A 57,671-nucleotide genomic window follows, 5' to 3' on the forward strand; every position below is an offset into this window, starting at 1 on the left:
GACTCACATTTTGGAAGGGAAATAAAAATGTGTCCTCAAAGTGAACTTTTAGCTAAAGAATATGCTGGAAATACGCTGCCAGTTTCAATATCACTAGATAAGGATTTAATAAAAATAAAGGAATGTCAGAAAAAAACGAAATTTGTGGAACTAGAAAGGGAGTTAGGCGATTTAGTGCATGATAAGCAAAAGCATGTAAAGTGTTACACAACAAAGCTATCATATGATGATGTGCATATTTACAATAACGATAAAGTTTCAACATTTAGCATAAAATACGACGTGCCAAATGATCCGAAATACAGTTTAAATATAACATTTACAAAGGTTAATGATAATAAACCAGGATTTTGGCAGAAATTTAAAAACATGTTTTAACGTGACCATTCACTGGTTTTTACTCAATCAACCAACTACATTCTGTAATATTTTGGACGTCAAAAATTGACTTTATTTTTCTTGAGCTTTTTTTAATTTAAAATAAATACAGAAGCTTGTATCTTGAAATTTGCTGCAAGTGCAATTGCTTTCCAGCTATCTTTTATGGTATCTGTTCAGCTAAGCAGTGTGAGAGACAATATAGCTAAACCATACGCGTCAAGTTAAGAAGCAAGGGTAAGAAAATTCAATGAACTTAAGGTGGATACTCTAGTTTTTCTATATCTATCTTTCACAGAAAATTGTGACCAGTCTGTGGTAAGTTTTTTCAGGAAAATTCTCAAATTATTAATTTTACTGCTTAACGCTAAAAACAACTCCCTAATCCTTCTTTTTAATTCAATGAATGCCTTTGTTAAACTCAGCTCTGTATTCTCTTTCAGTTTTATACAACCAACTATTCCATGAAATATAAGAATTGCGCACAATTTAGCGTATAGTTCACATAATACTCTGTATGGTTTTCCTTTAAGTTCGTCAAGCCTGATGTGACTCTTATACAATTTAAATAATAATTCAATCTGCCATCTTACCCTGTAAACTGTTAATACTTGTTCAGCGCTGATTTTACTCTCTGGAACGTTAGTTATGAATATCGACCAATCCAGCAATTTTTGATTCTTTTGAGAAGATGTATATCCATGTGATTTTGCTAACTTATTAGCCCTTCTTCTTCTAATTATAGACTGTTCTTCAGTTAATTTTTGACATATAATTCTCACTTTAATTTTTACTTCTTTTCCTAATAGCACTTCCATCTCTAGAAGGGATTGACCTTCTAAACATTCCAACAACTCTATTTTTTGATTTGTTTCTATATCATATATATTGGTATCAGACTTATAACGACTAACAAAATATGCACCTGCTTCATCAATCTGTTTAAAAGAACTAGGCACAAAGTAGCACAAATCAAATATTAGCAAATCATTGGCTGATAAACCGTTCAGATAATCCCTATAACCTTGATCCGACCTTATTCCTTCTATTAAATTTAACTTATCTAGCGCTTGGTTCAGGTAATCAAAGACTAACTGCAGCTTTATTCCTGATTTGGTATTACTCTCACAATCTCTATAGCTACTCCCATATCCTTTGTACATATCTTCCATGCTACTAGGCAGGCTAATATAGCTACTATCCAATAGCTTAATGCTTCTAAATTGCTTCAAAATTCTGCAATCAACCTGTAAGCTGTTTTTAAATAAAACTAAAGATTCATTATACATTCTTTTCATAAATTCCACTGCTTCTTCAGTAAATCTAAAATCCAAACCCTGTTTTGTAATTTCTATCGAGTCTTCATTTAGCAATTGGCACATTGTTTCTATGCTGCAATCACCAACTCCTATGTTACCAAAAACCATAGCTTTTATGAATGATGAGCCATTAAGTTTTCTCTTTCTTTTTATAAAACCTACTGCAATTGATATTTCGTCTGCTTTTTCATTAAAGAATTCATTGAGGTCTTTTGATAAGCAAGCTATTCTGTCCATTGTAAGTTCTCTCATTCACATATCCAAGAGAACTTATACCTTATTCTTTTCCTTCACTCTATCAATTTTACTTACACTTTTCCTTAACTTGACGCGTATGCTTATATGGCCTCTCTAAATTTTGCCCACAAAAACCTAGTACGAAAACTTCTGTTGTGATTAAAAATACACTAAATCTTGGTTTGCGCATGTTTCATTTTCTGCCATAAGAGACAATAATTTTGCGCTCTCGAGGAGACTATTTGCACCAACTGCTAAGATATGAGATTTTGCTTCTGTAAGTTCGCATTCAATCTTATCTATTTTCCCATCCAAATTTTTATGTGCATCTCTGATTAACTTATTCATTTCATTTTCTAAAAGTTTTCTTGCTTCTTTACTCTGTTCAGTAAGAAGATCATCTATTTTGCTTGTAATTTCAGGCTTTATAAGACTTTCAATTTTTTCTTCACTGTATTTTTTGATTGCTTCTTCTATCTGAGTCTTTATTTCTGGCTTCAGCAGATCTGCAACTTCTGGTCCTACATTTTTTACTGCTTTTTCAGCTGCATCTTTAGCTGCTTTTGTAGCATTTTCATTAACAGACTTCAATATATTTTTTTCTATTTCCTGAGCTTTTTCGTTTACTTCAGCTTTAGCTGCTTTTCTAGCTTCTGCTTTTAAGTCGTCACCCATTTCAGATATTACTTGATTCGCAGCTTCTTTTGCTGTTTTGCTTATACCCAGAATTTTATCGAATAGTCCTGCACGATGCACTTGAGAGCTGAAGTTTGATTCGTTAACCGAATTTTTGTAATTGTATTTTGCCATAATATACTCCTTAATTTAAAAATTATACCAATATTATCATATAAATGTAAATGTTATATTAATATTAGTATAGTTACTTTTATGGTACCTTTGAAAAAATTCATGGCTTGACGACAAAGGCTAATGTAGCATTATATTGGTATCATGACTAACTTAGAAAAGATGAGAGAAAAACTACAAGATCAAATAAATTATCATAATGTTTTGTATCACCAAAAAAATAAGCCAGAAATAAGTGATGCTGAATATGATGAACTGAAGAAAAAGTTAGCTGAAATAGAGCCAGAAATTTATGCAACACAAGATAGTGTTGGTGCTCCACCTGATGAGAGGTTTTCTAAGGTGGAACATCAAGAACCTATGCTTTCCCTTGAGAATGCTTATGATGAACAAGGTGTAGAGAAATTTTTGTCTAAAATAAAGAGGTTTTTAATTGAGGACAAAATAGAGATATTATGTGAACCAAAAATTGATGGGTTGTCCTTTTCTGCAATTTATGAGGATGGAAGATTTATTAAAGCTGCAACTCGAGGTGACGGGTTTTTAGGGGAAGATGTCACTCACAATGTTGCAACAATAAAAGGCTTTCCTAAGTTTTTGCAAGGTGTGCAAGGAAGACTAGAAGTAAGAGGTGAGATATACATCGGTAACAGCGACTTTTTAAAGTTAAATGAAAACGATGAATTTGCCAATCCTCGAAATGCAGCTGCTGGTTCTTTAAAGCAATTGGATGCAAACATTACAGCAAGCAGACCTCTTAGATATTTTGCTTATTCTTTAATTGGTGGAGCAGAGAAAAGTCAAAGTGAAATACTAAATAAGCTTGAGGCACTTGGTTTTTGCGTAAATGAGCATCAGTCCTTAACGAGTAGTTTGGATGGAATGCTGAAGTTCTATAACGAAGTCTATAACTGTCGCTATAACTTGGATTATGATATTGATGGAATAGTCTATAAAGTAAATGATTTGGTACTACAAAATCGTCTAGGGAATACTCACAAAGCACCGCGCTCAGCACTTGCATACAAGTTTTCTGCGGTTTATGCAAAAACAAAGTTAAATAAAATATTTATACAGGTGGGCAGAACAGGGGTTTTAACTCCAGTTGCAGATTTAGTGCCAGTCAATGTTGGTGGGGTGCTAGTTAGTAGAGCAAGTCTGCATAACCAAGATGAGATAAAACGTAAAGATATAAGAGAGGGAGATATTGTAACAATCAAAAGGGCAGGGGATGTAATTCCCCAGATCGTTGAAGTAAGCAGAGATTCTCGTCTTCCAAATACACCTGAATTTGTGTTTCCTGAAGTATGCCCTGAATGTGGTAGTAAAGTACGTCAGGTTGAGGGAGAGGCAGCAGTAAGATGTCCTGAGGAATTTGCCTGTAAAGCTCAAATGATAGAAAAACTAAAGCATTTTGTATCGAAAGATGCATTTGACATTGTTGGCCTTGGTGATAAGCAGATAGAGTTTTTTTACGACCTTGGTCTGATAAAACAAATCCATGATATTTTTACTTTAGAAGAAAAATTGGATGAATTTAATCTGGAAGAACAGTCTGGTTGGGGCAAGAAATCAATAGCTCATTTATTAAATGCTATACAAAGCAGAAGGGTAATAACTCTAGATAGGTTTATATTTTCTTTAGGTATTAGATTTATTGGTCAAGTTGCAGCAGAATTGCTTGCAGATTATTATGTTTCTTATGATAATTGGTATAATTCGATGATTGAACTGTCATCAGATAATACTGAGCTAGTGGGTATAGACGGCATAGGAAAAAAAGGGGCTGAATCTTTGGAGTCATTTTTTTCTAAGGAACATAACATCAAAATGTTAAATGATCTTACTGCTTGTCTTCAAATTCTTCCTGTGAGCTCCAACTCTAGTGACTCTGTTTTAAATAATAAAATTATAGTGTTTACTGGTAAGCTACTTGCTATGAGTAGAGGAGAGGCAAAAGTAAGAGCCAAAACTCTAGGAGCAAAGGTCAGCTCACATCTTTCTGCTAAAACTGACTACCTAATTGCAGGAGAAAAACCAGGATCCAAATATAAAAAGGCAGTGGAATTAGGTGTAGAAATTTTAGATGAAGACCAGTGGCATAAAGTGATAAGTTTGGGAGTGTTCAAATGACCATACGCGTCAAGTTAAGAAGCAAGGGTAAGAAAATTCAATGAACTTAAGGTGGATAGTCTAGTTTTTCTATATCTATCTTTCACAGAAAATTGTGACCAGTCTGTGGTAAGTTTTTTCAGGAAAATTCTCAAATTATTAATTTTACTGCTTAACGCTAAAAACAACTCCCTAATCCTTCTTTTTAATTCAATGAATGCCTTTGTTAAACTCAGCTCTGTATTCTCTTTCAGTTTTATACAACCAACTATTCCATGAAATATAAGAATTGCGCACAATTTAGCGTATAGTTCACATAATACTCTGTATGGTTTTCCTTTAAGTTCGTCAAGCCTGATGTGACTCTTATACAATTTAAATAATAATTCAATCTGCCATCTTACCCTGTAAACTGTTAATACTTGTTCAGCGCTGATTTTACTCTCTGGAACGTTAGTTATGAATATCGACCAATCCAGCAATTTTTGATTCTTTTGAGAAGATGTATATCCATGTGATTTTGCTAACTTATTAGCCCTTCTTCTTCTAATTATAGACTGTTCTTCAGTTAATTTTTGACATATAATTCTCACTTTAATTTTTACTTCTTTTCCTAATAGCACTTCCATCTCTAGAAGGGATTGACCTTCTAAACATTCCAACAACTCTATTTTTTGATTTGTTTCTATATCATATATATTGGTATCAGACTTATAACGACTAACAAAATATGCACCTGCTTCATCAATCTGTTTAAAAGAACTAGGCACAAAGTAGCACAAATCAAATATTAGCAAATCATTGGCTGATAAACCGTTCAGATAATCCCTATAACCTTGATCCGACCTTATTCCTTCTATTAAATTTAACTTATCTAGCGCTTGGTTCAGGTAATCAAAGACTAACTGCAGCTTTATTCCTGATTTGGTATTACTCTCACAATCTCTATAGCTACTCCCATATCCTTTGTACATATCTTCCATGCTACTGGGCAGGCTAATATAATCCAAACCCTGTTTTGTAATTTCTATCGAGTCTTCATTTAGCAATTGGCACATTGTTTCTATGCTGCAATCACCAACTCCTATGTTACCAAAAACCATAGCTTTTATGAATGATGAGCCATTAAGTTTTCTCTTTCTTTTTATAAAACCTACTGCAATTGATATTTCGTCTGCTTTTTCATTAAAGAATTCATTGAGGTCTTTTGATAAGCAAGCTATTCTGTCCATTGTAAGTTCTCTCATTCACATATCCAAGAGAACTTATACCTTATTCTTTTCCTTCACTCTATCAATTTTACTTACACTTTTCCTTAACTTGACGCGTATGGGCAAACAAACGGGCTGGGCAATTCTTACAGATGGAATAATTGAAAGTGGAAGCAAAAGCTTTCATGGTAGCCGTTTCAGTGGAAGTGGAATATGTTTCTTAAACTTTCGTAATTGGCTTAATTCTTTGAAAGACATTTCTGTAGTGTACTTTGAGGAGGTGAGAAGACATTTAGGAACTGATGCAGCGCATTGCTACGGTGGTTTTCTTGCCGTTCTATCTGCTTGGTGTGAAGAACATCACGTACCATACAAAGGTGTTAATGTTAAAACTATAAAACGCTTTATAGCTGGTAATGGCAATGCAAGTAAGAGTGAAGTTATTGAAGCTGTAAAGGAAAAAGGTTTTTCACCTAGAGATGATAACCAAGCAGATGCTTTAGCTTTGATGTTCTACGTTATGAATTTTAGTAAAGATTTTAACACATTAAAAATACCATAAAAAGTGGGTCCTTTCAGCCAGGCTGGCTGGTTTGGTGGGTTCGATCCCAGGCCTTCTTTAGCGTCAGAGATATTTTGAATATTAACTTTTTAATTAGTACAGTAATTATATGAATTTAGCAATCCACTACTATCCTACTCAAAATCTGGTCGAATATGAGCGTAATCCACGTAAAAATGATGACGTAGTAAATAGAATGTGTGCTTCAATCAGGGAATTCGGCTTTCGTATACCAATAGTTGCAAAAAGTGATGGCACTGTGGTTGATGGTCATTTAAGACTTAAAGCAGCAAGAAAACTTGGTATGGAGAGCATTCCTGTTGTTTTAAGTGATAATTTAAATGAACCACAAACTAAAGCTTTTCGGTTACTGGCAAATCAATCAGCTAACTGGGCAAAGTGGGACGATGAGCTTTTGAAAGTAGAAATTCAAGAATTAGAAGATTTACAGTTTGATCTTAAAATGACTGGATTTGAGCTAGAAAAAGTTCAAAACTTTCTTGATGATTTAGATGGTGAAGAAGAAGATCTTTCTGACTTAGTTGTTGATGACAAAAAAGTAGAAATAACAAAACCAGGTGATCTTTGGATTTTAGGTGATCATCGAATCTATTGTGGTGATAGCTCTGTAGTTGAATCATATAAAGCGCTGTTAGATGATAAAATGGCAGACATTACTGTTTGTGATCCTCCATATAACGTTGATTATGGTAATAGCCAAGACAAAAAGATATTAAATGATAATCAAGGTGAAAAGTATGAGCTTTTTCTCTATGACATCTGTTCCCATATTTTAGCATATATGAAAGGAGCAATTTACATCTGCATATCATCATCAGAGTTTTCAACGCTGCAAAAAGCATTTGAGGAAGCAGGAGGAAAATGGTCAACATTTATCATTTGGGCAAAGAATCATTTTACGCTAGGCAGGTCTGATTATCAAAGACAATACGAAGCAATGCTCTATGGATGTAAAAGGGGCAATAAACGTGAGTGGCATGGAGGTAGAAATCAAAGTGATCTATGGTTTTATGATAAGCCAATACATAACTCACTGCACCCAACAATGAAGCCAGTAGAGCTAATGGAGAAAGCAATAGTTAATAGCAGCAGACCTGGGGATACTGTACTTGATCCATTTAGTGGCTCTGGAAGTACGCTGATTGCATGTGAGAGAACAGGAAGAATTTGTAAAACAATAGAGCTAGATTCAAAATTTGTAGATGTAACCATAAAGCGTTGGCAAGTATACACAGGTAGGGAGGCAATTCTTTCTGGTACTGACAAAACTTTTGCACAAATTCAAGAAGAAAAACAGCAATAAAGGGGCAAAAAAAGTGGAAAAGATCACACAAACAGAATGGGCAAGAGAGATAGGAGTTTCAAAGCAATATGTCTGTTATTTAGTAAAAAAAGGAATAATTGAGTTGGAGAATGGTTTGGTAAATAGAGAACAAGCAAATGAAGCAGTGGCAGCAATACGAGATCCAAGTCAGCCACTGAGGAGGAAAAATCCAGAAAACGAAAATACAAATAACCTTTCTACAATGTTGCTAAAAACGCGAATAAAAAATGAGATGGAACGTGGCAAATTGCTTGAGGCAAAAGCTAAGGCTGAGATAGGAGAACTTGTAGCAGTAGAAGAAGTAAAAAGTGAGGCATTTAACGTAGCAAGAGTTGTCCGTAATAATTTGCTTAATATTCCAAATAGAGTTTCAGCACTGCTTGCATCACTGAGTGACACTGAAAAGATTCATATGGCGCTAACCGAAGAGATTACAAACTCATTACAAGAATTATCTAATATTAAGTTTTAAATAATGTCTGCTAACTTAAGTTTAGAATTAATAAAGTGTCTCATTAATCAGCAAGGAGTGGATGTAAATGTTAGAGGATTAAATGGAAAGACACCGCTACATTATGCAGTAGAAATTAACGAGCTTAGTATGGTTGCGCTCTTACTAAATAGGAAAAATATTAATCCACTGATCACTGATGATGATGGTAAAAGTGCGCTCTCTTGTGCAAGAGAAGAGATATTACAAGCACTAATCAATCACAAATATGGATTGGAGAAAGATAGCTTACTTCATTTAGCTGCGATGTTGAATGAAGCAAATGCTGTAAGGTTTTTACTCAACAAAGGAGTTAATGTTAATGAGCAGAATGCTTTACTACATACACCGTTACATTTAGCGGCAGGAGCTGGGCATGAAGGGATAGTAGAAATTTTAATTAGAGAAGGAAATGCGGATAAAGATGTTCTTGACGTGAGAAATCATGCAGCAATGCATTATGCAGTAAACAACAAGAAGCTAGAAGTAGTAAAATTACTTTCAAATCTTGGTGCGAATGTCAATATAGCTGGTAGCGGCAGAAATGCAATGAAATTATCTCCTTTGCACGTAGCTATAAGTAGCAGTAATTACGACGAAAGAGACTTATGTTTAGATATTGTAAGATGCTTAATAAATGTTCCTAATGCTGGAGTTAATTTACAAGACTATGAAAATAAAACACCACTACATTACGCTGAAAGACTTAAAACAGTAGAAGTATTACTAACCCGAGAGGATATAGATCCTTTGATTAAAGATGATAATGGCAAGACACCATTTTGTTATGCGAAAGAAGAGAACAAATCTGAAATAGTAAAAGCTTTAATAAGTAATAGGTATGGAGTAGAGAAGAACAATTTACTTCACTTAGCAGCAAAAAAAGGATATGGGGAGATTCTAGTGGCGATTTTAAAAGAAGGAGTTGAAGTAGATGTTTTAAACGATCAAGGAGAATCAGCAGTATATCTTGCTGCAATAAATAGGCATTTTAATATAGTAAAATTACTGCTAAAGAAAAGAGCAGATGCTACAGATGTTTTTGAGTACGCAATAACAACAAATAACGTAAAACTGGTAAAGTTACTAAACAAGGAAAAGGATATAGTTTTATTTGGAAAAAATGACAACTTTCCAACATTTCATTTATTGAGCAATAAATATTTTGAAGAAAGAAAAATAGCAGATAAAAAAATAAAGAAATATACCAATATCATCTGTGTCTCTATAACAATATGCGCAATAGCGATAGTAGGAATTTACCCTAACATTATAGCTGCGGTAATTGTGGGAATAGTTGCACTCATAGCTGCAATAATAATGAGTAATTTAATTCAGAAGTATATAGAAGAAGCGCTTGAAAAGAAAATGTTTATTGAACTCGAAAGTGAGAAAACAAGTGAGAGCGTAAGTCCTAATTTAAGTGATGTGGAAATATCATCTAATGATGGTGAAGAGCTAGCAATATGATATACGCCACATCTTTTTCTGAAGGTTTAAAACCAGATCCAGAGCTTAAAGTATCAGAGTGGGCGAATGAGTATCGAGTTTTAGCAGCAACTGCAGCATCAGAGCCAGGTAAATGGAGAACGGAAAGAACTCCTTATTTAAAAGAAATCATGGATTCACTTTCTCCGTCCTCACCAGCAGAAAAAGTAGTATTCATGAAAGGAGCGCAGATTGGGGGAACAGAAGCTGGTAACAATTGGATAGGCTATATCATCGATCAAACACCAGGTCCAATGTTAGTTGTGCAGCCAACAGTCGAAATGGGAAAGCGTTGGTCAAAGGGAAGATTTGCGCCACTGATTGAAAGTACACCATGTTTAAAAAGTAAAGTAAAAGACCCAAGATCAAGAGATTCAGGCAATACTGTACAAAGTAAGGAATTTCCAGGTGGAATAGTAGTAATAACTGGAGCAAACAGCAGTGTAGGACTGAGATCTATGCCAGTAAAGTATCTCTTTCTTGATGAGATTGATGCGTATCCAGGAGATTCAGGAGGAGAAGGAGATCCAGTACTGCTTAGTATTGCTCGAACTAATACATTTGCACGGCGAAAGATTTTTTTAGTATCAACACCAACGATTCATGGAATAAGCAGAATTGAGAAAGAATTTGAAGCAACAGATAAGAGATACTTTTTTGTACCATGTCCACATTGTAATTACTATCAAGTTCTGAAATGGTCACAAATAAAATGGGAAAACAACGACTCAAGAACAGCACATTATGTCTGCACTGAATGTAGCGGCAAAATAGAAAATCATCAAAAGACAGAGATGCTTGAACATGGAGAATGGAGACCTACTAATAGAGTAAAAGGTGAGAAAAAAGGATTTCATCTTTCAAGCCTTTATAGTCCAGTTGGGTGGTATAGTTGGCAACAAGCAGTAGAGGATTTTCTTCATGCAAAAGAAAGTGAACAATTACTGAAAGTTTGGATAAATACTACGCTTGGAGAAACCTGGGTAGATAAAGGAGAAGTACCAGACTGGAAGCAATTATTTAACAGGAGAGAATTTTTTCAGATTGGCACAGTACCAAAAGGCGAAGTAGTTCTCACAGCAGGAGTTGATGTCCAAAAAGATCGTTTAGAAGTAGAAGTTGTAGCTTGGGGAAAAAGCCGCGAAAGTTGGTCAATAGACTATCGAGTATTTGAAGGAGATACAGGAGGTGGAGAAGTATGGGGAAAGCTTTCAGAGCTCTTAAATCATCATTTTATCGGTGAAAATGGTCTTGAATACATGATAAGCATGATGGCAGTGGATGCTGGATATGCAACGCAAGAAGTATATAACTGGGTAAGAGGTCATCAAGGATCTGGAAGAGTAATGGCAGTCAAAGGTGTAAATAAAGCCCTAGTGCCACTGAGCAGCCCAAGTAGAGTAGATATAACAGTTGGTGGTCAAAAGCTAAAGAGAGGAATAAAGCTATGGCCAGTAGGAGTATCGATATTAAAGTCAGAGCTTTTTCAATTACTTAATGTTTTAAAAGAAGGTGAAGAAGCTCCAGCAGGATATTGTCATTTTCCCGAATATGCACCTGAATATTTTAAGCAGCTAACGGCAGAGCAATTAGTCAGCAAGGTAGTAAAAGGATACACAAAACAGGAGTGGCAAAAGGTAAGAGAAAGAAATGAAGTATTAGACTGTAGGATTTATGCAAGAGCTGCATCTATTGCGCTTGGAATCGATCGTTGGCCAGAGAGTAAATGGAATAGTTTAAGTGAAAAACCGGAAAATAAAAAATCAAAGAAAATAGTCAAAAGCAAATGGATCAGCAAGCAATAAATGTATAACGAAGATTATTTAATTCAAGTCGAAGAAGCGATAAAGAAACTGCAGAATGGAGAGAGAGTAGTATCAATTGCATATGGTGACCATGTTGTAAGATATGCTGAAGTAGATATAAATGATTTATTAAGCTTAAGACAACGAATTAAAGCTGAGCTAAAGATTGCTGGAAAGAGGAAAATTGTTTTTGCTACTAATAAGGGAATTATATGAGAGAATATCAAAATTTTCTGAAACAATTAAAGTATGTAATAGTCAATAGTGGTGTATTAGAAAAAGAAGGTAAATGTAAGAAAATAGCTGATTTATCAAATAAAGTATATGCGAATGCAGTAGTAGACCTATCACATTGGAATGCAGATGTAAATTTTAAGCTAGTCAAAGAAGATGGAATACTGGGTGTAGTACATAAGGCAACTCAAGGATTAAAATTTCTAGATCTAAAGTACGTAGAGAGAAGAAAAATTGCTGAAGAAGAAGGACTTCTGTATGGCGCATACCATTTTGGAGTAGGAGAAAACGGAAAAGACCAAGCTGAGCATTTTTTAGAGACAGTAAGCGATAGTTCTAAAGTTCTACTTGCTCTAGATATAGAAGAAAACAAAAATGGAGAAAACATAACACCAAAACAGGCGGAAGATTTTGTTACTAGAGTTCAAGAAAGAACTAATCTGTGTGATTCATAGAGGTTATTACAGCAAAAATGTAAGATAAAATAAAAACTTTGACTTGTGATAGTTTAAATACCTTATTACAATAATATGAATAAATTCATCAACAAGAGGCAATCAGTAAATGGATACCAAAGTTAAGTTGCGTTTGAATTGGATAGAATTATACAAAAAATTAGGTCATGCAGGCAAAGTGTGTCAACACTATAACATTTCACGCTTTACCTTACGAAAATGGTACAAAAGTTATGAAAAGCTAGGTGAACAGGGATTGTCAAACCTTAGTAGCAGGCCTAAAACTTTACCCTTACAAAAAATCAACGAGTCAAATGAGCAGCTCATTCTTCATCTGAGAAAAGCTAGAAAATTAGGAGCAAGACGTATTCAAGCTGAATTGAAGCGTTTACATGATATCTCTTTTGCATTGGCTACTATACACAAAGTTTTGAAGAAACACGATGTAAGTCTTTTACGTATTAAACGCCACTATCGCAAGCAGATTAAGCGTTATAACTGCAAAGTGCCAGGAGAGCGTGTACAAATGGATGTTTGCAAAATATCCTCGGGGCTTTATCAATATACTGCTATAGATGATTGTACGCGTTATAAAGTTATCGCATTATACTCAAGGCGTACTTCAAAAAATACTCTGGATTTCTTAAAACAATTAAGGGAAAGGGCTCCATTTCATTGTCAAAGGATTCAAACCGATAGAGGACAAGAATTTTTTGCTTACGAAGTGCAAGAGTGTCTAAAAGAATGGAAAATAAAATTCCGTCCAATTAAGCCGTTTTCCCCACATTTAAATGGTAAAGTAGAAAGAGCGCAGCGTACAGATTTAGATGAATTTTATAGTAGCGTTAACATTAAGGATCATGAACTGCAAGTCAAGCTTAGGGATTGGGAAGAATATTATAATAAACAACGTCCTCATAGCTCTCTTCAGGGAAAGACTCCTTGGGAAAAATATAAAGAACTGGAAAAAACAATTCCTTGTCTAAGTGAAATACAAAAAAATTATATTTCATCAAAAGAAACGTTTGTCATGCAAAATTACAAACATGACCAAGAGTTAAAGTCACTTCAAAAATACAAAACCTCTTAACAGGTATTTCAAGTTCAGACTTGATCTGACAAATTAGTTGCAATAACCTCTATGAATCACACAACTAATCGCTTACCATTAATTTGCGGAGGAGCTTATTTTCTAAAAGATTTTGCTACACCAATTTTAACTAATGTGGAAAATAAGATGGTCTAAACTACCAAAAGGATGGAATAAGTGGGTTTTGTGGCAATACACTAATGGTCAAATGGGACCTAAACCGCATTCAGTAAGAGGAATAGGACCATGTGATAGAAGTAAATTTAATGGAACAATAGAAGAATTAAAGAATTTTTGGTTATCAGGATGTTAAAGACCTTAAAACAACTATTTAGTAAGCCAAAAATCAAAAGTTCTGCATGGGATGCGTCAGGCTCAGGAAGAAGAGTAATGTATTGGCAGGGAGAAACAGGAAGTATAAACAATTTGCTGTCTCAAAACCTTGAAACTTTACGTAGTAGATCACGTGATATGGTGAGAAAAAATCCTTACGCTGCAAATATAATTGATACGATAGTAAGTAACTCTATTGGAACAGGAATAAAACCACAATCAAAAGCAAGAGATGGAGAATTTCGAAAGAAAGTACAAGAATTATGGCTAAGATGGACAGATGAAGCAGACAGTAACGGAGTAAGTGATTTTTATGGATTACAAGCTCTAGTATGCAGAAGTATGATAGAGGGAGGAGAATGTTTTGTACGTTTAAGAACGAGAAAGCTGGAAGATAGATTTTCTGTGCCATTACAACTGCAAGTACTTGAGTCTGAACATTTAGATAATAAAACAAATCAAACTTTAGGAAATGGTAATGTAATAAGAAACGGGATTGAGTTTAACAGGCTTGGGCAAAGAGAAGCATATTACCTATTTAAAGAACACCCCGGTGAAGGCTCGTTTGGTGAATCAGTGAGAGTACCAGCAAACGATGTTTTACATATCTATAAACCACTGAGACCTGGGCAAATTAGAGGAGAGCCATGGCTTTCGAGTATACTGCTAAAGCTTTATGAGCTTGATCAATACGATGATGCAGAATTAGTGAGAAAAAAGACAGCAGCAATGTTCGCAGGGTTTATTACAAGACTTGATCCTGAGGCAAATATTTTAGGAGAAAGCGAAGCGAATGAGCAAGGAGTAGCATTATCAGGTTTAGAGCCAGGAACAATGCAGCTTTTAGACCCAGGAGAAGACATAAAATTTTCAGAACCGTCAGATGTTGGAGGAAGTTATGAAGCATTCATGAGACAGCAACTGAGGGCAATAGCAATAGGCACAGGGATAACATATGAGCAACTAACAGGAGATTTAACCGGTGTTAATTATTCATCAATCAGAGCAGGATTAATAGAGTTTCGTCGTAGATGTGCTATGCTGCAACACAACATTATGGTATTTCAATTTTGCAGACCAGTATGGAGTAGATGGCTAGAGTTAGCAGTACTTTCTGGAGAACTGAGTATAGATGAAAAAGTAGTAAAAGCAGCGAAAGAAGAAGTGAAATGGATACCACAGGGATTTGATTGGGTGGATCCGCTTAAAGACCAGCAAGCACAGCAAATGGCAGTAAGGAATGGCTTCAAAAGTCGAGCAGAGGTAGTATCAGAAATGGGTTACGATGTAGAAGAAATTGATCAAGAAATAGCAGAGGATAATAAACGCGCCAATAGTCTCAATTTAATATTTGATTCTGATGTCGGGGGAAACAATGTTTCTAAGTAGACCATTAATGCTTGAACCAAGGAGTTTTGAGCTACTATCGCTATACAAAGAAAAACAGCCAATTTTTAAAAATCTCAAGCACTCTATCAAAAGTAACGTAGAAAGAACTGCAATTATACCAATTCATGGAATTCTGACGAAAAAACCAGGCGCGTTTGATGGTTTTCTGGGAATGACATCATATGAAAAAATTCAAGAAGAGATAGAGAGTGCTTTAGGAGATAAAAGCATAGAGACGATTCTACTTGATATAGATAGCCCAGGAGGAGAGGTAAACGGTATATTTGACTTAGCTGATTTTATCTATAGTGCAAGAGGAAAAAAGAGGATAATAGCGATAGCAAATGATGATGCATATTCTGCTGCGTATGCAATTGCTTCTAGTGCTGAAAAGATTTTTCTCACCCGCACTTCAGGAGTAGGAAGCATTGGGGTAATCGCAAGTCATATAGATCAAAGTGAATTTGATGAAAAATGTGGAATAAAATATACCACAGTGTTTGCAGGAAGTAGAAAAAATGATTTAAATCCACATGAGCCAATAACTTCTGAAAGTTTAGAAAACCTGAAAAGCGAAGTGAATCGTTTGTATGGAATGCTGGTTGAGCTAATAGCACGGAATAGAAACCTCTCTATAGAGGCAATAAAAAATACTGAAGCAGGGCTTTATTTTGGGGAGAAAGCAATAGAAATAGGTCTTGCAGATGGAATTACAATTCTTTCTGAGTTTAAATCTATTAATAAAAAAGGGGATATTACTATGAATGAAAAAACTACAAATGACCTAGAAACTGACAATTTAACTAAGTATCGTACTGAAGTTCTTGAATTAATACGTTTATGTAACTTATCACGAATGCCAGAAAAGATAGGAGAATTTATTGAGCAAGGCGTAAGTATTGAGCAAGCCAGGGAAGTTTTAATGGAGTTACTTGCAGAGCAAACGAAGAAGACAAACATACTGAGTGCAATACCACAGAATTCAGGAGAAGAGTTGATGATGCAGGTAGCGAAAAGTCGTGCGCAATCAGGCATTTAAACAAGGGGAGATGGTATGAATAAGTATTGCTTGGTTGGAAGCAAGAGAAGATAATAACTTCTCAGAGTGGATAGGTGGCAGGTTGGATGTTTTTCTGAAGCACTTTCTGCCCAGGGAGTAGAAAGAAGACTTCGTGGGGGAGATTAACTGCCCCTGCCACCGAAAATCATCGTGAGGCTCACAAAATGTGATGACCTCGTATAGGAGTTTGGAACAACCGGCAATATTCTACTCTGATATATTGAAATATGCAATTGGAGGAAAAAATATGCGTCACATTGGAGTTGATTTACATACCAATAGTTTTACTGCTTGTTACTTACAAGAAGGGAAACCTGAGCATATTCAAACGTTTCGCTTAAAAGACTTGGATAATTTCACCAAAGATCTTCAAGAAACATATGAAGTAGCCATAGAAGCAACAGGTAACAGCTGTTTCTTTTATGATGCAGTTTCACCTTACGTTAAACGCATAGTAATAATTGCTCCTGGACAGTTTGAAGTTGTTCGTCGCTCTGTGAACAAAACAGATAAGCATGATGCGCGAGCTATTGCTTTCTTTCTAAGCAAAGATATGTTGCCTGAGGCAAGGTGCAAAAACAAACAATGCCAGCAGTTAGCTTCTCTTCTTCAAACGAGAGATCAGTTAGTAAAGTCACGGGTATCTTTAATCAATAAAGTTCATGGTCTTTTTAATTATCATGGAATAAAAATTAAAAAAGAAGTACTTACAACTAAAGTAGGATTTGAACGTGCTACTCAAAAGCATAATTGGGAGCCTTTAGAAAAAGTTGAAATTGAAGTGATTAGCTATCATTTAGAAGCTATCCGAGAAAGCCTTAAAAAACTTGAAAAGGAAATTATAGCTTTTGCTAAACAACTTCCTGGGTTCAGCAATCTTATCAGCATAAAGGGAATTGGTCCAATTTCTGCAGCTGTCTTTATTGCAACAATTGGAGACATTAATGATTTCCGTAGACCTGAGAAACTTACTGCATATTTTGGAGTTGTACCAAGAGTTTCTCAATCTAATCAGCAATGTACAATTGGAAGAATTACCAAACGAGGGTCAAAAATAGCGCGTACTTCTTTAGTTCAATGTACTTGGATTGCTGTACGTTACAGTCCTTACTTGAAAAGTTTTTATGAACATATAAAAAAGAAGCGTGGTTCTGCTAAAGCTATAACTGCTACTGCTAGGAAATTTCTTATAACTATTTTCTATACTCTTAAAAATGACTGGGTTTTTAAAGATTTCACAAAATTTGAAATTTCTACTGGACAATAATCATAGGAGAAAAATATGAAAGTATTTGGCAAAAAATAGATAATATTCATGATGAATTGGATGCTTTGGGTAACTATGGTAATGAAGAGGATTATGAAGAGTGCAATAAAAGACTTGATAAAATTGTAAGCGAGGCGCTGAAACAAAGAGTAATGTTCACTCTTCCGTATAAAGCTAATATATCTTTAGTGGATCGCATAATTGATACATTGCAAAAGCTATATTTTTCTTACGATACTACCCGAATTTATGGATTTTTAGATGAGAAAAAGATATTGCAAATAGTATCAAGAGGTGCGTCTTTAAATAGATTTAGCGATGAAGAACATGGCGATTTCGTGAACATAATTTGCTCAGATAGATACGCTCTAGATCAACGAGAAAAAATACTTTTAGAACTTAAGGACTTGGTGTACAAAAGTATCGTAGACGTAAGTGTAAAAACTGATGATCATGATTTTGAGTTAGAGATGGACAATGGACACTTTTGTATAAAATATCCAAAAGATAGTGTTGTCGAAGTTGCAAGAATATTCAACAATAAAAAAGCTAAAAATTTAGGTCTGGAAATTGGTATGCTTCAAGTTGGAGAAAGTATAGTTAGAGTTGAAAATGAAGAAGGAGTTAGGAATTACACCGACATTTCGGAGGGTAGAATTGAAATGTCTTTTACTACTTACTTTGGGAAAGTCAGTGTTTATTTATCTCCTAGTGATAGAGATAATAATAAAATAGAAGTAAAGCTCGCCAACGAAGAAAGCATAGCACGTTTTAGTAAGTTGGAGGATAAATCAAGTTTAGGGGGGAGCTGTCTTTTAGGAGGAAAAAATGTTTCTATAGGCATAGAAGATGGTTATTTTGAAATAAACAGTGACGTTTCTGAAGAGTTAGCTAAAACTATGAAACAGTCAGATTGTACAATAGAAAAATCATATGTTCCATCTAGCTTTATGAAAGAAGCTTATTGCAATCAGTTAGTAAATGAAAGGGGAATTTAAAAATCAGGCTCAAATATTTCAAAAATAACCATTCAAAGCAGCATTTTTTATACAACTTCGTTTTCAATCTATCTGGAAAGAAGATATCAAGTATTCAAAGTCCAATTCGACAAAGCCATAGTCCATTCTTCCTCTAGCTTTTTTATCACTAATCCAAAATTTAGGTATAAGGTATTGAAACTAACAAGTGGAATGATTACATAATGCACATATTAGTAAAAGGAGGTACAACATGAGTAATATAGTTCATTCAAATAAAAACAATAACCGTGATAACTTTAGTGTAAGAGGGTTACAAAGGGCCGTTGATGACATATTTGATAGCTTCTTTACAGGATGGAATCCAGAGCTTTCCAGAAGAAGCAACAGTCTATTACCAGCTTGTGACTTTTATGAAACAAAGGAAAGCTATTGCCTCTCATTAGAGTTACCAGGTATTTCCAAAGAAAGCATAGATATTAGTATATCTGGCGATAGCTTAATAGTGAAGGGTGAAAAGACATGTGATAACGAGTCAAAAGATAAGCAGTTTTATCATCGAGAAAGGTACTATGGCTCTTTCTATAGGTCTATTCAGCTTCCAGTAAATGTGGAGCGAGATAAAGTATCTGCTAGTTTTTCAGATGGAGTATTACATGTAACCATACCTAAGTCAGAGAAACACATCAAGAAGATTGATGTAAAGTAACCAGTAAGTGGTAGCAGGCTTCTAGTTTGAGGCTTGCTATTTTGAATCATTATAGATAGAATATAATAAAGTTCTATTGTCTTTGCGTATTTGTTGTACAGATGGTGTAGGGCCTTTGTTGCGTTTAGGTGTTGTTAATAATCTATTAATGGTTCTTATGTTATAATCAAGTTTAGGGGCTTTAATAAGTACGGACTATGACAGAAGCAAATCCAATAGTTACGTTGAAGGTTAAAATTAAAGAATTTAGCTTTAGTAAATTAAAGGCTGGCGAGAGCAATAAATCAGCACACTCTGGTGAAACAATGTATTTCGATCTTCCAAGAATGAACTTTGTTATTAATGGAAAGATTATAGATACAGTTTTAACCTCTGTGTTAATGGAAGGAGCGAAATATCGCAAAAGCAACCTTTTTAATAGTTATGATATACCTTCTTTTTAATTCAATGAATGCCTTTGTTAAACTCAGCTCTGTATTCTCTTTCAGTTTTATACAACCAACTATTCCATGAAATATAAGAATTGCGCACAATTTAGCGTATAGTTCACATAATACTCTGTATGGTTTTCCTTTAAGTTCGTCAAGCCTGATGTGACTCTTATACAATTTAAATAATAATTCAATCTGCCATCTTACCCTGTAAACTGTTAATACTTGTTCAGCGCTGATTTTACTCTCTGGAACGTTAGTTATGAATATCGACCAATCCAGCAATTTTTGATTCTTTTGAGAAGATGTATATCCATGTGATTTTGCTAACTTATTAGCCCTTCTTCTTCTAATTATAGACTGTTCTTCAGTTAATTTTTGACATATAATTCTCACTTTAATTTTTACTTCTTTTCCTAATAGCACTTCCATCTCTAGAAGGGATTGACCTTCTAAACATTCCAACAACTCTATTTTTTGATTTGTTTCTATATCATATATATTGGTATCAGACTTATAACGACTAACAAAATATGCACCTGCTTCATCAATCTGTTTAAAAGAACTAGGCACAAAGTAGCCCAAATCAAATATTAGCAAATCATTGGCTGATAAACCGTTCAGATAATCCCTATAACCTTGATCCGACCTTATTCCTTCTATTAAATTTAACTTATCTAGCGCTTGGTTCAGGTAATCAAAGACTAACTGCAGCTTTATTCCTGATTTGGTATTACTCTCACAATCTCTATAGCTACTCCCATATCCTTTGTACATATCTTCCATGCTACTGGGCAGGCTAATATAGCTACTATCCAATAGCTTAATGCTTCTAAATTGCTTCAAAATTCTGCAATCAACCTGTAAGCTGTTTTTAAATAAAACTAAAGATTCATTATACATTCTTTTCATAAATTCCACTGCTTCTTCAGTAAATCTAAAATCCAAACCCTGTTTTGTAATTTCTATCGAGTCTTCATTTAGCAATTGGCACATTGTTTCTATGCTACAATCACCAACTCCTATGTTACCAAAAACCATAGCTTTTATGAATGATGAGCCATTAAGTTTTCTCTTTCTTTTTATAAAACCTACTGCAATTGATATTTCGTCTGCTTTTTCATTAAAGAATTCATTGAGGTCTTTTGATAAGCAAGCTATTCTGTCCATTGTAAGTTCTCTCATTCACATATCCAAGAGAACTTATACCTTATTCTTTTCCTTCACTCTATCAATTTTACTTACACTTTTCCTTAACTTGACGCGTATGGAAAGTCAAACCCTGTTGTGATAGATGTAATCTTTGTCACAATGACTTCATAATACACCTCCTTCAATTTGTTTTTGTGATTTTAATCTTGCAATTGCTATTTTAGAAGAGTTCTCAACACGCTTTTTTAACTCTAGTTCTTGTTCTGGACTGATGGATATCCAGAATTTTGGACCAATACGCCGTACATTAATAAACTTATGTTCAATCCAATAACGTACTACGTAATGACTAACATTGAATTTTTCTGCAACTTGCTTCACTGATAACTCTTCTTCAGATTTTTGATTACATAGTGCTGGAATCTTATGTTTAAATCGAATCCATTTTATACTTTTTACAGTAAATGGATTGCCTTTATTTGTTGTAAGTCCCTCTTGGTTTAATAGATTAATAATTTGCACATCAGTCATTGTTGTTGATAGCTGTCTTATCCGATTAACTATATCCTCTGAATGCCGCCATCTGTCATAAGATTTTTTTGGTAATTGTACTTCTAAGTCCTCTGTAGCATTTGTTTGCCAACGTATATGTAGCACTGCTTTTTGTTCATTACGTAGTTTTTCAACAGTGATATCTTTGATTAGAAGTCGTAAAATACGCTTTCGATCTCTTGCACTCGTTGACTCTGCATTCCATAAGCGTGGTAAGTCTTGAGCTAGTGCCAACACTTGCTCTTTTTGTTGTTTTGTAGCTACAAGTACGTCCTTTTTCTTATATTCATCATATTGATTCTGTGCTTCTTCTAATGCTATTAGAGCTTCGTTCCAACGCTTTTCTAAAGTTCCAGCTACCAGGCGATTCGATGGATCTACTTCTTCATAACGTCTCTGTGCTAATTGTACTTCATAATCTGCTCTTTTTATTTGCATTTGCCATTGTCTATCTAGCATGTGACCTCGTTGTTCCAGTTCTTCAAATGCTTTTACGGCAACCTCAATTTGCGCAGGTTCCATGACTTCTAATACTCTTTTTACAATAGCTTTATCCAAAGGATTTCCATAAACAGAAAAACAGCTTTTACTATCTGCTCCCCACTTCTTTTTCCAATTACATTCATAGACAGTAAGAATACCATTTTTTCCTTTATACCTTATACTAAGGCGGCAACCACAACAACCACAAATTAATAACCCCTGCAATAATCCTAATCCTTCTCGTACTGCCGTAGGTAGCATGTTCTCTTCTTATATGTTAAGAACAAGTCTTTATAAATATCAAAATAGTGATATTAAAGACACACAGAGAAGAGGAGCCGTTTCCCTTCTTGGTCATAAGGACCGCGGTGGAGCAAGGTTCTCTTCTCTGTTTATTATACTGAAGTTCCGAACAACTGATTGAGTTTTTAGGCTCGTATATAAGGGTGGAAAATACAGTATATATTGTTTATCAACATCTACGGAGGAATTATGAATTCATCAAATATTATTGCTGGCATCGATGTTAGCAAAAGTAAATTAGATATCCACATTCACCCACTTGAGCATTATAAAATATTTGAAAACAATGTACAATCCGTTGATGAAATACTGGACTTTTTACGTTTGCATAATGTAACCAAAGTTGGTCTTGAGGCAACTGGTGGATACGAAAAATTATGTGCCTATACTTTACTAAGCAATGGTTTTGAGGTGTACGTCATTCAACCAAGGTGGGTGAGAGACTATGCTAAAAGCCTTGGTATTACTACAAAAACTGATAAAATAGACTGCAGTATCATTTCACGTTATATTAATAATACAGACATGCGTGTTACTCCTTTAAAAGTTAGTAATATTGACTGTTTAAAGCAAAAATTATCTCGCAGAAATCAACTAGTGGAAATGGCAAAGATACAGAAAACCCAAGCTCACCAGATAACCGATGCATCCATAATCAAACAGATAGAAGAATTGCTTGTAATTTTACAAAATCAAATTCAAATCTTGGAAGATGAAATGATGGCATTAGTTGATCAAAGTCAAGAGCTTAAAAAAAAATACATATCAATAACTAGTATACCAGGTGCCGGTAAAACCTTGGCTATTACTATGATCTGTTACATGCCAGAACTAGGAACTCTTAAACATAAAGAAATATCTAGCCTTTTTGGAGTTGCGCCATTTAATCGAGACAGCGGTTTTAGTAAAGGAAAAAGGTGTATTCAAGGCGGTAGATCGCAAATTAGAACAGTTTTGTATATGTGTATTCTTAGTGCACAAAGGTACAATTCTTATATAAAAATCTTCTTTGATAGGCTATATGATCAATACAAAAAACCATATAAAGTTGCTTCTATTGCTGCCATGAGAAAATTACTTATTCTTGCTAACTCTTTAGTAAGAGATGGTAGAGTGTTCACTGAGGAATATAGTCCTAATTCTACTTTTATCTAGTATTAGCGTAGCTGTGAATAAATACGTCCACACAAACTTTAAGTATTTATTCACAGCTACATCAATTTTTCTATTGACTTTTAACACAACTGCTTGTAAGTAACAAGCAGTAAAACTATTGGTATGTAAATCAACTCCAATGTGACGCATATTTTTTCCTCCAATTGCATATTTCAATATATCAGAGTAGAATATTGCCGGTTGTTCCAAACTCCTATACGAGGTCATCACATTTTGTGAGCCTCACGATGATTTTCGGTGGCAGGGGCAGTTAATCTCCCCCACGAAGTCTTCTTTCTACTCCCTGGGCAGAAAGTGCTTCAGAAAAACATCCAACCTGCCACCTATCCACTCTGAGAAGTTATTATCTTCTCTTGCTTCCAACCAAGCAATACTTATTCATACCATCTCCCCATATCAGCTTCCCTTTCCAAATACCACCATATGCTCGTTTTGGAAATTGTATTTTGTTTTGGCCAAAATGGTGAACCACTCCATAAGCACTACCCTTTTCTCTAAATACCCTAAATAATAATTGAACTACACTTCTTACTTGCTCGTTATCGTCAAACCTAGTATTGCTTTCATCATCATAACAAAATCCTACTGGTAGAGGGAACCGAAGCTCTCCTTTCTTAGCCTTATTTATCTTCCCTCCCAAAAGTCTAGCACGGATGAAGTGCAACTCTGCTTGTGACATCGTTCCTTTTAACCCTAGCAGCAATTGGTCGTTGAAATCATTAGGATTATAACAACCATCTTCATCTATAATCAATGTATCGGTTAAAGCACATAATTCCAGTAATCTATGCTAATCACTGCAAGATCTAGATAATCTTGATGCTTCTAACACAAACACTGCTCCTACTTTTCCCATTGACACATCGGCAACTAACATTTTAAAGTCCTCTCGATTATTAGTTTGGGTTCCTGAAATCCCTAAATCACCATCTAAAACTCTTATTGCATTATTATACCACCCCATTTGCTGTGCTTTATCCTTTAATTTATACTGCCTCTCAGTACTTTCCTGATTGAGCATTACCTGTCCCATTGTTGATTATCTTAAATAAATATATGCTGGTTTTAATACATGATGATTCTGAATTTTGTGTGTTGCCATTATTAATATCCTCCGTTTTAATCAATTGTTGTTCTGCTGTTAAGTACTTATGCAGCATATTGGCGACACAAGTAGCTATCTGAGTAGTGTCTATTGATACTACGGAGGTTTTTCCTTCCAATGGCATATTTTTCTTCTCACAACCGCTCTTACGTTAGTCATTGATCAACCTATTTGTTATTCGTAGTTTGATCGAGATTGGTAACCAATTTAACTAACTGTTGAAGATGAGAAAATGATAAAATAGGCGATAAATCAGTAAGGGTCTGATAAGGGTTAGGGTCTGCCTTGTCTGTCCAATCACGCGGAATACCTATTGTACCACACGTTAATGTTCTCAAACTAAATATATCCCGGTTCTTGAAGTTCTTTGTCGATAATATTTGAAAACGTTGCCCATTCCATGGATGAAATGGATGAGTGATAGTAGTATATCCCGAATATTGACTGGACTTGAGTGCACTCCATTCTGACCGTGGGTATTCCAAGAGGTCTTCTTTTGCCATTAGATTTACTGATATAAATTCGTTTTAGCGGAGAAGGTTTATACCCTCTTTGTTTTAACTGCTTTATTCCTTGAAATTTAGCATTGCAAGTTGACCATAGTTGACGATCTACACCCGCTGTGTTTTTTCCTTGGTTTTCAGTTACTCTCTTAACAGCTAAAGTTTTGCCGCTAAAAGAGCGTGTGAGAAGATGTTGTAAAGCTTTTACCTTACCCCATCTTCCTTCTTGGACAGCCTTAACAATACGTCTTTGTAGCCTCACAATAACTTTCTGGCATTTCTTCCATGGCAACTGCTTCCATGCTTTCGGTAGATGCACTTACAGGTTTACTTGTAATCATCTGCTTTCCTACCTTAAGTGGTTAACAAAGTTTCTTGTCACGAGGGACCAAATGGAAGTCTGCTCGTTTTTACGCGAATTAATGTTACAAATTCTATCCATTTCGTTACAAAATGGCATTCGCTTTCTCCATTCTCCTTTACCTGCACTTCCATCAGCATTCCTTGCGGGTTGCCTGCCATATAGGCGAAAATACAGGCTTACCCTGTTCCTTTTGTCATACAACAGTGGGTTAGGTGGCTTCTCTATACCGGTGGAATTATTATTTGCGTACATCCAGAAATGAAAAATGTAACTCATCCACATTACCTTTTTGGTCGGAGCTTATCAGCATCTTTAGCTTTTTCATAATTACGATACTTTGAAGTTTCACTTACGTTCACCATACCACTAGTCTAGCTTTCCAACCACATGATGCTTGTAGTTTATGCTCCTCTCACGATTGAGCATCTTCTTTTTCAAGAGGAGGTTCATTGTCCGCATCGCTTGGCACCAACTAGTTGCCCGATTCGCACTGATGCGTAGACTCAGATGGCAAAACATCTGGTTCAATAAGTTTTAGAATCCTTTCAGTTTCTTTCTGAATGAATTCCTCTCCTTTTAAACAATATGACCGAAGACTTTCAGGTCGCACCATCTCAATTATATACCTGTTCCCACTAGAATCCCTGCAAAGAACATCAACAATCCTTTGTTTATAAGAAGCAATTTCAGGGTCCATAATGGTGCTTAAGAATTCTACTTCTTGTATAGTATTGACTTCAGTACATCCTAAAATATCATTCAAAAAATGGATAAGAATATTCTTATTTTTTTCAGTGCCAAAGATTTTCTTGAAGATTAGGTCTAATTTTGGATCGAGAAATTTTGAAAGAGCCATAGTAAAAATACTGAGAAAAGATTAATAATTATACACACAATTATTCAACCATATTTTTGAAGATAGCTATACCGCCGCGGCGCTAACAGGTAGCGGAATGACGAATTATTTAACCGTCATACCGCGATTCATTCGCGGTATCTCGGCATAGATTCCGCTAACTAGTAGCGGAATGACGATTGTATATCGTGTTTTGCTAAAAATCACAGAATGCAGTCTGGTTACATTACTCTAGCTATACGCAACAACTTTACTTTCAACAACTTTATTAGCAATAATACGACTTTCACAATCAATATTTATTATATCAGATAGTGAATTAATATCAGTATAACTACCAAAACTTTCCATTGTTGATTCCACTACCTCTACTATTTTTAAAAAGCCGATTCGTGACTTCAAAAATTCATTAACAGCTATTTCATTTGCAGCATTGAGAACAATACTATTTGCTTGTGGAGCAGAAGAGTTTAACACTGTCATGCTAAGCTTTAGCGCAGGAAAACGCTTATGGTCTGGTTCTTGAAAGGTCAATTTTCCTTGCTTTGTTAAATCTAATTTACGATTTAAAGCTGATCTTTCCGGCCAAGACAAAGCATATGAAATGGGAATTGCCATGTCAGTTTCTGCAAGCACAGCAAAGTTGAACCCATCTTTATAAGTTACAATTCCATGTACTATTGACTCAGGATGCACTATTGCTTCAATTCTATCCGGGCTGATGTTAAACAAGTTATGTGCTTCTATTATTTCTAGTGCCTTATTCATCATTGTTGCGCTATCAACCGAGATTTTCTTTCCCATATTCCAAGTGGGGTGACTAAGCGCCTTATCTACCATGATATTTCTTAATTGCTCAAGGCTATAATTTAAGAATGGTCCACCAGAAGCAGTAAGTATGATCTTTTCTACGCATTTGTCGTCATTTTGCAAAATTTGAAAAATTGCATTGTGCTCAGAGTCAATAGGGATTATTTGTACGTTTTTTTCTTTAGCTTTTTTGAGTAATAACTTTCCACCGCAAACAATGCTTTCTTTGTTTGCCAATGCAATGACTTTGGTACCGCTTTCCATAACCTCCATAACTGGCTCAAGGCCTGCAATGCCAACTATTGCAACAACTGAGAGATCAACAGGTATGGTAGCAATATTTGTAGCACCAATTGCTATTTTTACATCTGTACCAAGTAGATTTTCTTTTAAATCTTTGTAAAACCTTTCATCGGAGATAGCAACATATTTTGCACTCAGCAGCTTTGCTTGGTGTGCCAGTAGAGCAAAGTTCGAATGGGCACTTAGTGCTTCCACTTGGTATTCTTCTTTTCTCTTTGAGAGGAAATCTACAGTCTTTTTTCCAACACTTCCTGTTGACCCTAAAACTGAAACCTTTTTCACTAAGACAAACTCATGTTAATTATAACAACAGCAACTTTTCTTATTAGGCCTTCTCGCATACTATTCAGCAGTTTTTAAGCGTTTAACCAAGTTCATGCCCGTGGTCATCGCCAACAGATGGTGAAGGACCAGGTGAAAAAGATTGACCATGGTGATCACCTGCATCATGCATGTCTTGTAAACCATCAGCATTATGAGCTATTTCGTTATTGGCATGAGGGTAATCATCTGAGTGATGTCCCTCATCACCATGAGCCATATCCATTCCTTCTGATGGCATATCTTCCCCACCTCCACCTGAAAAATGTTCTGCAAGGCTTTCAAGAAATTTTATGCCAAACATATTACCTGACTTTCCAAACAGCGTTACTAGACTACTACCACTCACCAAACCTTCAAACACATTATTATAAGCAGCAATTGCTCCTTCATGAAAGTTGAACAACCATTTCATTCCATCGACAACTGTTGAAACAGAGTCACTATGACCAAGACCAAAACCACTTTTCTCACCAGCGGCTTCTTGGTGTTGCTGCTGCGCTTGCCATTCTGCAATATTTGGACCTTGAGCTTCACTCATAAATTTTTACTCTCAACCTTAAGCTATTATTTTATCACAAATATTGCAAAATATCAATAGAGCTTTTGAATATAGCTAATACAAACAATTTCTGTCATCCTATATATAGCTAAACTGACTTACGACAATTTGAAAAACTATCATTTTCCAGATGACAGATTTTAACAAAAGCGTTGTGGTAAAGCATCAAGGCGCCGAATGCCAAAAGTTTTAAAATAAATCCTGCCTAGCAGCTTATTTGCTCAGTTAAAGAACTCCTAATTATATTTGTCTTGCATAAATCAAGAAGAGATGGTGGTGTTTGTTTTGTGTTATGGTTTACAGAGATATCTTTAAATGTATCACAAATTGTTTGTGTTATGTCTTGTGTAAGACTTACTCTTTCTCCAATTACGTTTACAATATGAATACCGTCCTCTATCAATTTTGTTAGTAAAGATAGATCATCTGAATTTGTTATTCCTTTTTTTCTTAAAAATTCTTCTATCTCCTCAGTTTCTGGTATTGCTGATAAGTCTTGTATTGTTAAATCTTGAATTTTTGCTAAAGATTCTGGTGTAATTTGCTGATACTTCTGTGCCACAAAAAGCTCTGTAAACTTGATTTTCAATATTTTTTCCCATCGTTCTTTTAGAGTGGTATGCAGTTTCGTTTGAGAATTGAATGAAAAAACGATATCTATTATTTGTAATCTAAATGTGTTACTTATATCTGAAAACAGGTTCCCTTTAAAAATAAGTAAGTTAGAAAGGTAGCGGTTTATTTTATCTCTTACTTTTGAGATAAATCTGCCATCAGCTAAGTGCTCAAATTTAGTATCTTTTATGATAGAGAATACGGATTCATACCTAGCTTTTATGGTCGTTTCGAGGAGAAGTTGAAACAATCCAACATTTTCAAGAAAAGCTCTTTTCTGCTGGTCAGATTCATTGTGCGGAACATCATCATGTGTATGTGCGTAAAAGGCAAATTTTATGTGCTGTGGATTAAACACGCAAGAAAACTTTCCTGTTGTGTTTAAATAGCTTGCCTTATAAACCATATCATTTTCTTGCAATGTCCACCACAAGTTAATACGATTCAATATTTCTCTTACCTTATTACCATCAAATCTTTTATCTGAAAGCATTTGTAGTACTTTATCCCGAGAATTGAACATTTTACTATTTAAAAGTGCATGAGTTGCTTCGGGATCTTTTTCAAAAGCAACTATTAGATTATCTAAAATGTTTTTATTTTTACTTTTATTATCCAAGCAATCAAAGAATGCTAAAACTTCGTCAACATTTGCACAGTTTTCATATAGCTTAGTACTGAAAATGTTCTTAAGAACCTCAGTAGGAATGTCCATTAGCTTACAAAATAACCTGTTATTTGCCAAAAATGGGTGTAACTTTTCTATTAAAAATGAGGCAGATACGTGACTGTCATAAATCTCTTTGCATCCTAAGAAACCAATACGACTACGGAAGAATTCTGATTCATCAGGCGGAAAAGTATCTTTGAGGTCATCAATATGTTTTAAATTATCAATCACATTTTTATTTTCCAACATTGAAGCGAAGCTATCAAACTCTTCTTCACTCATCTTTCCGTGCAAAAAATCTTTGATCGCTCCAAACAGACTGGACTGATAACTGAAATCAGAAGGTAGGGCTTCAACTAAATCTTTCTTTAAAAGTAATCTTCTAAGATTATCTTGAATTATTCTTTTTTTGTGGTACCCATCATATCTATCATATGAACAACAAAGGATTACTGGTATATATTTAGTTATTTGCACAGCAAGCATCTTTTTATCTCTAAAGGCATCAGACATATTCTTCACTAAATCATGGTTGTCAAATAAGTCTACGAAGTTAGATAAGTGTGAGGCATGTGCATATCTTGGATCCCTCCCTAGTAAAAATCCATCTAACTTAAACAGTGTTTTAAGTAATTCTATATCGATAGCATTAACTACTCTAGCAAGCTTTTCATGTGTGTTATAGATTTCATGTATATGATATCTGCCATACCCCTCTTTCTGAATTAAAGGTTTTAAGTCACTTAGGCCTAAATAGTCGGATATAATTTTTGATTTCTCTTTGTCATGAATCTTAGTAGTGACACTTGCTATAAGCCTTGAGTGTCCTACGCAGCAAGAGATAACTTCCCTTATACTAAGATCACCATTCTTGAGAAGCTCTGTTAAAAGTTCTTTGTTACTATCTTTTACCTCAAGAAAATTTTCAAGGTCTGCTGTATATAGACCGTCACCGGAGAACTGGGTAATAGATAAGCTAAAAACTCTACCAAATTTAATTCCTTCCTTAATCCACAAAGACAAAAAGAACTCAGGAAAAAGTGTAATTTTCGCAACTGCCAACAAGGTGCTAATCGATAAATGTAACACCAAAAATGGTATTACACATAGCAAACACAGCACTACCAATGGAGCAATAATAATGTACTTTAATGCTATATTTATGTTTTTTGTCTCCCAGATAGCAATAATCAAGAAGAATGGAGCTGCTGCTATAAAGAGCAGTGCTGTCAACGGTAGCATTATAGCTTGATATAAACGTTTTCTTATGTGCTTTACCGCCATTACAGTTTCATAATTACTACTTCAATTAAACATACTTTAAGAATCGAGCTTTGTCAATTTTTATGTTAAACTGTTTAGTACTCACAATCTCGTTTGTGAACCTATAGCTATATATAACGAATGAATTTTTTTATATATTCGTTATTAGTATTTTGTATTTCCTGAACAGTTCCATGGGAAATGATCTCCCCTTCATATAATACTGCTATTTTATCAGCTATTTTAAATGTGCTATGAATATCATGTGTAATCGTGATAATTGTAGGGTTAAAGTCTTTAGATAATTTTATTATTATCTCGTTTACTATATCTGACATAATTGGGTCCAATCCTGAAGTTGGTTCATCCAAAATAATGATTTCTGGGTTGTGTGCAATTGCCCTTGCAAGTGCTACTCTTTTTTTCATTCCGCCTGATAGCTCTATTGGAAACATATCTGCTATGTTTTCCTCCAGTCCAACATCATTTAATTTCTCGATTGCTAGCTGTTTTGCCTCCTTTTTGCTGATATTAAAGCGCTTTTTATAATTAAAAGATATATTTTCCCACACTGTAACGTAGTCAAATAAAGCGGAATTTTGAAATAAAACCCCAAATTTATTTTTGCTTTTACTATTTATTTTAACAGACCCTGAGTCTGGAGCAAGCAAGCCGATAATTGTTTTTATTAGTACAGATTTGCCGCTCCCTGAGCCGCCAAGTATGACTAATGATTCCCCTTTCGATATATCAAAATTTAGATCTTTTAGTACTGTCCTATCATCAAAAGATAAGCTTAAGTTCAATATTGATATTATGGGGTTACGCATGTATCAAAGTAATCATGTAGTTTGCTAAAATGATCAGCATGGACGATAAAACAACAGTTGATGTTGTAGCAACACCTACTCCTCGTGCACCTTCTTTGCAATGGTAACCGTAATAGCAACTTGAGACAGAAATTATGGTGCCAAAAGCAATTGCTTTTATTAGCCCAGTTATAAAATCGTACGTATTAAAGAACTGAGCTGTGTGTTTAATGTATATATTTAAATTGTGGTTAAATTCGAAGACTGCAGTGATACATCCTCCAAATATTCCTATTAAATCTGCACATACTGTAAGTATGGGAAATACTATGATTGACGCTAAAATCCTTGGTGCAATTAAATATTTAAAAGGGTTGATGTTCAAAGTTGTAAGTGCATCTATTTGCTCGGTGATGCACATTGTACCAATTTCTGCTGCAATTGATGATCCAACCTTTCCTACCATTATTAAGCTGATCAAAACTGGTCCTAACTCTTTAATGATAGTGATCGTAACAAGTTTGGGTATTATCTGCTCTTGGTTAATTAATGAGTCACTCAAGCTGCTTTGTAAAACTATCGCCGCTCCTATGAAAACTCCAGCAAGCCCAACAATTGGCAGAGAGAAAAAGCCTATCTCTATAATTTGTCTTGCTACGTTGATAAAATAATATGGCGGCACAAGGCAGTGGTATAGAGATTGAATAAAAAATATGAATGCACTACCAAGCCTTAACAAAAAATTGATAAAGTACCTACCAATTATTCTAACACTATTTATATCAAAAAAGCTCACTTTGTATTCATTTTAGCTAGAGGTTAGTCTTGCTGATTTTATTAAAATTTTTATTAACTTTATCGCAAAGTATAGCTGAGATATGTTTTAAGTTCAATAGCTAACGTAACTTTACCTTATACCGCACACAACTATACGAACGTTTATCTTTCTAAAAGCAATTTGTATAGCAAATGATGTCATTCCAGCGCTTGACGCTGGAATGGCTTTGTTGCATCGCACCTTATGCGGTAGTAATTTATGATAAATTCATGTAGCAATTTCGAATTTAGCCATACCAATGTCAGTAAATTGATTAAGCAAATAGCACTTAATCAGTAATTCTTTTTCACGATTTACTTCGGATTTATTCCTAAAGCTGAATCCAAATATTTGCTTTAATCTTGAGAAAAATCCTTCAATGTGAGCTCTCTTTCCATAATTTACTTCTTCTTTCCATCTTTTTATACCATTCTCACCATGTAATTTCATTAACTGAATAGCGGCATTTCTATCAAGCATATAATTTATTTCTGGATGTTCTGCCGCATTGTTTATTGGTGGAATTTTTGTCTTTATACCATATTCGTTACACAACTTATAAAGCCTGTGCCTATCATATGCCCTATCTGCATATAGTGCTTTTATGGCATGAACTTCTTTTAGCAAATCACAAGCTCCATAGTGATCAGACCGTTACTGTATTTTGCAGCTATGGCTTTTTTGCTGCTTATATTCAACATTACGTGTAGTTTCTTTACTTGTTCATAGCCACGATATTTTCTGTCAGTGCTATTTTCCTTGCTGTGTGTTGTTGTATATACTAATTCCTGTACTGTCTATAGCAATTCGATATCTTCCATGTTATTTTCTGCAATCATTTATCTTAATATTAAGTTTCTTTTGATGCTTGTGAATAGCTGATAACTTGCAAATTTCTTCCTATTTGTTGCAAATATCCTTTTATAAACCCCACCGTTTGTCTTAAGCCAATTCTAAAGAGACTGGTGATTATATGCACCAAAATTACAACTTTATCGCTATAAATATAGTTGCCGCCCTGCATTTTTGGACTATTTTCATACCAATTTTCGATAGCTTCATCGATGTAACGAAAAATATTTCCCCTTTTTTCAAGGAATTTGTTATATTCGTTTTGGTTACTGACTTTCATTTTCTGTGGCATATTTTTTCTTCAAAGGTTAAATGGCTATTTTATAATGAATTTTATCAGTAACTGCCAGATTTTTTCGGTTGCTATGCAACAAAGCCATCCCAGTGTCAGCTACTTTCATGACATCATCTTGTATCTTTTTTCTGCTTAGTTTAGGTTATGCAGAAGTCTAATACAATTATAGAACAAGTTTAAAAATTCTGGTAAAGTAGTTTTATTTACAAAGAATATGCTACTTGAAATTGAAAAGCGCAGCATAACAAATGCATTGTGGAAGTTGCAAGAAGCAGATCAAAGGGAAATCTTAACTCTTACACAGAGATTTGAGTTACCAGAAATATTAGCAAGAATATTGGTTACTCGTGGTGTTAACATAGAAAATGCAAGCGATTTCTTATATCCACTAATCAGATCGCTATTACCAGATCCCTTTCACCTTCTTGATATGGATAAAGCTGTTTCTCGTATAATACGGGCAATAAAAAATAATGAAAACCTTGCAATATTTGGTGACTATGATGTTGATGGTGCAACTTCGTCAGCATTGATTAACAGGTACCTGAGAGCAATCGATATACACTCTATAATCTACATTCCAGATCGTGTTGATGAGGGCTATGGATTAAACACAGATGCTTTATTACAACTTAAAAAGAAAGGAATTGATTTATGTATTTCCGTTGATTGTGGTACGCTTGCATATCAACCAATAGAAGATGCAAAGGCTTTTGGTCTTGATATTATAGTTGTCGATCATCATCTTGGTACGGAAAAATTACCAAGCGCCGTAGCAGTTGTGAATCCAAACCGCCTTGATGAGAGCTCTCCTTATAATAACTTAGCAGCAGTTGGAGTGTCATTTCTGCTAATTGTTGCTCTTAATAAAAGCCTACGTGAGCAAGGATTTTTTACCAACAAAAAAGAACCAGATTTATTTGATTTACTCGATCTTGTTGCTCTTGGAACTGTCTGTGATGTTATGCAGATCACCGGCCTCAATAGAGCACTTGTCTCACAAGGATTAAAAGTTATGTCAATAAGAAAAAACGTTGGCTTGCGTGTTTTATTTGATGCTTTGGGAATCCTTGAAAAACCAAGTGTTTCTCGATTAGGGTTTAGTATTGGGCCATGCATAAATGCTGGAGGAAGAATTGGAGAAGCATCGCTTGGTGCAAGGTTGCTTTCCACCGATGATGATCAAGAGGCTCATTCAATCGCGCTAAAATTAATAGATTTGAATAATGCAAGGAAAGTGTTAGAAAATGAGGCTCTCTTGGAAGCTACAGCACAAGCGGAAAAGTCTGCCCAATCAGGTGCGAATTTTGTAATGATAAGCGGCAACTGGCACCAGGGGATAATCGGTATAATTGCATCAAAGCTAAAGGAGCAGTTTCACTTACCAACGATAGTGATATCTTTAAACAATGGAATAGGAAAAGCAAGCTGTAGATCAATTTTGGGAGTTGATATCGGTGCTGCAGTCCTTTCCGCAAAGTTTATAAATTTGATTATTGAAGGTGGTGGCCATAGTATGGCGGCAGGATTTTCAATTAAAGAAGACAAAATAAATGATTTGCATGATTTTTTTACTGAAAGATTTTCAAACTCTATAAATGAGAAAACTTTAAAAGCTGATAGTATAGTAACTGCTAAAGCAATAAACTTGTCTTTATGGAATCAATTGCAACGCTTGGGACCATTTGGAGTTGGGAATCCTGAACCAAGGTTTATTATTCAGGGAGCAAAGATAAGAAAGCCTGAAGTTATAGGAGTTGACCATATAAAATGTTTTATTGCTGATGATAATGTTATGGTAAGAGCTATTGCATTTCGTTCTGCAAATACTCATCTTGGCTCTGCTATCATGCAGGGTAATGTTAAAGCTATTTTGGGTAAAATCTCTATGAATTACTGGAATGGCAATGAATTCGTACAATTTTTAATAGAAGATGTATTGACCATTAGTTGAGTGTATCTGTTCAGCAGAGTGGCAAAATAGGTGTATCCGTTCAGCAGAGTGGTAGAATAAGGTAGACAAGGTGATCTAAAAAGATAATCATAGAGCAAAAGTGAGGTAATGTGGTAAACCTTTTAGAACTTTGCAAAAATTTACAGCAAAAAATAGAAAAGTTAGAAGCAAAAATAGAAAGGCTGGAAAGAGAGAATGAAAGTCTAAAGGCAGAGAACAAGGCTTTAAAGATAGAGAACGCTGAATTAAAGGAAAGGCTTGGTTTAAATTCAAAAAACTCATCCCTGCCCAGCTCAAAAGAGCTATACAAAATAAAAAAGGACAAGCCAAAAAGCGAAAGAAATATTGGTGGTCAGATCGGACACAAAGGTAATTATCGCGCTAAAGTGGATGCAGATGAGGTGATAAAGATAGAGTTCTTGCGAATGCGGAGGGAAGATTGCAGTATGTGAAAAACCATATATTCATCAGAAAGTTGATCTGCAGGAAATTAAGCCGTATGTAGTAGAGTATCAGCTAGAGCATGGCCGTTGTCGGAAGTGCGGAAAAAGAAGAAGCAGCAAATTACCAGAAGGTGTTACATCAGATACATTTGGTCCAAAAGTTAAATCGATAATTGCAGCACTCAGCGGATTTTACAAGAATTCAAAGCGCGAAGTGGCTAGCATTATAAATGATATTTTTAATTTGAATATAAGTGTTGGCAGCATATCAAACAGTGAACACAGAGTTGCATCGAAATGCGAAAAAACATATGAGCAAATCGAACAAGAGATAAGTAGAAGTAAAGTTTTACATATTGATGAAACGAGCCATTATAACAAAGGTAAACTCGCTTGGTGTTTGCAAGCAATACGGCAAGTTTTGTAAAATTGACAGAATCAAGAGGAATGAAGGTTTTACAAAATAGCAAGTTCTGCAATCGCAATAGCTTACGACAGGTATGCAGCATACAACTACTTTGCCGATAAAAACAGGCAAATCTGTTGGGCACATTTATCAAGAGATTTTGAAAGATTAGCACATAGTTGGAATATTGAAGTTAAAGTTCTGGGTTGTTACTTGAGAAACGTGGCCACTGAATTATTTGCACTAAAAAAGGCCTTGCTAAAAAATGAGATAGATGTTTTTAGATTTACCAGACGTGCCAGAAAGTTGCGAAAATGTACAAGGTATTATTTGAAGGAAATATCTCGCTTACCTGAAGCAATTGGAGCTTCTCGAGTTGCAAAGAATATTTTGAAATCTGAAAGAATGATGTGGAAATTTTTAGATGAACCAGAAAATATTCCGCTGACAAATAACCATGCTGAACGGCAAATACGGCATTATGTCGTTTATCGCAAAAATTCATATTTTACCCAATCGAAGCGGGGAAATGCATTCCTTGAACGGATAATTTCGTTATACTTAACATGGAAACAAATGGGTCTCAATCCTTTCCAAAACCTCTTATCTATCGTCTCTCACACCACTTAGCTGAACGGATACGAACTAATAGGGTTATTTTTTTCTAAAGCAGACCTGATGCACAGCTTCAACTATATCTTCCACTTGTGGTAATGCTTTTTTTTCTAGATTCGCAGCATAGGGAAGGGGAATGTCCTTGCCAGTTACGCGCATAACTGGAGCATCAAGGTAATCAAATCCTTGTTCCATAACAACGGCTGACAGCTCTGCTCCTATTCCTGCAAATGGCCATCCTTCTTCTACACTAACTAACCTATTAGTCTTCTGAATAGAGTTAATAACAGTTTGAGTGTCAAGTGGTCTTAAGGTTCTGAGGTCAATAACTTCAGCTTCTATACCTTCACTCGAAAGTAAATCTGCTGCATTTAAGGCATCCATTAATTTTAATGAAAAAGCAGTGATAGTTACATCCTTTCCTTCCCGTATAACAGCAGCTTTGCCTATCTCAAGTAGATAATCTTTGTTTGATAGCTCAGAGTCAGAAACTTCATGCTCATGTCCATAAGCTATTTCGTTTTCTAGAAATATTACCGGATTAGGGTCACGAATTGCAGCTTTAAACAGACCTCTGCAATCGGAGGCAAAATAGGGTGCTATTACTTTTAACCCCGGTATATGCGAATACCAAGCTACAAAGCATTGAGAATGTTGTGCAGCAACTCTTGCTGCAGCGCCATTTGGTCCACGAAATACTATAGGGCATCCAAGTTGTCCGCCTGACATATAATTTGTTTTTGCTGCGGAATTCACAATTTGGTCAATAGCTTGCATAGAAAAATTAAAAGTCATAAACTCGACTATTGGCTTTAATCCAGCAAATGCCGCTCCAACAGCAAGGCCAGCAAATCCATGTTCGGTGATAGGCGTATCAACTACTCTGTTTTCTCCAAACTCTTTCAGTAATCCTTTCGTTACTTTATAAGCACCATCATACTCTGCAACTTCTTCACCCATGATAAGCACATCAGAGTCGTTTTGCATTTCTTCTCTAATTGCTGTGCATAAAGCTTCTCTTACACTTAAGGTTGCCATTTATAAACTTTTATAGACTTTAACTAAACTAACTATATCAGAATTACTGGGGGTAAGTAAAGTGTACAAATTAAGTTTTACAAATACCATATTGTATTGAACCTTGGTTCTTTCAATTCAGTGGTGGGTAAGGTCATTAATCCACTACAGAGATTGCGAAGGTAAATAAATATTCAGTTTTATGACAAGAGGGCTATCAAGTAACTTCTAGCCCGTCTCTCGGCTATGGTATTACTAATCAAACAATGACTATGCGAAAGACCTAATAACATGTATAATCTATAAATAATTTTTGAGGTAGATTGTGGAACTAGGTGTTAATATCGATCACGTTGCAACCCTCCGCAACGCACGCGGAACTTCTTATCCAGATCCATTGAAAGCAGCAGAAATAGCCATTGACGCTGGAGCAGACTTTATTACTGTACACTTACGAGAAGATAGAAGACATATTAGGGATGAGGACGTGTTTAACCTAAAAAAAAGCATTGACACTGAGCTAAATCTTGAAATTGCAGCCACGGAAGAAATGCTTGAAATAGCAAAAAAGGTAAAACCCTATTCGATTTGTATAGTACCAGAAAAAAGAGAAGAATTAACAACCGAAGGTGGCCTGGATATCGTTAATATATACAGCAAACTTTCTAGTATAATAGAGGAAATGCATAGCTCTAGCATAAAAGTCTCACTGTTTATCGATCCAAATATTGATCAACTAAAATATCTTGAAAAGCTAGAGACAAAACCTAACATAATAGAAATTCACACAGGGGATTACTGTGATAATCCATCAGAAAAAAAGTTACAGTTAATTACTAATGCTGCAGAGTACGTCAATAAATTAGGAATAGAATGCCACGCAGGACATGGCATAACTTATAAACACGCTAAGAAGATGACAAAAATACCTCACATCTCAGCTCTTAACATAGGCCACTATTTAATTAGCGAAGCTGTATTTTACGGTTTACACAGCGTAGTAAAAACAATGAAAATGACAATGTCTAACTAACTGCTGCTTTTTCCTTCTCATTTAAAATACTTAAAAGAGTTTGGCTTGCTTTAAATTTTACCCTTGTCTTTTCAGGAACAGTCATGATCTCACCATTTTGAGGGTTACGACATTGTTTCTCCTGACTGATAGCAGTAGAAAATGTTCCTATCCCATGCAAACGTATTTCACCTTTCCCATGCAGCTCATTCTTTATTATTTTAATAAACGCATCATGAATCTTGCTCAAATCAGATTTTGTTATATCTATATTCTGACCAGAACAATCTTCTTTTAATTGTTTTATTATATCCTCTTTACTCATAAATTACCTTAATATTGAAAAAATCACACAAATAGCATATTATGTTGACACCGATAGTCAACTAAATTCATCACAAAAATAGAGGATATCATACACTTTTGCAAATATTTGTATAATACTTACAAAAAAACACCCCTATAAAATAACTATCTCTTAGAAAATTGACACTTTTTTCGAGCTTTATGTTGACCATATTTCTTACGTTCAACAACACGTGAATCTCTAGTTAAGAACTCACCATTACGTAATATAGAATGCAAATCTTGGCTTATGCTACTTAAAGCTCTGCTTATTCCATGAGCTAGAGCACCTGCTTGACCAGATAGCCCTCCACCTTTTACAGTTGCAAATACATCGTATTTATCCAATGTGGAAGTTGCAACAAATGGCATTTTTACTATTTGGCATACTGACTCTCTTTTAAAATAAGAAATTAGATCGCCTTTTTTGTTAACACTAAATTTTCCACTCCCCGGCTTTATCCATACTCTTGCTACAGATTCTTTTCTTCGGCCTGTAGCATATAAACGACCAAGCGAATCAACTGCTGATTTAATTGTCTTTTCTGACCAATCATTGTTATTTATTGTAGAACTCTTCATTTTTACTCCATTACTTTTTATTTTTACGATTCAAAGAGGCAAAATCTATCTTTTCAGGTTGCTGTCCTTGATGCTTATGCTCTGAACCAGAATAAACATACAAATTTTCAAAGCGTCTACGTGCCATAGGCCCATCATCAAGCATCCTTTTCACTGCCATTTCTATTACACGCTCAGGAAATTTGCCATTTAAGATATTATCTGGAGTATTTTTCTTCAAACCACCAGAATAACCTGTATGCTTATAGTAAATTTTATCTTTAAGCTTCTTCCCGGTAAAATGCACCTTTTCTGCGTTGATAATAATTACATTATCGCCACAATCCATATGAGGTGTATACTCAGGTTTATGCTTTCCACGTAATAGTGTCGCTACAAATGCTGCAAGCCTCCCTACCACTAATCCTTCTGCATCTATGACAAACCACTTTTTATTGATTTGTTTCTCTTTTAAGAAAAAAGTCTTCATTATTTAATCCAACAATAGTAAGCTATGATATACTTAATTTCTCAATAGTGTCAACAATATTAGTTATTGATTATTAAAGTAATTTATGTTAGTAATTGAGCTGCGCAACCAATATGCATAGGAATTAGAATGTTTCGATTGATTATCACACTTGCGATCATTTTTAGTACTATAAGTTGCTATGCAAGCGATGTGGGAGAAGTGATAAACAAAGCCATCAAAAATAGCTCAAAAATAAAGTCTCAATTTTACCAATATAAAAGCGCAGAAAAACACTATAAATCCTCTGGGTTAGCTGGATTTTTACCTGACATTAGTTTGCAGTACAACTTCGATAGCAGTTTTAATCTTTATCCTTATAGTCCATCTAATTTATCTGGAAAACGCCTGATATTAAGCCAAAGGATAATAGATGGCGGTGGCACCTTTGCCACATTCAGTCGATCAAGCCATCTTCTCAAAGCAGAAAAAATGCGATTTCAGCAGTTAAAACAAGAGCTTGCACTTAATGCTGTGAAAGCATATGTTAATGTTTTACAAAAGACAGAAATATTAAAGCTCAGAGAACATAAAGAACGCGTTTCTTTGGAACATTTGTCAGCTATGAAAAAACGCTTTTCCCTTGGAGAGGTAACCAATGCTGAAGTTTTGTTAGCAAAAGCAAAATTTTCGTCTTCTATATCCGAAAGAGTTGATGCTGAAGGTAAATTAAAGTTGGTAAATATTGCTTATTACCATTTAATTGGCGAAGATGCTGATGACCTTTCTGAAGCTAATGATAAACTACCTTCTGTTCCAGAGCTAAATGAATGTTTACAGTTAGCAAAAACCAATAATTTATCTTTAAAAGCAGCAGTTTATCAAAAAAGAGCAGCCGGAATGGAAGTGATTGCTGAAAGCTCCAAGTGGCTTCCTTCTTTAAATCTAAGCGCAAGTAAAAATTTTGGGAAGGATGGTATAAAGTTAGACAACCTATTAGAAAATGTTCATGTAGTTTTTACTCTTGATGTTCCAATCTTTAAAAGGGGAATTAATGCTTTTGGTGTCAGTAAAGCTAAAATGGATGCAAAAAAATCTACCTACGATTATTATGAAACGGTAAAAAATATAGAACAAGCAGTTGTAAATGCTTGGAATAATGTGCTGACAGCAAAGGCCATTATCAAAGCAAGTCAAGAAGCGGAAAAAGCAGCAGCTTTAGCATTGGAAGGAGTTGAGCAAGAAGTAAACTTAAATTTAAAGAGTACATCTGACCTTTTGGACACTGAAGATGCATTATTTAAAGCACGTTCAGACTTAGTTGAAGCAAAAAGCAATTATGTGATTAGTGTTTACAACTTGCTTTTTATAATAAATAGTATAAACCTCTAAATTTAATGGTATTAGCACTATGCATGATGAACAAGGCAATCAATCTGTAAAAGATATCCTAGAAGATATAAAAAAAGCTATATCGGGTAAAAACGCGAGTAACGATAAAGCAGAAATAAAGGATGAAAATGATAATGTGCTATACCTTGAGGAAGAGTACCCAGAAGACATAGAAGAAGATGGCAAAAAAGAAAATAGCGAAAAAGAGGACATTGATAATGATGACCAAAGTGAGGAAATGGCTTGCAACAATAACCAATTTAATGGCCATAGCTACAATTCAGAAGAAAAAAAAGATATTTATTTGTACGATAATATCCAAATGAGTAATAACAAAGCGAGTAATAGCGGCTTACAAGCGCAAAATAACGATCATCTAATTTTAAAAGAGAATATGGAAGAGATCAAAGCGTTGCTTGGAAAAATGCAAAACGAATTGCAGCATAAACAACAAAAAAAAGCGAACCTTACTGTTGAAGAATTAGTTACATCTCTTTTAAAACCTCAGCTCTCAGAATGGCTGAATAAATATCTACATGCACTGGTAAAAGAAGTAGTTGAAAAAGAGCTTAAAGATATAATCAATAATAAGTAGGGTATTAGCAATAAAAACTAGAGTAAAGACGGCTAGAGGCAGAAAACTATCTTCAACAAGGTGGCTACATCGTCATTTGAATGATCAGTATGTGCAAAAAACTAGCAAGGATGGTTATAGGTCACGCTCAGCATATAAGCTGGTAGAAATAGATAACAAATTTAAATTATTCCAAGAAGGGCAAAAAATTATTGATCTTGGTGCTTCTCCTGGTGGATGGTCACAAGTTGCATCTCAGAAAGGTGCAAATGTGGTTGCTCTTGACATAAAACCAATGAACGCAATTGATGGAGTAGAGTTTATACAATGCGATATTATCAATGGGCTTGAAATTTTAAGAGAAAAATTCAAGGATCAAAAATTTGATGTAATTTTATCTGACATGGCCCCCGAATCTTGTGGTTTAAAATCGTTGGATCATATCAGAATTATGCTTTTATGTGAGGCAGCGCTCAATTTTGCAAAGCATTTCTTGAGTCATGGTGGCACGTTTGTAGTAAAAATTTTCCAAGGAGAATCTGATAAAGATTTTTGTAACGAGCTAAAAAAAATGTTTAAAACAGTAAAATACTTTAAACCAAAGTCAAGTAGATCTGAATCTACAGAAATGTATTTGGTAAGTTTAGGCTTTATTGGCAGCAGACCTCCTATATAATATTAATCCAAGTAGCTCACAGAAGTGAAAAACTTCCTTGACAAGCCTCGCCAGCCCCCTTATCATGAAACTGAAGCTATTTATTTATCTTCGCAATCTCTGCAGTGGATTAATGACAAAAAACTTAATGTATTTGGCGTAAATCATGCTTAATTTTTTGCACTATGTGCACCTCATGTCTTTATAAAACTTTTAGGTTTCTACCTATACAAGCCGAAACGCGCTTATAAAGCGTTTAAGACAGTAAAAGACGTCAAATAGACAAGGGAGAATTTGAATACTAGCTACCCTAGGGTTTCTTTGCCTTTTTTTCCGTTCAGTAAATTTCTTAACGTTTGTAATTTAGGTTAGTTGCATTTAAAAGCAGCTAAATTGCAGCGTTTAGAATAAAAAACGCCAATATTTTGAAGTACATATAAATAACTAGTTAACCATGGGGTTTCTTTTGCCTTTTTTTTCATTTGGTAAATTTTTTAATGTTTATAGCTAACATGAACAAACATTTGAGAGTAACTTCCGCTAGTAGGGTGTCATCCCAGTGCCCAGACACTGGGATCCAGGAATTTTATTAAGTTGGTGAGCATAAAAATAGATGTTTTACGTTAAAATACAATGTTTTGATGATTATGGAAAGGCTGGATTCCAGTGTCAAGCACTGGAATGACACCATAGGGGCACTGCCATCATAAAGGAACCAGTGTCAGCTACTTGAATGACATCATAGGGGCGCTGGGATGACACCCTGACAATCGTCATCCCGCTACGTGTTAGCGGCTAAGAGATACCCGGCGGTATGAAGGTTCGTGGTGGCATGACGATAAGGTTCCAGTGTCAAGCGTTTGGCATGCAAATTTCCTTAAACGTTCGTAAGCTTAAAACTTTACTTTAGATCAAACTGCTGTATAGTGACTTTATAGCTTCAATTTTGTAATGAATATACCTAGTATAGAAAATTGTGATCTTCACAATAAAACCGTCTTACTCAGAGTTGACTTCAATGTTCCTATAAAAGATGGAGAAATTCGTGATGTCACTCGTATTTTGAGAGCATTGCCTACTGTTCAGTATTTAGTGAATGCGAGTGCAAAGATTATTATTATATCGCATTTCGGACGCCCAAAGGCCAGAGACAATAATCTGTCGCTAAAAAATGTAATTGACACTTTATCGCAGTTACTAAATAAAAAAGTGAAATTCATTGATGATTGCGTTGGTGAAAAAGTGCAAAAAGCAGTGAGTGCTATGGATGCAAGAGATATAATATTACTAGAGAATCTAAGATTTTATAAAGAGGAAGAGCAAAGTGACTTAAATTTTGCCAAACAACTGGCATCTCTAGCGGATATATATGTAAATGATGCATTTTCTTGCTCTCACAGAGCTCACGCTTCTATTTCACGCATTACAGAATTTTTACCCTCCTATGCAGGATTTTGCTTGCAAGATGAGCTAAAGTATCTTGAAAAAGCTGTATCGTTTAAAGCTAAACCTATTACTGCGATAGTTGGGGGAGCTAAAATATCAACTAAAATAAAAGTGCTTATGAAGCTAACAGAAAAGGTTGATTACCTGGTTCTAGGTGGTGCAATAGCCAATAATTTTTTGTCATTTAGCAAAGTAAATATAGGGAAATCTTTCTTTCAAAATGGTGTTGACGACCTTCTACATAATATTGTTGAAACAGCAAATAAAAACAATTGCAAAATAGTTGTACCAGAAGACGTTTTGGTTGCAATAAACTCTGATTACAGCACTAGTATTTCAAGAAAAACTGAGTCCATTTTGGACGGTGATATAATTTTGGATATCGGACCACAAACTTTGAGTACAATAAGCAGTATAATAGCAAGCAGTAAGACTCTGCTGTGGAATGGACCTATTGGTGTTTTTGAACATTCAGCTTTTGCAAGTGGTACAATAGGGGTAATGAAAATCGTAAGTGACTTAATGCACAAAGGAAAGTTAACCAGCATAATAGGGGGAGGTGATAGTCTATCTGCAATAAGCGCTGCAGGCCTTACCGATAAGGACTTTACATATGTTTCCACTGGTGGAGGAGCATTTTTAGATTGGTTAAGTGGTGATGAAATGTCGGGAGTCGCTGCTCTGCAAAAATGATTAGATTAAAACTTTTTTAAATTGTTTCTTGTAAGCTAGCTTTCATTAATTAACTTCCTGATAACATGGATGATAATATTGACAGGTTAATACGAATGTTATAGCTAAACTGACTTAAGTTTACCGACAACCGTCATCCCGCTACTTGTTAGCGGGATCTAGAGATACCGTGGCGGCATGATGTAGGACTGCTGTGACACCATTATAGAATGAACCAGTGTCAGCTACTTGGATAGAAAATAGACTTCTTTCAAAATTCATGTAGGGAGCTCAAAATTGTGAATTGCAGCAATCAAATTAAACCTTAAACCAAAACGTTTTCGTCGGTTTCTATACCTGTCCGAGATGATTTTAAACCTTTTCAATTACGTTTTCAACAATTGCCCTTTGGCTCATAAGTGCCCTGTTCTCTTTTTTTTGTTCTTTGCTTAACGGATTCTTTTTCGTTTTCCTGTGCGGTAATACAACATTTTTGTGTATCTTCTGCATTCCCCTGTAGCCGGCATCAGCTAAGATTTTAGTTTGCGGCAATACTGCTACCTTTGATTCTCTAAACATCCGTGTTTTCTACCATTCGAGAAAGATGTGCATATGACTTTTCTACTCTTCTTCTCTGTTACTATTTGTGTTTTTATAGTATGCCTTTTTTTCTTTCCAGAGTAGAAGGGCTTTTGCTTTTTTTTGGTCTCTCTACTGGCGTTTCAGTTCCGTCTATTACTAAAACTTCATATTCTACATCACTCTTTAATAGCTCTTTTTTTCCTGGTAATGCAAAATCTGGATGTTTTATTAATATGTCTTCTACCCATCTTATTATTTTAAAACTGTTACTTTCACTCATGCCATAGCTTTGCCCAATATGAAAATATGTACGATATTCTCTTATATATTCCAGTGCCATAAGTAGCCTGTCTTCTATGCAAAGTTTACTTTTTCTTCCACTTCTAGCTTTTTTTCTTTTATCCTCCACTTCTAGAATTTCTACCATTCGCTCAAATGTTGCTTTTTTTACCCCTGTTAAACGTCGAAACTTTTCTCCTTCTAACTTTTCTATTTCCTTATATTTCATGCTTTCAAATACTTCATCTTACACTCCCTCTAACAATTTTGAAAGAAGTCTATTGAATAAAAAAGATCATGTGGAGCTTTTATTGCAAAATAGAGCAGATATTAACGCAATCGGAAGAGATAGTTGTACTCCTCTGCACCTTGCTGTTATGAAAGGCAATAAAGAAATTGTCGAGTTATTATTAGATAGGAAGGCAAACGCTCATCTGAAATGTTTTTATAACTCTGAAGAAGGTTATACAGCACTGGAAAACGCTGTAGCAAATCGAAACAAAAAAATTGTAGCATTGTTTCTGCTTCATGGAATCATTTTAGAGTAGAGAAGATGTCCTACGAGCAAATCGTTATATACGGTATAATATTAATTATTGCTATTAAAATATTTCTCTTTTTCAGAAGAATATACAAAAATCTCGTCAGAAAGGCTCCATTGAGAGAGAGTGAAAAGAAAACAGAATATAACTTTGACGACATCCAGGTTTATAAAGAGAATCAGGAAATAGTTGCTATTGCAAAACCAGTGGGTAAATGGACAAAGATGGCTATACTCAATAATGAATTGATGCAGCGGTTAGCACAATTGATACAGGAAGAAGGCGATGAGAAGGGATATTGGGAGCTATTTGTGAAAGCTCAAGCTTCAACCCAGGGTAAGTATAAGGGAAGAGGGCGGTAGCTCCGTTTGGTAGCAAATTCCTGAATTACATACGGGGAATCCATATCATCCCTGTGTAACCTCCCACTTCTCTTTCGCTGCTGAAGTTAGACAAATCGTATACCCTTTTTATTCTTTATAAACAGCTTTACAACAGTCCAACTTTGTGCAAAGGTGTTACTGCTGCATTCGTTAACCACTTTCTATCAATGACTTTATTTTATCTAAATCACAGTCCTTGCTTGAAACTTCTTTGTATAACTGAGGTTCACAAAATTGGCTATAGATACACCTTTTATAGCTCTTATTATTTTCTGTAGTTTTTCCACTCTTAGCTCCTAAATATAAAAGCTATGCGTAAAAAAAATATTATATATAAATATCTATAAAGGTATATCTTTTTATCTTAGGTTTTCCTCGCTGATTTTTACTATCTCAGACACAAATGTGCACAATGAATCCTTTAATCTTTGATCACCAATTTTTTGATATTCTTGCATTATACTCAATATCTTGTTTTCTCCTTGACCATCCTCATCTTCACAATAACTTTCTGCTTTTGATGTAGGTAGTAGAGCTCTATGGGGTAATGATAATCCGTCTGCCAGTTGAGGTGGCTTTTTGAACGATACCTCCCCTTGCTCATATCTGCCTATTTGCTTATAGGGTAATCCGGTTTTATCCGCTAATTCCATCCGTGTAGACCCTCTTGCAAACCGCCAATCTTTTGCCTTATGCGCCATTTGGTAGCTTATAGGTCTTATCTCTTCTGTAACCTTACTAATTTGAATTCCTTCTGACAAAAATCTAGTTAGTACACACACCGCATCACGAACCTTCCGGTCCTTAATTCTTTTTAGGGTTTGCACTAAATCAAATGACTTCTTGTCCTCACTGTTAATACAATTTATTGGCTCCGGGAAGAAATATTCAATATCACGCGATGATTTGTTTGCTATCTTCTCGAGAGTATCAGGTAGAATACTGTGTATTCCTCGCTCATACTTTCCTATTAGTGACTTTGCTACACCAGTTTTTTCTGCGAACTCTGCTTGAGTGCAGTTTAGCTCAAATCTAACATTTTTAACCTTTTGAGTTATGTAGTAACATAAAGAATCAGTATCTATCTTCTTTTCGGTACTCATGTTTTTATTCAATTGCAGTACAAATATATATACCCTTTTATAAAATTTTATTAAAGATAAAACGTTTTTTAGCTAGCCAAGCGGCAAAGTTAAATACTTTTCTATTTTTATTTAAATGTTATATCTTTAATAAAAAACACTAGCAAAGCGGGAATTTTATTTGTAAGATACCACGAAAGTGAGTGCATAAGTTAATAATTGATTTACCATTGACGCTGTATACTGAGATAGTAATAGAGAGGTAAGAGTTATGAATAAAAATGCATTACAAGAGGAAATAAAACGCCACAACGAGTTGTACTATCGGGAAAATACGCAAGAAATAACCGATGCAGAGTACGATGAACTGGTAAAAAAAGTAGATATTCAAACTGTTGGTTCTGCGCCTGATAGAAGATTTTTAGAGGTGGAACATATTGTACCAATGCTCTCGTTGGACAAGGCTCATGGACGAGATGAAGTTGAAGAGTTTCTTGCTAGGGTTAAAAAACTTCTGAATGTGCACGAGTTGGAGATAGTATGTGAGCCAAAAATTGATGGCTTATCGTTTTCTGCGATTTATGAGGATGGTGTATTTATTAAGGGTTCGACTCGTGGAGACGGTTACTATGGTGAGGATGTGACAAAAAATATCGCAACTATAAAAGATTTCCCTAAATTTTTGCAAGGTGTACAAGGCAGATTAGAAGTAAGGGGCGAAGTCTATATAAGAAATGATGATTTTTTAAAATTAAATAAGGATAATCAATTTTCAAATCCATGCAATACGGCATCCGGTTCATTAAGACAATTGGATTCAAAGGTTACCGCTAGTAGGCCATTGAAATATTTTGTTTATTCTTTGATTGGCGGTACAGAAAAGACTCAATTTGAAGTATTAAATAGACTGAAAGAACTTGGCTTTTGTGTTAATGAATATAAATTTTTAGCAAACAATGTAGGCGAAATGTTGGAGTTCTATGATCGAATCTATAGTAATCGTCATAATTTAGGCTATGATATCGATGGCATAGTCTATAAGGTTAATGATTTGAAATTACATGATAGATTAGGAAATTGTAAGTTGGAAATGTGATATAAAAAGAAGCAAGAAGGAAGATAACTCTATAAAAATGTGGTTATCGCCAGGCTTGAGCGACCGTAAGACGGTAGTATTATAACATACGTAGATATCAAGGTACTCAAGCCTATCCTTCGAGACGTTTGAATAGTTGTTTGGGACATATATATGCACCCGTTTACAATCTTAAATTTTAACTTAAACTCTCGAGGTTCTTTATGGTTACATCTTATCAAAATTTTATTGGCATTGATATCGGAAAACTTGAATTTGTTACTGCAGTTAATGAACAAAAAGGTGTCATCAAATTTGACAATAGTTGTGTTGGTTGGAAACAATTCTACCAAAAATTTTCAAATATCTTGCCCAACTCCATGGTAATTTTAGAAGCTACAGGAGGTTATGAGCTTGGCTTATTGTATTTTCTTATTGATAGAAACATTGCTGTGCATCGTGCTAATACTCGTCAAGTTAAAAACTTCATTCTATCTCATGGAACTTTGGCAAAGACCGACAGTCTTGATGCAAAAGCGCTTGCCCAATATGGTTCTGAGCGTTGTGGACATCTGCAGCTATTTACACCTATCTCAAAAGAACAAACCACCTTGTTTGCACTTTGTCAGCGTCGTGACGATATTACGAAAATGCTTGTTCAAGAGAAGAATAGGCTAAAAACTCCTGGAAATGATTACATTAAGGAAAGTTGTCAACAAGCTATTGAATTCCTCAACAACCAGGTAGAAAAGCTTGATCAAGCTATACAAAAAATAGTCAATGAAAATCCTGAATTGCAACGATGCCAAAAAATTCTTGAAACAGTCCCTGGAATAGGTAGAAAAACCTCTCAATGTTTATTGTGTCTCATACCGGAACTTGGTTCTTTAAATAAAAGGCAAATTGCAAGCCTTGCAGGTGTTGCGCCTCATCCTAAGGAAAGTGGTAAAGCTATTGGCTACCGAAGGATTATAGGTGGAAGAAGTAACGTTCGTTCAAAGCTTTTTACAGCTGCCATGGCTGCTGCAAGGTCCAAATCTGCACTTGGTGCCTTTTATTCTAAGCTTATTGAAAGTGGTAAGAAAAAGATGGTGGCTATAACAGCTCTAATGCGTAAAATAATAGTGATTGCTAATGCAAGGCTTAAAGAAGCAGTTAATTTGCATATTTAAAAATTTACATAGCAATAACTGAAATTGGTTAATGAATATGCGCGTCCACACACATTAAAAGCGCATATTCATTAACTTAAGCAGAAATTGCTGTGGTGGCTGTTTGATACAAAATTCTGTTTCTATAACAAATGGGTTTTTATTGCCCATATGAAGTTGCAAAACTACAAATAAAAAATTTTTAAAAAAACATAGTTGATACTATAGCATGAAAAGTAGCTGATCTTACACTAAATGAATGTTTTTGATGAGGTTGCATAGAAGCTGGATTCCAGTGTCAGCTACTCGGATGACATCCTACTGGTAGACAATGTTTGTACAGTTGTGTGTCAATCATTGAGATGACAGGAAGCAATGCAACCTTATTAAAAGCTCAACTTCAACCCAGCCAAGAGCACATAACCAGAGTTGTTATTTTCTATTTTAGGCTCTTTTGTACTAAACTTTACAATATCGAAATAGTATGAAGTACCTAAAAAAAGAGAATTTTCAAGGCTTAAAGCATATGATGTTAACTCGTTTGTACCTTCGCCTGCAATATCCCTGCCACTACTAAAATATGTTAAGCTCGATTTATAAGAATCAGAACGGTAAGCGATACCTGCATTCATATAATACGTATTATTTATTTCAGGATTACGCTTCTCACCAGATTTACCACCATTACCATACGAAAAAATGCAATCAAGATCGAACAATTTTAGCTTCAAACCAAAATTCCAGTGTAGTAATTGATTATGACACTGAAGATCGCTAGGATTTTTATTTGTACAGTCATTAAAATTTTCCTTTGCAAATTCACCAGTTAAGGCAGTAGTAAAACCTATATCATCTGACAAGCTGTTTTTATAGGAAAGGCCAGCAGCAATTAGATTGCTATATTGTAAGTTATTTTTTCCTGGGACATAGCTGAATCCGAGTTGAAAGTTATAGATTTCAGGGGAGATGTAGTTAATTGATGATTGTTTTAACCCTAGTTCGAGTCCATTATAATTACTGTAAATGTTGGGTTTTACCCAAAATACCTTGTCTTTATCATATCCAGGGTCACCATCTTTTTTAGGATCACCGCGCAAATTTGCATAGTTTGCCCAGCAACCATTTACTCCTCCAGCAGCTGCATAAATTTTTGAAGTGTTAGTTAACATGCTCTGACTAACTAAACTTCTTTTACCATATTCAATTGATCCAAGTTCCTGGTTTTTTATGATAAAATACCATTCCTCCATGTCTAACTTTTCTATGTCTAACGCTTTTAGGTTTGCAATACCAGAAACCCCTGCCTTAACATTAACCACCATTTGAGTATTTGGATAAACTTGCTGTAAATAAAGAAAGCGCAAGTATGAATAACTTGAAGTTTTATCCTTAGGCTTAGCATTGAAAGAATCTCTGTTGAAAGCGTAGCCGAATCTCAAATCTATTTTTCCGTCTAGTTCTGCATAAAATATTTCCTTATCCAAAATTGTTTTAGAGCTAGCACTATTCTGCAAAAATAATGATGAAAGCAGTGCTACCAGGTAGTACCTTAACTTCATAAATAAACTTAAATCTTTATAAAAATTTAAGTTTAAACTCAATATAAATAAAAAACAACTTTTCAGAAGGCGCCGCTGGTAGATTTTGCTGCCCGTTTTTGAGCTATATTACCATAAATTATTGATATACTTGGTAAATTTTGCATTAATAACTGCTTATTAATGGCAGAATGTATACGATTAATTATTTTAGATGTACTTTTTACATCGCAGTTAATCAAAACAAAAAGCACTTTATTCTCATCAATATACCCTAGAAAATCATCACTACGGCAATTTTTATAAAAATGTTCTATGATAACTTTCAGTGCATCATTTGTCTCACTACAGCTACTATTTAAGTCAATCACTCCTATAGCTGTATTAATTTGATGTTGAAAGGCAAAATTTAATATAACGTATAACTCTAGAATAGTGGACTCATTGCCAGGTATATCGAATAAGTCATGGTTTTTATATTTTTTACCCATTAGATATTTATCTCTAAAGATTCCTAGTTTATGGGACAAACTGATATCACGTATTAATAGCTCATAATTTATTTTATTACTGGCAAATTGTGCAGTGCGGAAAACTTTTACTTTTGTCCTGATATCTTCTCCTTTAGCATCAGTTAAGGAAAAATCTATCACTTTAGGTAATATATCAAGTAAATCGTGCCCATTTTCGGTATACTCTAAATAATTCTTCATGTCGTCAGCTGCTCTTGCACTTAAAATATTGATTAACGGCTTATTAAGTAAATTTCCTTCCTCGTATTTTAACAAATTCCTTGCGGCTTGATTGAGCCCTAAAATTAACACGTTTTTTTTCTTATTATCCTGACAAACAGATACCACAGCATCATCTTTTCTTCTTGCAGTTATGAAATCATCCATACTTTCATTCTATACAGCGTATTTATAAGTATAATAAGATTATATTAAGATTTACTTACTTATTAATATGCTTAATTGGGTATAGACAAAATGTCATATGGGGCAGCTTTGTTGTAGAAGAATCAAGATTACTGTTTATAGACTTCAAGTTACTGCAAAAAATATTTTAAAACATAGTTGATCTTGACTTTGCCTAGTTAATATTCCAAATTATAAAAAAACAGATAGTTCTATGACGACAAGTCTATTACAAGGCAAAAAGGGATTAATAACCGGAATAATAAATAAGAGATCAATAGCATACGGTATAGCAAAAACTCTCTCAGAGCACGGAGCAGAACTTGCAATCACCTACCAGAATGAAATAATAAAAGAAAAACTATCACCAATAGCAGATGAACTAAATGTGGAGCTAATATTACACTGCGACGTTTCAAATGAAAAAATCATAGATAACGCTTTTGAAATAATAGAGAAAAAATGGGGTACTCTTGACTTTTTGGTGCATGCAATAGCATTCTCCGATAAAAATGAGTTAGATGGTAAATATGTCAATACTTCACTGGATAACTTCCTCAATGCAATGCATATATCGTGCTATTCTTTTACTGCTTTAGCGCAAAGGGCTGAAAAAATGATGTCAGGTGGTGGTAGTTTACTTACTTTATCTTATTATGGCGCTGAAAAAGTTATGCCAAATTATAACGTTATGGGTTTATGTAAAGCAGCACTTGAAGCAAGTGTAAAATATATAGCATGTGATCTTGGACCACAAAATATCAGAGTAAATGCAATTTCCGCTGGTCCAATCAGAACTCTAGCATCTTCTGGAATAAGCGATTTTCACTCCATATCAAAATGGAATAGAAATAATTCTCCGCTCAGACGCAATGTCACAATAGAGGATGTTGGCAAGGCAGCGCTATACTTATTAAGTGACTTAAGTAGTGGCACTACTGGAGAAATTTTGCACGTCGATTCAGGATATAACGTTGTGGGAATGAAGGTGGTTGACTAACAAAGCACTAGTTCCTTCGGGTTCATACACAACTCTATCAGGAGTTTTGTGACTGTGATTGCAGAAAACATCGAACATAAAATTCCTATTGATAGAGTGACAGAAAAGCCTCTAATTGCTCCACTGCCAATAATAAACATTATTCCTGCAGCAATTAATGTAGTGATATTTGAATCCAGTATTGTCTTTATGGCGTTTTTAAACCCTTCTTCAATAGCACGTTCCACTCTCTTGCCAGATTTGATTTCCTCACGAATTCGCTCAAATATTAAAACATTTGCATCCACCGCCATACCGACAGTAAGCGCAATACCGGCAATTCCAGGTAAAGTTAGAGTTGCTTCAAGCAGAGTGAGAATTGATAATATAAGAATTACATTAGAAAAAAGCGCAACAGAGGCCAATACACCTAATTTGCCGTAAGTGATGATTATAAATAAAGCCACGGCTATAATAGAGATAGTTGCTGCCATTTCCCCTGCCTTTATTGATTCTTCTCCAAGACTTGGGCCAATGTTTTTTTCTTCAATTATTTTAAGTGGTGCTGGCAGTGCTCCAGATTTTAAAAGTATTGCAAGTTCGCTTGCTTGTTTTTCAGTGAAATTACCGCTAATTTCTCCCTCTCCATTTAAAATTGGCTCACGTATTGTAGGTACTGTTAAGACTGTGTTATCCAGAACAATTGCAAAAGGTTTTCCCACATTTTCTTTAGTGATTTTTGCGAATCTTTTACTCGCTATGCTGTCAAATTTAAAATGCACTGTTGGTTTACCTAAGTGACCAAATCTAACTGATGCGTTAACCAACGAATCACCACCTATTTCAGTTTTGCGGAATATTGGATAAGAATTACCTAAAGAATCCTTGAGCATGACAGTGGTTTCATGATCTATATCCTGCACCTTGGCTATGTTAGTGTTTGCCAAATGAAAAGCTAGTTTAGCAGTTTTGCCAAGCAGAGATTTTATCTGCTTGGTGTCTTCTACTCCAGGCACCTGCACTAATATTTTATTCTGCCCTTGTTTTTGAACGCTGACTTCCTTTGTGCCAAGTTTGTCCAAACGGCGCTGGACATTGTTTATTGATTCTGCAGCTACTTCACTGATCAAAGAATTTTTATAATGGGGTTTATACGAAATGAGAATTGAAGAATTTCTTCTATTTAGCTCTAAATTTGGATTTATTACATTAATCAACACAGATGCTTTTTTATAATCATCAATATTATTTAAAATTATAACGCTATTTTGTACGTTAGATTCAATATTTTTTGTTAGCAATGTCTCTTTTATCTCAGCTGCTAGCATGCTTAGCTTTTCCTTAAAATAGAAGTCTAAGTCTATGTTTAAAAGCAAAGATGCCCCTCCTTTCAGGTCAAGGCCTAAGTTTATTCTTTTTTTCGAAATAAAAAGCTTATTATCAAAGAAATTTGGCAGTGTTATGTATAAAGCAAATAAACAGATGCATAATACTGAAAAAGATTTGACTATAAGTCTGTTGTACATAAGTTGTAGGTTTAAAATTGTAATAATTGATTGTAAGTTAAAAATAGATTTTTGTAAAATTCTCTATTGTCCAAATAACCTATCCAAGTAGCCCGCAGAAACGAAAAACTTGCTTGACACCCTTCGCCAGCGCCCTTATCATGATACTGAAGCTATTTATTTATCTTCGCAATCTGCAGATTAAAACGACAAAGGGAACTTTGTATTTGGCGTAAATCATGCTTAATTTTTTGCACTATGTGCACCTTATGTCTTTATCAAATTTCTAGGTTTTTACCTATATAAGCTGAAACGCGCTTATAAAGCGTTCAAGACATCAAAAGACGTCAAATAGAACAAGGGAGAATTTGAATACTAGCTACCCTAGGTTTTCTTTGCCTTTTTTTTCTGCCTAGTAAATTTCTTAAACATTTATAGCTAAGGTTAGTTGCAATTAAAAGCAGCTAAATTGCAGTGTTTAAGGCTTAAAAAACGCCAATACTGAAAATAGACAATGACTAGGGTTTCGTGTGCCTTTTTTTTTATTTGGTAAATTTCTTAATGTTTGGATTAATTGCAATTTAAGAGAGATGTCATCCCAGTGTCAAGCACTGGGATGACAAAAAAAGGAGCACTGGAATAACATCATTCTTTTTCCTGGATCCAAGTAATCAGGGCACTGGGATGACACCGAAGGAGCTACTCGGATGACACCGTCATAAAGGAACCAGTGTCAGCTACTTGGATAGGAGGCACTAGAATCCAGTAAGCTTATTTATGCATATAAAAGGTTATTATTTTGTAAAGGCAAAGTTGCTTTTGGTTTTAAGTTAAAGTACAATAAATGCAAAGGTTTATATAAACTGGATTCAAGTAGTCAGCTACTTGAATGACATCAGACAAACAATCGTACATATGCTAGTCAAAATAGGTATCAGAGGAAGCAAGCTTGCAGTTGCCCAGGCTTTGGAAGCAAAACAAAAGTTGCTGGATTCTTTTCCTAACTTATCTATTGAAATTGTTAAAATAGAAACTTCTGGAGATAAGTATGCAAACGCAAATCTTGCTGAAATAGGAGGCAAAGGATTATTCATTAAAGAAATTGAGACTGAATTGCTCGAAAATAATATAGACATGGCAGTTCATTCGCTAAAGGATATGCCTGCGTTTTTCTCAGGGGGTTTAACAATTCCTTGTGTTTTAGAAAGGCTAAGTTCATGCGATGCGTTTATTTCTCATAAACACAATAGCCTTGAGTCTTTGCCACAGCAGGCTACTATTGCCACTTCTTCAATAAGAAGAAAAGTTCAGTTGTTAAATGTTAGACCAGATCTAAATATAATATCGCTACGTGGAAATGTAACAACCAGATTGCAAAATCAAAGTTTTGATGGAATAATTCTAGCTGAAGCAGGACTCATAAGATTAGAAAAACATCACTTGATTACAGAGGTATTGCCACCAAAAGTTATGTTAAGTGCAGTGGGGCAGGGGGCGATTTGTATTCAATGTAGAAGGAATGATGTAAAAATTATCGATCTTTTAGAGAAAATTAATAATAATATGTCTTTTATAAGAGTGAAATCAGAGCGCAGTTTTATGAAAACAGTGAATGGTTCGTGTTTCACACCACTTGCAGCTTTGGCTGAATATGTGAGCGAAAATATGCTACATCTTCGTTGTATGTTAGCAAATGAAAAAGATATATACTTTACTGAGCGCACTTCATTTATAGAAGATGCAGAAGAAATGGGTATGGATGCAGGATTAGAGTTGAAATCAAAATGCTTATAAGCTTACCTAAAGTACGTGGAATCTATCGTTATGACGTCTTAATGTCTAAAGCGACGTGGTTAAACGTCGGTGGACGAGCTGATGTGTTATTTAAACCATGTGATATTGAAGATTTAACATACTTGATTAAAAATACTGAACTGCCAATTAGCGTTATTGGTGCAACATCCAACATAATAGTACGAGATAGTGGCATTCGAGGAATAACAGTAAAATTAGGTAAGGAGTTTGCATATATTAAAAGTAAGGGTAACAACTCTATTGTTGCAGGTGGTGCTGCGCTGCTCAGGAACCTTGCTTACTTTGCAGGAGAGCAACAAATTAGTAGACTCGAGTTTCTAGTTGGAATTCCAGGAACAGTTGGTGGCGGAATAGAAATGAATGCAGGTGCGTATGGTAGTGACATCGCAAGCGTTGTACAATCCATAAAAGCAGTGAATCTAGAGGATGGAAACCTATATGAGTTCTCCAGCGAAGAAATGGGGTATTTTTACCGTGGACATAGCCTAAAAGGAAATTGGATTTTTGTTGAAGCTGAGTTTAAAGGAGTAAACTCAGAGTATGAGCTTATATTGCAAAGGTTAAAGGAAATTGTTGAGAGAAAAAATAAAAGCCAGCCAATAAGAGGAAAAACTGCTGGGTCCATATTCAAAAATCCAAAAAACTACCGAGCATGGGAGTTAATTGATAAATCTGGCTGCCTAGGGTTAAATATTGGTGGAGCTAGAATCTCTAAGAAACATTGTAACTTCTTGCTCAATTACGATAAT

At 35.0% G+C, this 57,671-nt stretch carries 50 protein-coding genes and 6 pseudogenes (2 of these 56 running past the window's edge); 30 read left to right on the forward strand and 26 right to left on the reverse strand.

Annotated elements, in window-relative coordinates; translation table 11 throughout:
- A protein-coding gene (locus OPR57_RS02670) for a hypothetical protein (protein WP_265037192.1) crosses the window boundary here: on the forward strand, positions 1–378 show its 3' portion. The gene continues 165 nt to the left of window position 1, outside the view; the window shows 378 of its 543 coding nt (coding positions 166–543); the start codon falls outside the window, past its left edge; its stop codon occupies positions 376–378.
- 224 nt (positions 379–602) lie between these two features.
- On the opposite strand, the gene OPR57_RS02675 is transcribed toward OPR57_RS02670, so the two are convergent.
- Together OPR57_RS02675 and OPR57_RS02680 are read right to left on the reverse strand one after the other, a co-directional pair.
- On the reverse strand, positions 603–1,934 hold the full coding sequence (locus OPR57_RS02675; RefSeq protein ID WP_406831642.1) for an IS4 family transposase: 1,332 nt from the start codon (positions 1,932–1,934) through the stop codon (positions 603–605).
- Between the two features lie 159 nt (positions 1,935–2,093).
- Positions 2,094–2,744, reverse strand: a complete 651-nt coding sequence (locus OPR57_RS02680) for a hypothetical protein (RefSeq protein ID WP_265037194.1) — start codon at positions 2,742–2,744, stop codon at positions 2,094–2,096.
- Between the two features lie 144 nt (positions 2,745–2,888).
- Here OPR57_RS02680 and ligA point away from each other — a divergent pair, with 144 nt between their 5' ends.
- Positions 2,889–4,877 carry an NAD-dependent DNA ligase LigA gene (ligA, locus tag OPR57_RS02685; protein WP_265037196.1) on the forward strand — a complete coding sequence of 663 codons (1,989 nt, stop codon included), beginning with the start codon at positions 2,889–2,891 and terminating at the stop codon, positions 4,875–4,877.
- A 14-nt stretch (positions 4,878–4,891) separates the two neighbouring features.
- On the opposite strand, the gene OPR57_RS02690 is transcribed toward ligA, so the two are convergent.
- Entirely contained in the window at positions 4,892–6,088 is a 1,197-nt protein-coding gene (locus OPR57_RS02690; RefSeq protein ID WP_406831644.1) for an IS4 family transposase, read from the reverse strand.
- Positions 6,089–6,185: 97 nt separating this feature from the next.
- Here OPR57_RS02690 and OPR57_RS02695 point away from each other — a divergent pair, with 97 nt between their 5' ends.
- From OPR57_RS02695 to OPR57_RS02755, 13 genes are all read left to right on the forward strand, one after another.
- On the forward strand, positions 6,186–6,629 hold the full coding sequence (locus OPR57_RS02695) for a RuvC family protein (RefSeq protein WP_265037198.1): 444 nt from the start codon (positions 6,186–6,188) through the stop codon (positions 6,627–6,629).
- Between the two features lie 109 nt (positions 6,630–6,738).
- Entirely contained in the window at positions 6,739–7,953 is a 1,215-nt protein-coding gene (locus OPR57_RS02700) for a DNA modification methylase (protein WP_265037200.1), read from the forward strand.
- Positions 7,954–7,966: 13 nt separating this feature from the next.
- Complete coding sequence (locus OPR57_RS02705) at positions 7,967–8,446, forward strand: hypothetical protein (protein WP_265037202.1); 480 nt, start codon at positions 7,967–7,969, stop codon at positions 8,444–8,446.
- Between the two features lie 3 nt (positions 8,447–8,449).
- Positions 8,450–9,934 (forward strand): ankyrin repeat domain-containing protein, encoded by a 1,485-nt coding sequence (locus OPR57_RS02710; RefSeq protein WP_265037204.1) that lies wholly within the window; start codon positions 8,450–8,452, stop codon positions 9,932–9,934.
- On the forward strand, positions 9,931–11,757 hold the full coding sequence (locus OPR57_RS02715; protein ID WP_265037206.1) for a phage terminase large subunit family protein: 1,827 nt from the start codon (positions 9,931–9,933) through the stop codon (positions 11,755–11,757). Before OPR57_RS02710 ends, OPR57_RS02715 begins: the two co-directional genes overlap by 4 nt.
- The gene (locus tag OPR57_RS02720) at positions 11,758–11,973 is read left to right on the forward strand and encodes a gpW family protein (RefSeq protein ID WP_265035204.1); all 216 of its coding nucleotides are present in this window, start codon (positions 11,758–11,760) and stop codon (positions 11,971–11,973) included.
- The gene (locus OPR57_RS02725) at positions 11,970–12,446 is read left to right on the forward strand and encodes a glycoside hydrolase family 25 protein (protein ID WP_265037207.1); all 477 of its coding nucleotides are present in this window, start codon (positions 11,970–11,972) and stop codon (positions 12,444–12,446) included. The genes OPR57_RS02720 and OPR57_RS02725 overlap by 4 nt, the downstream gene beginning before the upstream one ends.
- 109 nt (positions 12,447–12,555) lie before the next feature.
- Positions 12,556–13,536 (forward strand): IS481 family transposase, encoded by a 981-nt coding sequence (locus tag OPR57_RS02730; protein ID WP_265037209.1) that lies wholly within the window; start codon positions 12,556–12,558, stop codon positions 13,534–13,536.
- A gap of 306 nt (positions 13,537–13,842) precedes the next feature.
- Complete coding sequence (locus OPR57_RS02735; protein WP_265037210.1) at positions 13,843–15,258, forward strand: phage portal protein; 1,416 nt, start codon at positions 13,843–13,845, stop codon at positions 15,256–15,258.
- On the forward strand, positions 15,245–16,297 hold the full coding sequence (locus OPR57_RS02740; protein WP_265037212.1) for a S49 family peptidase: 1,053 nt from the start codon (positions 15,245–15,247) through the stop codon (positions 16,295–16,297). Before OPR57_RS02735 ends, OPR57_RS02740 begins: the two co-directional genes overlap by 14 nt.
- 268 nt (positions 16,298–16,565) lie before the next feature.
- Positions 16,566–17,585: an IS110 family RNA-guided transposase gene (locus OPR57_RS02745; RefSeq protein WP_265037507.1), complete on the forward strand. Its 1,020-nt coding sequence runs from the start codon at positions 16,566–16,568 to the stop codon at positions 17,583–17,585.
- 65 nt (positions 17,586–17,650) lie between these two features.
- The gene (locus OPR57_RS02750) at positions 17,651–18,583 is read left to right on the forward strand and encodes a hypothetical protein (RefSeq protein ID WP_265037214.1); all 933 of its coding nucleotides are present in this window, start codon (positions 17,651–17,653) and stop codon (positions 18,581–18,583) included.
- A 232-nt stretch (positions 18,584–18,815) separates the two neighbouring features.
- Positions 18,816–19,271: an Hsp20/alpha crystallin family protein gene (locus OPR57_RS02755; protein ID WP_141456730.1), complete on the forward strand. Its 456-nt coding sequence runs from the start codon at positions 18,816–18,818 to the stop codon at positions 19,269–19,271.
- A 431-nt stretch (positions 19,272–19,702) separates the two neighbouring features.
- On the opposite strand, the pseudogene OPR57_RS02760 reads toward OPR57_RS02755, so the two are convergent.
- Positions 19,703–20,872: pseudogene (locus OPR57_RS02760) on the reverse strand (IS4 family transposase); the annotation flags it as partial.
- Positions 20,873–21,019: 147 nt separating this feature from the next.
- Entirely contained in the window at positions 21,020–22,150 is a 1,131-nt protein-coding gene (locus OPR57_RS02765; RefSeq protein WP_265037216.1) for a recombinase zinc ribbon domain-containing protein, read from the reverse strand.
- Positions 22,151–22,381: 231 nt separating this feature from the next.
- Here OPR57_RS02765 and OPR57_RS02770 point away from each other — a divergent pair, with 231 nt between their 5' ends.
- A complete protein-coding gene (locus OPR57_RS02770; RefSeq protein ID WP_265037218.1) occupies positions 22,382–23,347 on the forward strand; it encodes an IS110 family RNA-guided transposase in 966 nt (321 codons plus the stop codon).
- On the opposite strand, the gene OPR57_RS02775 is transcribed toward OPR57_RS02770, so the two are convergent.
- The 12 genes and pseudogenes from OPR57_RS02775 to OPR57_RS08155 all read right to left on the reverse strand — a co-directional run bounded on the left by OPR57_RS02775 (position 23,288) and on the right by OPR57_RS08155 (position 33,510).
- Positions 23,288–23,557, reverse strand: coding sequence for a hypothetical protein (locus OPR57_RS02775; protein ID WP_265037220.1), 270 nt, complete (start codon positions 23,555–23,557; stop codon positions 23,288–23,290). The genes OPR57_RS02770 and OPR57_RS02775 overlap by 60 nt on opposite strands.
- Positions 23,558–23,711: 154 nt before the next feature.
- Positions 23,712–24,122 carry a recombinase family protein gene (locus OPR57_RS02780; RefSeq protein WP_265037222.1) on the reverse strand — a complete coding sequence of 137 codons (411 nt, stop codon included), beginning with the start codon at positions 24,120–24,122 and terminating at the stop codon, positions 23,712–23,714.
- Between the two features lie 36 nt (positions 24,123–24,158).
- Entirely contained in the window at positions 24,159–24,389 is a 231-nt protein-coding gene (locus tag OPR57_RS02785; protein WP_265037223.1) for a recombinase family protein, read from the reverse strand.
- 251 nt (positions 24,390–24,640) lie between these two features.
- The gene (locus OPR57_RS07785; protein ID WP_353278128.1) at positions 24,641–24,895 is read right to left on the reverse strand and encodes a DUF5372 family protein; all 255 of its coding nucleotides are present in this window, start codon (positions 24,893–24,895) and stop codon (positions 24,641–24,643) included.
- The gene (locus tag OPR57_RS02790; RefSeq protein WP_265037225.1) at positions 24,813–25,238 is read right to left on the reverse strand and encodes a reverse transcriptase N-terminal domain-containing protein; all 426 of its coding nucleotides are present in this window, start codon (positions 25,236–25,238) and stop codon (positions 24,813–24,815) included. The genes OPR57_RS07785 and OPR57_RS02790 overlap by 83 nt, the downstream gene beginning before the upstream one ends.
- Before the next feature lie 712 nt (positions 25,239–25,950).
- Positions 25,951–26,196: pseudogene (locus OPR57_RS07690) on the reverse strand (PD-(D/E)XK nuclease family transposase); the annotation flags it as partial.
- Positions 26,197–26,427: 231 nt separating this feature from the next.
- Complete coding sequence (dxr, locus tag OPR57_RS02800; RefSeq protein ID WP_265037230.1) at positions 26,428–27,591, reverse strand: 1-deoxy-D-xylulose-5-phosphate reductoisomerase; 1,164 nt, start codon at positions 27,589–27,591, stop codon at positions 26,428–26,430.
- 82 nt (positions 27,592–27,673) lie between these two features.
- Entirely contained in the window at positions 27,674–28,171 is a 498-nt protein-coding gene (locus OPR57_RS02805; RefSeq protein WP_265037232.1) for a hypothetical protein, read from the reverse strand.
- Between the two features lie 226 nt (positions 28,172–28,397).
- Positions 28,398–30,719 carry a hypothetical protein gene (locus OPR57_RS02810; protein WP_265037234.1) on the reverse strand — a complete coding sequence of 774 codons (2,322 nt, stop codon included), beginning with the start codon at positions 30,717–30,719 and terminating at the stop codon, positions 28,398–28,400.
- Between the two features lie 149 nt (positions 30,720–30,868).
- Positions 30,869–31,570 carry an ABC transporter ATP-binding protein gene (locus OPR57_RS02815; RefSeq protein WP_265037236.1) on the reverse strand — a complete coding sequence of 234 codons (702 nt, stop codon included), beginning with the start codon at positions 31,568–31,570 and terminating at the stop codon, positions 30,869–30,871.
- Positions 31,563–32,345 carry an MlaE family ABC transporter permease gene (locus OPR57_RS02820; protein ID WP_265037237.1) on the reverse strand — a complete coding sequence of 261 codons (783 nt, stop codon included), beginning with the start codon at positions 32,343–32,345 and terminating at the stop codon, positions 31,563–31,565. The genes OPR57_RS02815 and OPR57_RS02820 overlap by 8 nt, the downstream gene beginning before the upstream one ends.
- A 249-nt stretch (positions 32,346–32,594) precedes the next feature.
- Positions 32,595–33,510 (reverse strand): annotated as a pseudogene (locus OPR57_RS08155) (IS5 family transposase).
- 217 nt (positions 33,511–33,727) lie between these two features.
- Between OPR57_RS08155 and recJ the strand changes: the two are divergent.
- Both recJ and tnpC read left to right on the forward strand, forming a co-directional pair.
- Complete coding sequence (gene recJ / locus OPR57_RS02835) at positions 33,728–35,467, forward strand: single-stranded-DNA-specific exonuclease RecJ (RefSeq protein ID WP_265037242.1); 1,740 nt, start codon at positions 33,728–33,730, stop codon at positions 35,465–35,467.
- A 110-nt stretch (positions 35,468–35,577) separates the two neighbouring features.
- Positions 35,578–36,946 (forward strand): annotated as a pseudogene (gene tnpC / locus OPR57_RS07790) (IS66 family transposase).
- 24 nt (positions 36,947–36,970) lie between these two features.
- Here tnpC and OPR57_RS02850 read toward each other — a convergent pair.
- Positions 36,971–37,969, reverse strand: a complete 999-nt coding sequence (locus tag OPR57_RS02850; RefSeq protein WP_265037244.1) for a pyruvate dehydrogenase complex E1 component subunit beta — start codon at positions 37,967–37,969, stop codon at positions 36,971–36,973.
- Between the two features lie 304 nt (positions 37,970–38,273).
- Here OPR57_RS02850 and OPR57_RS02855 point away from each other — a divergent pair, with 304 nt between their 5' ends.
- The gene (locus OPR57_RS02855) at positions 38,274–38,981 is read left to right on the forward strand and encodes a pyridoxine 5'-phosphate synthase (protein ID WP_265037246.1); all 708 of its coding nucleotides are present in this window, start codon (positions 38,274–38,276) and stop codon (positions 38,979–38,981) included.
- On the opposite strand, the gene OPR57_RS02860 is transcribed toward OPR57_RS02855, so the two are convergent.
- The 3 genes from OPR57_RS02860 to rplM all read right to left on the reverse strand — a co-directional run bounded on the left by OPR57_RS02860 (position 38,974) and on the right by rplM (position 40,356).
- Positions 38,974–39,285 carry an HU family DNA-binding protein gene (locus OPR57_RS02860; RefSeq protein ID WP_265037248.1) on the reverse strand — a complete coding sequence of 104 codons (312 nt, stop codon included), beginning with the start codon at positions 39,283–39,285 and terminating at the stop codon, positions 38,974–38,976. The genes OPR57_RS02855 and OPR57_RS02860 overlap by 8 nt on opposite strands.
- A 146-nt stretch (positions 39,286–39,431) precedes the next feature.
- A complete protein-coding gene (rpsI, locus tag OPR57_RS02865; protein ID WP_265037250.1) occupies positions 39,432–39,887 on the reverse strand; it encodes a 30S ribosomal protein S9 in 456 nt (151 codons plus the stop codon).
- A gap of 10 nt (positions 39,888–39,897) precedes the next feature.
- Positions 39,898–40,356, reverse strand: coding sequence for a 50S ribosomal protein L13 (gene rplM, locus OPR57_RS02870; protein WP_265037252.1), 459 nt, complete (start codon positions 40,354–40,356; stop codon positions 39,898–39,900).
- Positions 40,357–40,485: 129 nt separating this feature from the next.
- On the opposite strand from rplM, the gene OPR57_RS02875 reads away from it, so the two are divergent.
- The 4 genes from OPR57_RS02875 (at position 40,486) to OPR57_RS02890 (ending at position 45,095) form a co-directional block, all read left to right on the forward strand.
- Positions 40,486–41,727 (forward strand): TolC family protein, encoded by a 1,242-nt coding sequence (locus OPR57_RS02875; protein ID WP_265037254.1) that lies wholly within the window; start codon positions 40,486–40,488, stop codon positions 41,725–41,727.
- Between the two features lie 19 nt (positions 41,728–41,746).
- On the forward strand, positions 41,747–42,322 hold the full coding sequence (locus OPR57_RS02880; protein ID WP_265037256.1) for a PopZ family protein: 576 nt from the start codon (positions 41,747–41,749) through the stop codon (positions 42,320–42,322).
- Between the two features lie 76 nt (positions 42,323–42,398).
- Positions 42,399–42,977 carry an RlmE family RNA methyltransferase gene (locus OPR57_RS02885; RefSeq protein WP_265037258.1) on the forward strand — a complete coding sequence of 193 codons (579 nt, stop codon included), beginning with the start codon at positions 42,399–42,401 and terminating at the stop codon, positions 42,975–42,977.
- Positions 42,978–43,907: 930 nt separating this feature from the next.
- Entirely contained in the window at positions 43,908–45,095 is a 1,188-nt protein-coding gene (locus OPR57_RS02890; RefSeq protein WP_265037260.1) for a phosphoglycerate kinase, read from the forward strand.
- A gap of 257 nt (positions 45,096–45,352) precedes the next feature.
- Here the strand turns inward: OPR57_RS02890 and OPR57_RS02895 are convergent.
- Positions 45,353–46,164 (reverse strand): annotated as a pseudogene (locus OPR57_RS02895) (IS5 family transposase).
- An 82-nt stretch (positions 46,165–46,246) separates the two neighbouring features.
- Between OPR57_RS02895 and OPR57_RS02900 the strand changes: the two are divergent.
- Together OPR57_RS02900 and OPR57_RS02905 are read left to right on the forward strand one after the other, a co-directional pair.
- Positions 46,247–46,483 carry an ankyrin repeat domain-containing protein gene (locus OPR57_RS02900; RefSeq protein ID WP_265037262.1) on the forward strand — a complete coding sequence of 79 codons (237 nt, stop codon included), beginning with the start codon at positions 46,247–46,249 and terminating at the stop codon, positions 46,481–46,483.
- A gap of 110 nt (positions 46,484–46,593) precedes the next feature.
- A complete protein-coding gene (locus OPR57_RS02905) occupies positions 46,594–46,839 on the forward strand; it encodes a hypothetical protein (RefSeq protein ID WP_265037264.1) in 246 nt (81 codons plus the stop codon).
- A 380-nt stretch (positions 46,840–47,219) separates the two neighbouring features.
- Here the strand turns inward: OPR57_RS02905 and OPR57_RS02910 are convergent, their stop codons facing one another.
- Entirely contained in the window at positions 47,220–47,963 is a 744-nt protein-coding gene (locus OPR57_RS02910; protein ID WP_265037266.1) for a helix-turn-helix domain-containing protein, read from the reverse strand.
- A 250-nt stretch (positions 47,964–48,213) separates the two neighbouring features.
- On the opposite strand from OPR57_RS02910, the pseudogene OPR57_RS02915 reads away from it, so the two are divergent.
- Both OPR57_RS02915 and OPR57_RS02920 read left to right on the forward strand, forming a co-directional pair.
- Positions 48,214–49,020 (forward strand): annotated as a pseudogene (locus OPR57_RS02915) (NAD-dependent DNA ligase); the annotation flags it as partial.
- A gap of 221 nt (positions 49,021–49,241) precedes the next feature.
- On the forward strand, positions 49,242–50,189 hold the full coding sequence (locus OPR57_RS02920; protein WP_265035888.1) for an IS110 family transposase: 948 nt from the start codon (positions 49,242–49,244) through the stop codon (positions 50,187–50,189).
- Between the two features lie 365 nt (positions 50,190–50,554).
- Here the strand turns inward: OPR57_RS02920 and OPR57_RS02925 are convergent, their stop codons facing one another.
- Together OPR57_RS02925 and OPR57_RS02930 are read right to left on the reverse strand one after the other, a co-directional pair.
- A complete protein-coding gene (locus OPR57_RS02925) occupies positions 50,555–51,727 on the reverse strand; it encodes a porin (RefSeq protein WP_265037509.1) in 1,173 nt (390 codons plus the stop codon).
- 62 nt (positions 51,728–51,789) lie between these two features.
- Complete coding sequence (locus tag OPR57_RS02930) at positions 51,790–52,605, reverse strand: hypothetical protein (RefSeq protein WP_265037268.1); 816 nt, start codon at positions 52,603–52,605, stop codon at positions 51,790–51,792.
- Between the two features lie 232 nt (positions 52,606–52,837).
- Between OPR57_RS02930 and OPR57_RS02935 the strand changes: the two genes are divergently transcribed.
- A complete protein-coding gene (locus OPR57_RS02935) occupies positions 52,838–53,623 on the forward strand; it encodes an enoyl-ACP reductase FabI (protein WP_265037270.1) in 786 nt (261 codons plus the stop codon).
- On the opposite strand, the gene secD is transcribed toward OPR57_RS02935, so the two are convergent.
- Entirely contained in the window at positions 53,620–55,128 is a 1,509-nt protein-coding gene (secD, locus tag OPR57_RS02940) for a protein translocase subunit SecD (RefSeq protein WP_265037272.1), read from the reverse strand. The two genes, OPR57_RS02935 and secD, sit on opposite strands and share 4 nt — an antisense overlap.
- A gap of 894 nt (positions 55,129–56,022) precedes the next feature.
- Here secD and hemC point away from each other — a divergent pair.
- On the forward strand, positions 56,023–56,901 hold the full coding sequence (gene hemC, locus OPR57_RS02945; protein ID WP_265037511.1) for a hydroxymethylbilane synthase: 879 nt from the start codon (positions 56,023–56,025) through the stop codon (positions 56,899–56,901).
- Positions 56,892–57,671, forward strand: partial view of a UDP-N-acetylmuramate dehydrogenase gene (murB, locus tag OPR57_RS02950; protein WP_265037275.1) — the 5' portion only. It continues 108 nt past the right edge of the window; only the first 780 of its 888 coding nucleotides appear in the window; its start codon is at positions 56,892–56,894; the stop codon falls past the right edge of the window. Before hemC ends, murB begins: the two co-directional genes overlap by 10 nt.

The sequence above is a fragment of the Wolbachia endosymbiont (group A) of Anomoia purmunda genome (assembly GCF_947251545.1).
Classification (GTDB): Bacteria; Pseudomonadota; Alphaproteobacteria; order Rickettsiales; family Anaplasmataceae; genus Wolbachia.

Coding starts and splice junctions, on each gene's coding strand:
- OPR57_RS02675 (WP_406831642.1), bottom strand. CDS start 1,934: ATGGACAGAATAGCTTGCTTATCAAAAGACCTCAATGAATTCTTTAAT.
- OPR57_RS02680 (WP_265037194.1), bottom strand. CDS start 2,744: ATGGCAAAATACAATTACAAAAATTCGGTTAACGAATCAAACTTCAGC.
- ligA (WP_265037196.1), top strand. CDS start 2,889: ATGACTAACTTAGAAAAGATGAGAGAAAAACTACAAGATCAAATAAAT.
- OPR57_RS02690 (WP_406831644.1), bottom strand. CDS start 6,088: ATGGACAGAATAGCTTGCTTATCAAAAGACCTCAATGAATTCTTTAAT.
- OPR57_RS02695 (WP_265037198.1), top strand. CDS start 6,186: ATGGGCAAACAAACGGGCTGGGCAATTCTTACAGATGGAATAATTGAA.
- OPR57_RS02700 (WP_265037200.1), top strand. CDS start 6,739: ATGAATTTAGCAATCCACTACTATCCTACTCAAAATCTGGTCGAATAT.
- OPR57_RS02710 (WP_265037204.1), top strand. CDS start 8,450: ATGTCTGCTAACTTAAGTTTAGAATTAATAAAGTGTCTCATTAATCAG.
- OPR57_RS02715 (WP_265037206.1), top strand. CDS start 9,931: ATGATATACGCCACATCTTTTTCTGAAGGTTTAAAACCAGATCCAGAG.
- OPR57_RS02720 (WP_265035204.1), top strand. CDS start 11,758: ATGTATAACGAAGATTATTTAATTCAAGTCGAAGAAGCGATAAAGAAA.
- OPR57_RS02725 (WP_265037207.1), top strand. CDS start 11,970: ATGAGAGAATATCAAAATTTTCTGAAACAATTAAAGTATGTAATAGTC.
- OPR57_RS02730 (WP_265037209.1), top strand. CDS start 12,556: ATGGATACCAAAGTTAAGTTGCGTTTGAATTGGATAGAATTATACAAA.
- OPR57_RS02735 (WP_265037210.1), top strand. CDS start 13,843: ATGTTAAAGACCTTAAAACAACTATTTAGTAAGCCAAAAATCAAAAGT.
- OPR57_RS02740 (WP_265037212.1), top strand. CDS start 15,245: ATGTTTCTAAGTAGACCATTAATGCTTGAACCAAGGAGTTTTGAGCTA.
- OPR57_RS02745 (WP_265037507.1), top strand. CDS start 16,566: ATGCGTCACATTGGAGTTGATTTACATACCAATAGTTTTACTGCTTGT.
- OPR57_RS02755 (WP_141456730.1), top strand. CDS start 18,816: ATGAGTAATATAGTTCATTCAAATAAAAACAATAACCGTGATAACTTT.
- OPR57_RS02765 (WP_265037216.1), bottom strand. CDS start 22,150: ATGCTACCTACGGCAGTACGAGAAGGATTAGGATTATTGCAGGGGTTA.
- OPR57_RS02770 (WP_265037218.1), top strand. CDS start 22,382: ATGAATTCATCAAATATTATTGCTGGCATCGATGTTAGCAAAAGTAAA.
- OPR57_RS02785 (WP_265037223.1), bottom strand. CDS start 24,389: ATGCTCAATCAGGAAAGTACTGAGAGGCAGTATAAATTAAAGGATAAA.
- OPR57_RS02805 (WP_265037232.1), bottom strand. CDS start 28,171: ATGAGTGAAGCTCAAGGTCCAAATATTGCAGAATGGCAAGCGCAGCAG.
- OPR57_RS02810 (WP_265037234.1), bottom strand. CDS start 30,719: ATGCTACCGTTGACAGCACTGCTCTTTATAGCAGCAGCTCCATTCTTC.
- OPR57_RS02815 (WP_265037236.1), bottom strand. CDS start 31,570: ATGCGTAACCCCATAATATCAATATTGAACTTAAGCTTATCTTTTGAT.
- recJ (WP_265037242.1), top strand. CDS start 33,728: ATGCTACTTGAAATTGAAAAGCGCAGCATAACAAATGCATTGTGGAAG.
- OPR57_RS02850 (WP_265037244.1), bottom strand. CDS start 37,969: ATGGCAACCTTAAGTGTAAGAGAAGCTTTATGCACAGCAATTAGAGAA.
- OPR57_RS02860 (WP_265037248.1), bottom strand. CDS start 39,285: ATGAGTAAAGAGGATATAATAAAACAATTAAAAGAAGATTGTTCTGGT.
- rpsI (WP_265037250.1), bottom strand. CDS start 39,887: ATGAAGAGTTCTACAATAAATAACAATGATTGGTCAGAAAAGACAATT.
- rplM (WP_265037252.1), bottom strand. CDS start 40,356: ATGAAGACTTTTTTCTTAAAAGAGAAACAAATCAATAAAAAGTGGTTT.
- OPR57_RS02875 (WP_265037254.1), top strand. CDS start 40,486: ATGTTTCGATTGATTATCACACTTGCGATCATTTTTAGTACTATAAGT.
- OPR57_RS02880 (WP_265037256.1), top strand. CDS start 41,747: ATGCATGATGAACAAGGCAATCAATCTGTAAAAGATATCCTAGAAGAT.
- OPR57_RS02890 (WP_265037260.1), top strand. CDS start 43,908: ATGAATATACCTAGTATAGAAAATTGTGATCTTCACAATAAAACCGTC.
- OPR57_RS02910 (WP_265037266.1), bottom strand. CDS start 47,963: ATGAGTACCGAAAAGAAGATAGATACTGATTCTTTATGTTACTACATA.
- OPR57_RS02920 (WP_265035888.1), top strand. CDS start 49,242: ATGGTTACATCTTATCAAAATTTTATTGGCATTGATATCGGAAAACTT.
- OPR57_RS02925 (WP_265037509.1), bottom strand. CDS start 51,727: ATGAAGTTAAGGTACTACCTGGTAGCACTGCTTTCATCATTATTTTTG.
- OPR57_RS02930 (WP_265037268.1), bottom strand. CDS start 52,605: ATGGATGATTTCATAACTGCAAGAAGAAAAGATGATGCTGTGGTATCT.
- OPR57_RS02935 (WP_265037270.1), top strand. CDS start 52,838: ATGACGACAAGTCTATTACAAGGCAAAAAGGGATTAATAACCGGAATA.
- secD (WP_265037272.1), bottom strand. CDS start 55,128: ATGTACAACAGACTTATAGTCAAATCTTTTTCAGTATTATGCATCTGT.
- hemC (WP_265037511.1), top strand. CDS start 56,023: ATGCTAGTCAAAATAGGTATCAGAGGAAGCAAGCTTGCAGTTGCCCAG.